This window comes from Streptomyces sp. NPDC006997 (assembly GCF_040635175.1).
GTDB lineage: Bacteria > Actinomycetota > Actinomycetes > Streptomycetales > Streptomycetaceae > Streptomyces.
The window spans coordinates 1-55,291 of the sequence record NZ_JBEYHH010000040.1 but is presented as its reverse complement, the minus strand read 5'-3'; the positions used below and the strand labels follow the sequence as shown (position 1 = coordinate 55,291).

The 55,291-nt window shown below is 74.6% G+C and carries 55 protein-coding genes and 2 pseudogenes (1 of these 57 cut by a window edge); 43 read left to right on the top strand and 14 right to left on the bottom strand.

Translation table 11 applies throughout. The annotated features are described in order from the left end of the window. Both ABZ659_RS30290 and ABZ659_RS30285 read left to right on the top strand, forming a co-directional pair. A protein-coding gene (locus ABZ659_RS30290; protein ID WP_360226137.1) for an ABC transporter ATP-binding protein crosses the window boundary here: on the top strand, positions 1-361 show its end. The gene continues 1,484 nt to the left of window position 1, outside the view; 361 of the gene's 1,845 nt are visible here — the last part of the coding sequence; the start codon falls outside the window, past its left edge; the stop codon is at positions 359-361. A 191-nt stretch (positions 362-552) separates the two neighbouring features. Beyond that, complete coding sequence (locus ABZ659_RS30285; RefSeq protein ID WP_360226134.1) at positions 553-3,612, top strand: family 16 glycoside hydrolase; 3,060 nt, start codon at positions 553-555, stop codon at positions 3,610-3,612. 73 nt (positions 3,613-3,685) lie between these two features. Here the strand turns inward: ABZ659_RS30285 and ABZ659_RS30280 are convergent, their stop codons facing one another. After that, positions 3,686-4,504 carry a M23 family metallopeptidase gene (locus ABZ659_RS30280; RefSeq protein WP_360226131.1) on the bottom strand — a complete coding sequence of 273 codons (819 nt, stop codon included), beginning with the start codon at positions 4,502-4,504 and terminating at the stop codon, positions 3,686-3,688. Positions 4,505-4,675: 171 nt separating this feature from the next. On the opposite strand from ABZ659_RS30280, the gene ABZ659_RS30275 reads away from it, so the two are divergent. Next, on the top strand, positions 4,676-5,677 hold the full coding sequence (locus ABZ659_RS30275) for a helix-turn-helix domain-containing protein (RefSeq protein ID WP_360226128.1): 1,002 nt from the start codon (positions 4,676-4,678) through the stop codon (positions 5,675-5,677). 436 nt (positions 5,678-6,113) lie between these two features. Here the strand turns inward: ABZ659_RS30275 and ABZ659_RS30270 are convergent, their stop codons facing one another. From ABZ659_RS30270 to ABZ659_RS30255, 4 genes are all read right to left on the bottom strand, one after another. Further along, positions 6,114-6,977, bottom strand: coding sequence for an alpha/beta hydrolase (locus ABZ659_RS30270; RefSeq protein ID WP_360226125.1), 864 nt, complete (start codon positions 6,975-6,977; stop codon positions 6,114-6,116). A gap of 112 nt (positions 6,978-7,089) precedes the next feature. After that, on the bottom strand, positions 7,090-7,524 hold the full coding sequence (locus ABZ659_RS30265) for a hypothetical protein (RefSeq protein ID WP_360226122.1): 435 nt from the start codon (positions 7,522-7,524) through the stop codon (positions 7,090-7,092). 454 nt (positions 7,525-7,978) lie between these two features. Then, complete coding sequence (locus ABZ659_RS30260; protein ID WP_360226119.1) at positions 7,979-8,458, bottom strand: spore germination protein GerW family protein; 480 nt, start codon at positions 8,456-8,458, stop codon at positions 7,979-7,981. A 98-nt stretch (positions 8,459-8,556) separates the two neighbouring features. Further along, positions 8,557-8,694 (bottom strand): hypothetical protein, encoded by a 138-nt coding sequence (locus tag ABZ659_RS30255; protein ID WP_360226116.1) that lies wholly within the window; start codon positions 8,692-8,694, stop codon positions 8,557-8,559. Positions 8,695-8,939: 245 nt separating this feature from the next. Between ABZ659_RS30255 and ABZ659_RS30250 the strand changes: the two genes are divergently transcribed. Beyond that, a complete protein-coding gene (locus ABZ659_RS30250) occupies positions 8,940-9,890 on the top strand; it encodes a LysR family transcriptional regulator (protein ID WP_360226113.1) in 951 nt (316 codons plus the stop codon). A 52-nt stretch (positions 9,891-9,942) separates the two neighbouring features. Here ABZ659_RS30250 and ABZ659_RS30245 read toward each other — a convergent pair whose 3' ends face one another. Beyond that, positions 9,943-11,517, bottom strand: a complete 1,575-nt coding sequence (locus ABZ659_RS30245; RefSeq protein WP_360226110.1) for an amino acid adenylation domain-containing protein — start codon at positions 11,515-11,517, stop codon at positions 9,943-9,945. Between the two features lie 217 nt (positions 11,518-11,734). On the opposite strand from ABZ659_RS30245, the gene ABZ659_RS30240 reads away from it, so the two are divergent. Next, a complete protein-coding gene (locus tag ABZ659_RS30240; protein ID WP_360226107.1) occupies positions 11,735-14,167 on the top strand; it encodes a condensation domain-containing protein in 2,433 nt (810 codons plus the stop codon). A gap of 22 nt (positions 14,168-14,189) precedes the next feature. On the opposite strand, the gene ABZ659_RS30235 is transcribed toward ABZ659_RS30240, so the two are convergent. Next, positions 14,190-14,747: a CGNR zinc finger domain-containing protein gene (locus ABZ659_RS30235; RefSeq protein WP_360226104.1), complete on the bottom strand. Its 558-nt coding sequence runs from the start codon at positions 14,745-14,747 to the stop codon at positions 14,190-14,192. A gap of 195 nt (positions 14,748-14,942) precedes the next feature. Here ABZ659_RS30235 and ABZ659_RS30230 point away from each other — a divergent pair, with 195 nt between their 5' ends. From ABZ659_RS30230 to ABZ659_RS30140, 19 genes and pseudogenes are all read left to right on the top strand, one after another. Beyond that, complete coding sequence (locus ABZ659_RS30230) at positions 14,943-16,235, top strand: MFS transporter (protein WP_360226158.1); 1,293 nt, start codon at positions 14,943-14,945, stop codon at positions 16,233-16,235. A gap of 307 nt (positions 16,236-16,542) precedes the next feature. Continuing rightward, positions 16,543-16,740 (top strand): acyl carrier protein, encoded by a 198-nt coding sequence (locus tag ABZ659_RS30225; RefSeq protein WP_360226101.1) that lies wholly within the window; start codon positions 16,543-16,545, stop codon positions 16,738-16,740. Continuing rightward, the gene (locus ABZ659_RS30220) at positions 16,737-19,898 is read left to right on the top strand and encodes an amino acid adenylation domain-containing protein (RefSeq protein ID WP_360226098.1); all 3,162 of its coding nucleotides are present in this window, start codon (positions 16,737-16,739) and stop codon (positions 19,896-19,898) included. Before ABZ659_RS30225 ends, ABZ659_RS30220 begins: the two co-directional genes overlap by 4 nt. Then, positions 19,895-20,668 (top strand): alpha/beta fold hydrolase, encoded by a 774-nt coding sequence (locus tag ABZ659_RS30215; protein WP_360226095.1) that lies wholly within the window; start codon positions 19,895-19,897, stop codon positions 20,666-20,668. Before ABZ659_RS30220 ends, ABZ659_RS30215 begins: the two co-directional genes overlap by 4 nt. Further along, complete coding sequence (locus ABZ659_RS30210; protein ID WP_360226092.1) at positions 20,665-21,408, top strand: SDR family oxidoreductase; 744 nt, start codon at positions 20,665-20,667, stop codon at positions 21,406-21,408. The genes ABZ659_RS30215 and ABZ659_RS30210 overlap by 4 nt, the downstream gene beginning before the upstream one ends. Before the next feature lie 235 nt (positions 21,409-21,643). After that, the gene (locus tag ABZ659_RS30205; protein ID WP_360226089.1) at positions 21,644-22,717 is read left to right on the top strand and encodes a glutamate-5-semialdehyde dehydrogenase; all 1,074 of its coding nucleotides are present in this window, start codon (positions 21,644-21,646) and stop codon (positions 22,715-22,717) included. 33 nt (positions 22,718-22,750) lie between these two features. Continuing rightward, entirely contained in the window at positions 22,751-23,029 is a 279-nt protein-coding gene (locus ABZ659_RS30200) for an acyl carrier protein (RefSeq protein WP_360226086.1), read from the top strand. After that, positions 23,026-24,393, top strand: a complete 1,368-nt coding sequence (locus ABZ659_RS30195; RefSeq protein ID WP_360226083.1) for a TrpB-like pyridoxal phosphate-dependent enzyme — start codon at positions 23,026-23,028, stop codon at positions 24,391-24,393. Before ABZ659_RS30200 ends, ABZ659_RS30195 begins: the two co-directional genes overlap by 4 nt. Continuing rightward, positions 24,390-25,595, top strand: a complete 1,206-nt coding sequence (locus ABZ659_RS30190; RefSeq protein ID WP_360226080.1) for an acyl carrier protein — start codon at positions 24,390-24,392, stop codon at positions 25,593-25,595. The genes ABZ659_RS30195 and ABZ659_RS30190 overlap by 4 nt, the downstream gene beginning before the upstream one ends. Then, the gene (locus ABZ659_RS30185; protein WP_360226077.1) at positions 25,595-27,124 is read left to right on the top strand and encodes a class I adenylate-forming enzyme family protein; all 1,530 of its coding nucleotides are present in this window, start codon (positions 25,595-25,597) and stop codon (positions 27,122-27,124) included. Before ABZ659_RS30190 ends, ABZ659_RS30185 begins: the two co-directional genes overlap by 1 nt. Further along, a complete protein-coding gene (locus tag ABZ659_RS30180; RefSeq protein ID WP_360226074.1) occupies positions 27,108-28,424 on the top strand; it encodes a type III PLP-dependent enzyme in 1,317 nt (438 codons plus the stop codon). The genes ABZ659_RS30185 and ABZ659_RS30180 overlap by 17 nt, the downstream gene beginning before the upstream one ends. Continuing rightward, positions 28,424-28,678: an acyl carrier protein gene (locus tag ABZ659_RS30175; protein WP_360226071.1), complete on the top strand. Its 255-nt coding sequence runs from the start codon at positions 28,424-28,426 to the stop codon at positions 28,676-28,678. The genes ABZ659_RS30180 and ABZ659_RS30175 overlap by 1 nt, the downstream gene beginning before the upstream one ends. Further along, complete coding sequence (locus tag ABZ659_RS30170) at positions 28,675-29,865, top strand: acyl-CoA dehydrogenase family protein (RefSeq protein WP_360226068.1); 1,191 nt, start codon at positions 28,675-28,677, stop codon at positions 29,863-29,865. Before ABZ659_RS30175 ends, ABZ659_RS30170 begins: the two co-directional genes overlap by 4 nt. Continuing rightward, positions 29,858-30,982: an acyl-CoA dehydrogenase gene (locus tag ABZ659_RS30165; RefSeq protein ID WP_360226065.1), complete on the top strand. Its 1,125-nt coding sequence runs from the start codon at positions 29,858-29,860 to the stop codon at positions 30,980-30,982. The genes ABZ659_RS30170 and ABZ659_RS30165 overlap by 8 nt, the downstream gene beginning before the upstream one ends. Beyond that, complete coding sequence (locus ABZ659_RS30160) at positions 30,970-31,650, top strand: 4'-phosphopantetheinyl transferase superfamily protein (RefSeq protein WP_360226062.1); 681 nt, start codon at positions 30,970-30,972, stop codon at positions 31,648-31,650. The genes ABZ659_RS30165 and ABZ659_RS30160 overlap by 13 nt, the downstream gene beginning before the upstream one ends. 17 nt (positions 31,651-31,667) lie before the next feature. Continuing rightward, positions 31,668-32,621, top strand: a complete 954-nt coding sequence (locus ABZ659_RS30155; RefSeq protein WP_360226059.1) for a hypothetical protein — start codon at positions 31,668-31,670, stop codon at positions 32,619-32,621. Further along, entirely contained in the window at positions 32,618-33,121 is a 504-nt protein-coding gene (locus ABZ659_RS30150; protein WP_360226056.1) for a flavin reductase family protein, read from the top strand. Before ABZ659_RS30155 ends, ABZ659_RS30150 begins: the two co-directional genes overlap by 4 nt. A gap of 27 nt (positions 33,122-33,148) precedes the next feature. After that, a pseudogene (locus ABZ659_RS30145) lies at positions 33,149-34,078 on the top strand (hydroxyacid dehydrogenase); the annotation flags it as partial. Between the two features lie 95 nt (positions 34,079-34,173). Continuing rightward, positions 34,174-34,716, top strand: coding sequence for a 2'-5' RNA ligase family protein (locus tag ABZ659_RS30140; RefSeq protein WP_360226053.1), 543 nt, complete (start codon positions 34,174-34,176; stop codon positions 34,714-34,716). A gap of 13 nt (positions 34,717-34,729) precedes the next feature. Here ABZ659_RS30140 and ABZ659_RS30135 read toward each other — a convergent pair whose 3' ends face one another. After that, a complete protein-coding gene (locus ABZ659_RS30135; protein ID WP_360226155.1) occupies positions 34,730-36,967 on the bottom strand; it encodes a PI-PLC domain-containing protein in 2,238 nt (745 codons plus the stop codon). A gap of 117 nt (positions 36,968-37,084) precedes the next feature. Here ABZ659_RS30135 and ABZ659_RS30130 point away from each other — a divergent pair, with 117 nt between their 5' ends. After that, positions 37,085-37,381 carry a hypothetical protein gene (locus tag ABZ659_RS30130; RefSeq protein WP_360226050.1) on the top strand — a complete coding sequence of 99 codons (297 nt, stop codon included), beginning with the start codon at positions 37,085-37,087 and terminating at the stop codon, positions 37,379-37,381. On the opposite strand, the gene ABZ659_RS30125 is transcribed toward ABZ659_RS30130, so the two are convergent. Both ABZ659_RS30125 and ABZ659_RS30120 read right to left on the bottom strand, forming a co-directional pair. Further along, positions 37,368-37,811: an OsmC family protein gene (locus ABZ659_RS30125; RefSeq protein WP_360226047.1), complete on the bottom strand. Its 444-nt coding sequence runs from the start codon at positions 37,809-37,811 to the stop codon at positions 37,368-37,370. The two genes, ABZ659_RS30130 and ABZ659_RS30125, sit on opposite strands and share 14 nt — an antisense overlap. Positions 37,812-37,850: 39 nt before the next feature. Continuing rightward, the gene (locus ABZ659_RS30120; RefSeq protein WP_360226044.1) at positions 37,851-38,318 is read right to left on the bottom strand and encodes a hypothetical protein; all 468 of its coding nucleotides are present in this window, start codon (positions 38,316-38,318) and stop codon (positions 37,851-37,853) included. Between the two features lie 166 nt (positions 38,319-38,484). Here ABZ659_RS30120 and ABZ659_RS30115 point away from each other — a divergent pair, with 166 nt between their 5' ends. The 7 genes from ABZ659_RS30115 to ABZ659_RS30085 all read left to right on the top strand — a co-directional run bounded on the left by ABZ659_RS30115 (position 38,485) and on the right by ABZ659_RS30085 (position 42,815). Further along, positions 38,485-38,862: a DUF1330 domain-containing protein gene (locus ABZ659_RS30115; protein WP_360226041.1), complete on the top strand. Its 378-nt coding sequence runs from the start codon at positions 38,485-38,487 to the stop codon at positions 38,860-38,862. A 48-nt stretch (positions 38,863-38,910) separates the two neighbouring features. Next, the gene (locus tag ABZ659_RS30110; protein ID WP_360226038.1) at positions 38,911-39,507 is read left to right on the top strand and encodes a DUF998 domain-containing protein; all 597 of its coding nucleotides are present in this window, start codon (positions 38,911-38,913) and stop codon (positions 39,505-39,507) included. A 2-nt stretch (positions 39,508-39,509) separates the two neighbouring features. Next, positions 39,510-40,250 (top strand): peptidase E, encoded by a 741-nt coding sequence (locus ABZ659_RS30105; RefSeq protein WP_360226035.1) that lies wholly within the window; start codon positions 39,510-39,512, stop codon positions 40,248-40,250. Positions 40,251-40,367: 117 nt separating this feature from the next. Then, positions 40,368-40,997, top strand: a complete 630-nt coding sequence (locus ABZ659_RS30100) for a hypothetical protein (protein ID WP_360226032.1) — start codon at positions 40,368-40,370, stop codon at positions 40,995-40,997. 36 nt (positions 40,998-41,033) lie between these two features. Continuing rightward, the gene (locus ABZ659_RS30095) at positions 41,034-41,843 is read left to right on the top strand and encodes a universal stress protein (protein WP_360226029.1); all 810 of its coding nucleotides are present in this window, start codon (positions 41,034-41,036) and stop codon (positions 41,841-41,843) included. 124 nt (positions 41,844-41,967) lie between these two features. After that, complete coding sequence (locus ABZ659_RS30090; protein WP_360226026.1) at positions 41,968-42,231, top strand: hypothetical protein; 264 nt, start codon at positions 41,968-41,970, stop codon at positions 42,229-42,231. Then, entirely contained in the window at positions 42,231-42,815 is a 585-nt protein-coding gene (locus ABZ659_RS30085; protein ID WP_360226023.1) for a gluconokinase, read from the top strand. The genes ABZ659_RS30090 and ABZ659_RS30085 overlap by 1 nt, the downstream gene beginning before the upstream one ends. On the opposite strand, the gene ABZ659_RS30080 is transcribed toward ABZ659_RS30085, so the two are convergent. The 3 genes and pseudogenes from ABZ659_RS30080 to ABZ659_RS30070 all read right to left on the bottom strand — a co-directional run. Beyond that, positions 42,782-43,525, bottom strand: coding sequence for a VOC family protein (locus tag ABZ659_RS30080; protein WP_360226020.1), 744 nt, complete (start codon positions 43,523-43,525; stop codon positions 42,782-42,784). The genes ABZ659_RS30085 and ABZ659_RS30080 overlap by 34 nt on opposite strands. A 286-nt stretch (positions 43,526-43,811) precedes the next feature. Continuing rightward, positions 43,812-44,183 carry a signal peptidase I gene (locus ABZ659_RS30075; RefSeq protein WP_360226017.1) on the bottom strand — a complete coding sequence of 124 codons (372 nt, stop codon included), beginning with the start codon at positions 44,181-44,183 and terminating at the stop codon, positions 43,812-43,814. Positions 44,184-44,194: 11 nt separating this feature from the next. After that, positions 44,195-44,446: pseudogene (locus ABZ659_RS30070) on the bottom strand (transcriptional regulator); the annotation flags it as partial. A 231-nt stretch (positions 44,447-44,677) separates the two neighbouring features. Here ABZ659_RS30070 and ABZ659_RS30065 point away from each other — a divergent pair. The 4 genes from ABZ659_RS30065 (at position 44,678) to ABZ659_RS30050 (ending at position 47,352) form a co-directional block, all read left to right on the top strand. Further along, complete coding sequence (locus ABZ659_RS30065) at positions 44,678-44,974, top strand: DUF1778 domain-containing protein (RefSeq protein ID WP_360226014.1); 297 nt, start codon at positions 44,678-44,680, stop codon at positions 44,972-44,974. Then, complete coding sequence (locus tag ABZ659_RS30060) at positions 44,971-45,360, top strand: fic family toxin-antitoxin system, toxin component (RefSeq protein ID WP_360226012.1); 390 nt, start codon at positions 44,971-44,973, stop codon at positions 45,358-45,360. Before ABZ659_RS30065 ends, ABZ659_RS30060 begins: the two co-directional genes overlap by 4 nt. A 148-nt stretch (positions 45,361-45,508) precedes the next feature. Then, positions 45,509-46,579 carry a methyltransferase domain-containing protein gene (locus tag ABZ659_RS30055; protein ID WP_360226009.1) on the top strand — a complete coding sequence of 357 codons (1,071 nt, stop codon included), beginning with the start codon at positions 45,509-45,511 and terminating at the stop codon, positions 46,577-46,579. Positions 46,580-46,659: 80 nt separating this feature from the next. Next, positions 46,660-47,352 carry a hypothetical protein gene (locus tag ABZ659_RS30050; protein ID WP_360226006.1) on the top strand — a complete coding sequence of 231 codons (693 nt, stop codon included), beginning with the start codon at positions 46,660-46,662 and terminating at the stop codon, positions 47,350-47,352. 23 nt (positions 47,353-47,375) lie between these two features. Here ABZ659_RS30050 and ABZ659_RS30045 read toward each other — a convergent pair whose 3' ends face one another. Continuing rightward, the gene (locus ABZ659_RS30045; RefSeq protein ID WP_360226003.1) at positions 47,376-48,275 is read right to left on the bottom strand and encodes an NAD(P)-binding domain-containing protein; all 900 of its coding nucleotides are present in this window, start codon (positions 48,273-48,275) and stop codon (positions 47,376-47,378) included. 96 nt (positions 48,276-48,371) lie between these two features. On the opposite strand from ABZ659_RS30045, the gene ABZ659_RS30040 reads away from it, so the two are divergent. From ABZ659_RS30040 to ABZ659_RS30010, 7 genes are all read left to right on the top strand, one after another. Next, a complete protein-coding gene (locus ABZ659_RS30040; protein WP_360226000.1) occupies positions 48,372-48,722 on the top strand; it encodes a helix-turn-helix domain-containing protein in 351 nt (116 codons plus the stop codon). A 130-nt stretch (positions 48,723-48,852) separates the two neighbouring features. Continuing rightward, the gene (locus ABZ659_RS30035) at positions 48,853-49,569 is read left to right on the top strand and encodes a cupin domain-containing protein (RefSeq protein ID WP_360225997.1); all 717 of its coding nucleotides are present in this window, start codon (positions 48,853-48,855) and stop codon (positions 49,567-49,569) included. Beyond that, positions 49,566-50,591, top strand: a complete 1,026-nt coding sequence (locus ABZ659_RS30030; RefSeq protein ID WP_360225994.1) for a hypothetical protein — start codon at positions 49,566-49,568, stop codon at positions 50,589-50,591. The genes ABZ659_RS30035 and ABZ659_RS30030 overlap by 4 nt, the downstream gene beginning before the upstream one ends. After that, positions 50,588-51,427 carry a hypothetical protein gene (locus ABZ659_RS30025; protein WP_360225991.1) on the top strand — a complete coding sequence of 280 codons (840 nt, stop codon included), beginning with the start codon at positions 50,588-50,590 and terminating at the stop codon, positions 51,425-51,427. The genes ABZ659_RS30030 and ABZ659_RS30025 overlap by 4 nt, the downstream gene beginning before the upstream one ends. Positions 51,428-51,485: 58 nt before the next feature. Then, positions 51,486-51,995 carry a hypothetical protein gene (locus tag ABZ659_RS30020; protein WP_360225988.1) on the top strand — a complete coding sequence of 170 codons (510 nt, stop codon included), beginning with the start codon at positions 51,486-51,488 and terminating at the stop codon, positions 51,993-51,995. 32 nt (positions 51,996-52,027) lie between these two features. Continuing rightward, positions 52,028-53,788, top strand: coding sequence for an asparagine synthase-related protein (locus ABZ659_RS30015; RefSeq protein ID WP_360225985.1), 1,761 nt, complete (start codon positions 52,028-52,030; stop codon positions 53,786-53,788). Positions 53,789-53,825: 37 nt separating this feature from the next. Continuing rightward, positions 53,826-55,181 (top strand): aldehyde dehydrogenase family protein, encoded by a 1,356-nt coding sequence (locus ABZ659_RS30010; protein WP_360225982.1) that lies wholly within the window; start codon positions 53,826-53,828, stop codon positions 55,179-55,181. Positions 55,182-55,291: the final 110 nt, after the last annotated feature.

Genomic DNA, 55,291 nt, shown 5'->3' with positions numbered 1-55,291 from the left:
GGGCGGCGAACGGCAGCGGGTCGCCCTGGCCCGCGCCCTGCTCACCTCTCCGGCGCTGCTCCTGCTCGACGAGCCGACCTCCCATCTGGACGCGGTCAACGAGGCCGCGCTCACCGGTGTGCTGAAGGACCTCGCCACCGAGTGCGCCGTCCTCGTGATCGCGCACCGGCTCTCGACCGTCCAGCACGCCGACCGCATCGTCGTCCTGGAGCACGGCCGTGTCACGGCCACCGGGCGGCACGAGGACCTCCTCGTCGACAGCGCCACCTACCGTCGGCTCGCCGCCGGACAGATGCTCCGGCCAGCTGCGCCGTCGGGAGGACGTCCGGGGGTGGACCCGCACGCCGCGTCTTTTGACTGATTGAGGACAAAGTATGGACGGCGCAAGCGAAAGTCCTTACCGTCATGGACCAACTGCTCCCCGAGGTACAGCGCGACCCCGCACCCGCTGGACCCGCGGATGCCCTTTCCCCCCGTTCGGCCATGGCCGCAGGCCGCGTTCGGCGCGGGGCGGGGTGTCCGCCGTCCGCGCCCCGAGCGCCAGGAGGAAGAGTGAGTCAACGGCCGTACCGTCGACGTCGCAGACACGTCGTGAGTCTGGTACTCGCTGGGATCGTTGCCGGAAGCTGGGCCCCCGCCGCCGCCCAGTCGGCCACCGCCCACCCCACCCGGGCCGCCCAGGCCCTCCAGAACCTCCGGGCCGCCGCCGCGGACCTCCCGCCCCAGGAGCCCGGCGTGACCCTGCGCGTCTTCGACGTGCAGGTGCCCCTGAAGGAGATCTGCGAGCTGAAGGGCGGTCAGACCCCCAACGTCGACAAGCTGATGCCGACCATCGACTGGACGACGGACGACGACTTCGGCATGGGGAGCAACTTCGTCACCCATGCCCTCGCGAACCTCACCGTGCCGCAGGACGGCACGTACGCCTTCCGCCTGATCAGCGACGACGGGTCCCGGCTCACCATCGCCGAGCAGGAGGTCATCGACCACGACGGGCTGCACGGCGCCGAGCCCAAGGAGGGCTCCGTGCGGCTGGCCGCCGGGGTGCACCCGCTGCGGGTCGAGCACTTCGAGGCGGGCGGCGGTCAGCAGCTCACGCTCCAGTGGAAGCCGCCGGGCGCCGCCGACTTCGCCCTCGTGCCCCACTCGGCGCTGAGCACGGACGCCGACGTGGTGCGGGTGACCGCGCCCGGCCGCAAGGAGTGCGTCGGCGGCCAGGACAGCCCCGGCGACGGGCTGCCGCTCGCCGACGTGCACCCGGACTACACGCTCACCGACCTGCGTCCGGCCGGCTTCGAGCCCAAGGTGTCGGCCATGGACTGGCTGCCGGACGGCCGACTGGCCGTCGCCACCTGGGGCGAGAGCCAGACGACGGACGGCGAGGTCTACCTCCTGGACAACGTTATCGGCGACACCGGCCCGGAGAAGGTCACCGTCAAGAAGATCGCCTCGGGGTTGAAGGAGCCCATGGGCATCAAGTACGTCGGCGGCAAGCTGTACGTCTCGGAGAAGCACCAGCTCACCGAGTTGAACGACCGCGACGGGGACGACGTCGTCGACGACAAGCGGCGTATCGCCGCCTGGCCGTACGGCGGGAACTTCCACGAGTTCGCCTTCGGACTGCTGTACGACAAGGGCAGCTTCTACCTGAACCTGTCGGTCGCCATCAACTACGGTGGCGCCACGACCGACCCGCAGCCCGCCGAGGGCGGGCGCGGTACGACCATCAAGGTCGACAAGGCGACGGGGAAGGTCTCGTACCTCGCCGGGGGCCTGCGCACTCCCAACGGCATCGGCTGGGGGCCGGGCAAGGGCCTCTTCGTCACCGACAACCAGGGCGGCTGGCTGCCCTCGTCGAAGCTGGTGCAGATCAAGCGGGATCGGTTCTTCAACCACTACACCCGGTACGGCGACGGCTCGGCCTCCGGTCCCTTCGACGACCAGCCGGTGACCAAGCCGGTGCTGTGGCTGCCGCAGAACGAGATCGCCAACTCGCCCAGCACCCCGCTGATGCTGAAGAAGGGTCCGTTCGCCGGGCAGATGCTCTTCGGTGACGTGACGTACGGCGGGCTCCAGCGGGCGAACCTGGAGAAGGTGGACGGCGAGTACCAGGGGGCCGTCTTCCGGCACACCCAGGGCCTGGAGGCCGGTGTCAACCGGATCAGCGTCGGCCCGGACGGCGCGATCTACGCCGGTGGCCTGGGCGCCGACGGCAACTGGGGGCAGGAGGGCAAGCTCCGCTTCGGCCTGCAGAAGCTGACGCCGAACGGCACCGACGCCTTCGACATCCACTCGATGCGCGCCACGGGCAAGGGCTTCGTCCTCAGATACACCCAGCCGCTCTCCCAGGAGACGGTCGACAAGCTCGCCAAGAGCTACCAGGTCCGGCAGTGGCGCTACTCCCCCACTCCCGAGTACGGCGGCCCGAAGATCGACGAGGAGCCGCTGACCGTGTCCCGCGCCGTCGTCTCCGACGACCGTCGGCAGGTCCGCCTGGAGATCCCCGGTCTGCTGGCCGACCGGGTGGTGCACATCCGCTCCCCGCGCCCCTTCGCCGCCGAGAACGGCGAGGAGCTGTGGAGCACCGAGGCCTGGTACACGCTGAACGCGATCCCCGGCAAGAAGACGCCCGTCACCGCGTACGAGGCCGAGGAGGCCAAGCTGGGCGGCGGCGCCGGGATCAACAAGGACCACCCGGGCTACTCCGGCGGCGGCTTCGTCGACCGCTTCGGCACCCCCGGCGCCAGCACCGCCTTCCGCGTCGACGTCGACAAGAAGGGCACGTACGACGTGGGCCTGCGGTACGCCAACGGCCCGAACCCCTTCCAGGGCGACAAGAAGATCAGCCTCTACGTCAACGGCGACAAGGTGCGCCAGACGGAGCTGCCGTCGACGGGCGACTGGGACACCTGGGCCACCCGCACCGAGCGGCTGACGCTGCGCAAGGGCGTCAACACCGTCACCTACCGGTACGACGACGGCGACGACGGCCATGTCAACCTCGACATGATCCACGTCAACCGGCCCGGCGAGCGGATCCAGTTGCTCGACGGCGGCAGTCTGTCGCAGTGGCAGCACACCGACGGCCGCGCGGTGGCCTGGCCCCGGACGGACGAGAAGTCGATCGAGGTGTGCTGCGGGGACATCCGCACCAAGCAGAGCTTCGCCGACCACCGGCTGCACGTCGAGTTCCGGATCCCGCGACTCCCCGACGACGTCACCGGGCAGAACCGCGGCAACAGCGGCGTCTACCTGCAGAACCGCTACGAGATCCAGGTCCTCGACTCCTACGGCGTGACCGACCTCGCCAACAACGAGGCCGCCGCCGTCTACCTCCAGAAGGCCGCCGACACCAACGCGTCGACGGCGCCGGAGACCTGGCAGTCGTACGACATCGTCTTCCGGGCCGCGCGGTACGACAGCGCGGGCCAGTTGACCGAGAAGGCGCGCGTCACGGTGGTGTGGAACGGTACGAAGGTCCACGACGACGTCGCCCTCGACGGGCCGACCGGCGGCGGTATCGCCGAGGGCGTGGCCACCGGGCCGATCAAGCTCCAGGACCACGGCAACAAGGTCCGCTACCGCAACGTGTGGGTGGAACCGCTGGGCTGACCGCCACGGCGGCGCCCCCCGGCAGCCGTCCCCCGCGCCGTGACCCGGCGCGGGGGACGGTGTCGCGGTCGGGTCAGCAGTTCGGGATGACCGTGCCGTTGTTGTCCCGCGCCTCGTCGTTGCCCCAGCGCGACAGGTAGTACGCCGAGACGTACTGGTTGGCCGGGCCCACGTCGAGGTCGGTGCGCAGCCACCAGTGGTTGTAGTTGCCCGCGGAGTCGCGGATCTCACGACCCCAGACCTTGCAGAAGACGTAGTTGGTGCCCGCGTAGAGCGTGCCGGTCTGCGTGGTGCTGGTCGGGGAGGCGTAGCCCGGGGCGTTGGCGAAGGTGTCGACCCAGTACTTGCCGCCCCCGCCGGAGCAGCCGTTGTCGCTGGTCAGGTACTTCTGGTAGTACGAGCCCGGGTAGGGCGCCAGGGACACGCCGTTGATGCGGATGGTCTGGCCGACGCCGTTGTAGAGCTGCTCGTAGTGGATGTGCGCTCCGGAGCTGTTGCCGGTGGAGCCCGTCGTACCGATCCGCTGGCCCTGGGCGACGCCCTGGCCGTGGCTGATGGAGAACGCCGAGAGGTGGAAGTAGTACGTCTTCCAGCCGCCGCCGTGGTCGATGACGACGTAGTTCCCGGCGCCGTTCGCCTGGTAGTAGCGGTACGCCGTGCCGGAGGCGGAGGCGAGGACCGGGGTGCCCGCGGTGGAGCCGCCGTCGGAGCGGACGAAGTCGAGGGCGAGGCGGACCTCGGCCGAGTGGTGGCTGTACGTCCACTGCTGGCCACAGGGGTAGGGGGCCTTGAAGACGGGCGCGGCCTGGGCGGGCGCGGCGGAGAGGCCGATGAGGCCGAAAACGCCGACGACGCCCGCGACGAGGGCGGACAGGGTGCGTCTCCACGACATGGGGCGGGCTCCTTGGGTGGGGGTCACAGGACAGGGCAGCGTAGGGATCGTATGGATGTGTCCATGACCAGTACCGGGAGGAATTCCGGCTGAGCCGAAAGGCGCAGGCAGTCCCCCGTGGAGCCGGGCGCGGACTTCCGTGGCACGGGAGGGAGTTGTTTCATCTGGGGTATGGCCGGGACGCTTCGTATCCACCTCAGTGACGCCGACTTCCGCCATGTGCAGTTCGCGCGCTCGCCGGACCCGCTCTGGGAGTCGGTCCTCGGTCTGCACGTGCTGACCGCGCCGTCCGACCAGTTGCCCGCCCGGCTCCGCCGCTGGCGGACCCGGGCGCGGGGCCGTATCCGGCAGGGCGAGGTGCGTGGGGCGTGCCGGCTGCTCACCGACCTCGCCCCGGCCGCCGCGTACTGGCCGGACTTCCTCACTCCGGTCGAGTCGGAGGAGGGCCTGTCCGCCGGGTTGCGGGCGCTGCGGGAGACCCCGCGGGCGCGGCTGGTCCGTGAGGTGCGTGAGGCGGCGCGCCACCGGACGCTGCCCGCGTGGACGCGCCGTCTGGCGGGCGGGGACCGCGCGCTCCTCGACGATGTCGCCGACGCCCTCCAGCATGTCCACGGACGTCTGCTCCTGCCGGAGTGGGGGGAGGCCGAGGCCACCGTCGCCGCCGACCACGCGCGGCGGATGGAGGCACTGGAGGGCGGGCTCGGGGCGGTGTTCGGCTCCTTCGCGCCGTTCGTCTGGCAGGATCCCGTCCTCAGCGCGCCGTACCCGGTGGACCGCGTCATCCGGCCCCGGGGCCGCGGGCTGCGTCTGATCCCCTCCTTCTTCTGCCACACCGCGCCCGTGGCGATCGCGGACCCGGAACTGCCCCCGGTCGTGGTGTACCCCCTCGCCCCCCACGCTCCGTCTCCGGGCGGCGCCCGGCACGACGCGGCCCTGGCGCGGCTGCTGGGCGGCAACCGTGCCCGGATACTCCGCGCGCTCGCCACCACCCCCACCACCGGCGCCGTCGCCGCCCGTCTCGCCCTCCCCGCCTCGTCGGTCAGCGGCCATCTGACCGTCCTGCGGGAGGCCGGGCTCGTGACCAGCGAACGGGAGGGCGCGTCCGTGCGGCACCGCCTGACGCCCCGGGGGCGGCATCTGCTGGAGGGCTCGGCTTCGGCGCTCTGGGGGTGACGCCCTCTGGCGTCGTCGCCAGGACGGCGTCAGCAGGGCGTCAAGGCCCGCACTGTCGCCGTAAGTGAGCCGTTGAAGGGAACACCTGATGGCCCACATCACCCATGGATCCGCCCAACAACGGTCCGGCCCCCGCGCCCCGCGCCCACGGCCGCCCGACGCCGCCGCCCCGTCCTCGTCGCCGTACCGCTGGCGTTGGTCGCCGCGGTGGGACTGGGCGTGGTGGCGGTCGTCGGGGCGCTGAACGGCAAGGGCGACACCGCCGCGGAGGTCACCGCGGACGACGCCCGCGTGGTGGACCACGTCAGGGACGCCGCGGGGCGTCCGGGTGTCGGCCTGGCTTTCGAGGGGGCGCCGGAGGGGTACGCGTGGGTCTTCGACTCGTCGAGCCTCGTCTACCTCGGAACGACCGAGACAGCGCTCCTGGATGTCGGTGTCACGGACCGGAAGGGCGAGGCGCCGCGAGCGTCAGCATCGCCTCGGTGACCTCGCCGACCGCCGCGTCGGGGATCGCGGTGGCGGCCTCTTCGAGGACGAGCAGCCGAGCCCCGGGGATCGCGCGGGCGATCGCCTCGCCGTTGCCGACGGGGAAGAAGCGGTTGCGGCGGCCGTGCACGACGAGCGTGGGAACCCGGATCTCCGGCAGGCGCTCGCGCCAGCGCGGTGCGCAGTCGAGCCCGGCGAACACCATGCCCAGTTGGTTGGCCAGCTGGACGGGAGGCTCGGTGCCGGGCGTGCGGTCCCAGACACGCGCGGCGACGGCGCGGGCGGCGCCGGGGTCGTCGCCGAGGACCTCCGCACCGGCGGCGGCGAACTCCGCGACCGCCTCGCGGTCCGTCCAGTCGGGCTTGGGACGCGCGAACAGCTTCCGCATCGTCGCCCCGTCGTGGTCGGGGAGGTCGTCGTCGGGCGGGCCGGGGGCGACCGCGCGGGTGTTGACCAGGGTGAGCGCCGAGAAGGCGCCCGGGTGGTCGAGTACGGCCACCTGGGCGACCATCCCGCCGACTCCGATCCCCGCGAGGTGGGCGGGCCCGCCGCCGAGCCGCTCCGCGAGGGCCGCCGCGTCGGCGGCGAGGTCGCGCAGGGTGTAGGCGGGTGCCTGCGGGTCCGTGGTCGTCGACTCGCCGCTGTCGCGCAGGTCGTAGCGCACCACTCGGCGTCCTCCGGCGGCGAGGCGCTCGCACAGCGCGTCGGGCCAGGAGAGCATCGTCGTCCCGCCCACGAGCAGGACGAGGGGCGCGTCGTCGTCACCGAACGACTCGACGCCCAGGGTGGTCTCGTTGACGTTGACGGTGGTCATCGGATCACCGGCCCAGGTCGTAGGTCGGGTGGGTCGTGGTCGAGCCGGGAGAGGCCGGGATGTCAGTGAGGATGTGCGTCATACCCAGGTAGACCCGTTCCGCCGCCCGGACTCATCGCTCCCCCGGGAAACGGGTGTCGTGCCACGGGTCGAGCGCGAGCTTGCCGTGGGTCTCGCCCGCTTCGAGCCGCCGTAGCACCGCCGGGGCCTCCTGGAGGTCGCCGTTCAGTTCCAGCGCCGTGACCAGGGCCATACGGATGGACCGCGTCTCGTCCTTCCGCCGCCAGCCGAAGGTCTGGGACTCGGCGTACAGGACGCGCAACAGGCGTACGCCCTCGGCCGCTTCACCGTTCTCGGCGAGGAACCGGGCCAGGCCCGCCCGTTGGCGGTGGGGGTCGGCGTGGTCGGGGCCGAGCACCCTGGCGGAGTCCTCCGCGGCGGCCCGTGCCCCGGCGACGGCGGCGTCCAGGTCACCGACCCCGCGGTAGTCCCAGTCCCGTGACGATCGCCACCCCGGTGTGTCGGGGTCGTCGGCCCCGAACTCCACGCTGCGGTCGGCGACTTCCGCCTCGGTCAGCCGCGGGGCCTCGCCGTGCCGCCCCTCGTGGCTGAGCCAGATGAGGACCCTTGAGCGGGGGCGACGGTGTCGGGGTGCCAGCGTCCCAACTCCCGGGTGAGGTAGGCGACGTCCTCGTGCACGTCCGGCCAGGGCCGGTCCTCCGGCCGCTTCCAGTGCCGGAAACGACGCCTGACCCGCCGGGTACGGAGAGTGCGCCGCGGCGTGCGCTGCTCCTTGGACATGTCCCCGTCGCCCCGGCTCCCCTGCCCCTCCGCCATCGGGACCCGGCCTCACCGTCCACCCGCGTCTCCCCACCCTCGGCCCGCTCGTACTTCCTTCCCTTCCCCGAAGGAGCCCGCGGGGCGCGCGTTTGCGGACACGAGCGACCAGCGCCCGCTGACCGTCCTCCGGAACTCCTGGAGGGGTGGTGTTCCCGACGCGCTCATGTACGACTACGACGCCGCAGGCGCCCGGCCCCGCGAGTGGACGCACGGCTCGAACGTCCCGTCCTGGAGCCGACGAGGGAGCGTACGAGCCGGGGGGCGGCTGCCGCTGTGAGCAGGGCGGCCAGCGGCAGGACAGCGTCCCGCCAGGGATCGCGGAGCGGCTTGTACGTCGCCGCGCCCTCCTTGATCTCGATGAAACCGACGGGCCTGGCCACCGCTCCCCCGCCGCCGCCCGCGCCCTCGCCGGTCTTGTCCTTGCCTGCTTCATGTCCCGTGCCTCCGCCGAGCCCGAAGGCGACCTGGGCCACGGGGATGACGGTGACGCCCTCGCCGACCACGGGCTCGCCGTACACGGCGGTCACCGAGGCCCGGCCGCCGAGCTTCTCGGCCAGGCGTTCCAGCAGGGTGACCGAGGCGTGGACGGCCGCCATGTCGGCCAGCGGAACGGGTTGTTCGGTGGTGTGCGGTGTGGTCATCGGGCCTCCCGGGTCGGGGCGTACTGCGGTGCCGAGGATGTGGGTCGCGGTCGGTGCGGGAACGCGGGTGGGAGCGTGCGGAGGTTCAGTCCGTTGCCTCACGATATGCCCAGGCCGAGCTGCGCGCCGGATGCGGCGAACTGTTCGCCGTACTGTTCGCTCTGGGCCTCGGCTGGCCGGTCGGTGAGGAGCCTGGTCCTGCCGCACCTCACCGACGGGACCGTCGCCGATGCCATGAGGCGGCCGGTGTTCGCCGAGGGCTTAAGAGCGGAGGGTTTGGCCTGGATGGCGGGGCGTTGTCGGGTGAGGGCCGGGATGGCGGGGCGTTGGCTGGGAATGAGCGGCGCGCGGGGGGCGTTCGTCGGCGTAACGGTCGGTTGCTAGGGATACGAAGAGGAGCGAGGTTCGGCGTGACTCGATTACGGAAATGGGGAGGCGGCGGTCTCGCCGGGTCGGAGCAGCCGCCCTCGCCGTCACGGACATGGACGTCACCGGCGGTGTCGACGCGGGGGGAACGGTGAACATCAAGCATCTCAGCGCCTTCCTGACGGTCGCCGAGTCCCGTAGCTTCACGCAGGCCGCCCGGGTGCTGGGGCTGGCGCAGCCCACGGTCACCGCGCGGATCAAGTCGCTGGAGCAGACGCTCGACACACCCCTGCTGCACCGCACCGCCTCCGGCGCCCGGCTGACCCCCGCCGGTCGTCGGCTGTACGGCTACGCGCGCCGGATCGTCCAGCTCAGTGAGCTGGCGCAGGAGTCCGTCGCCGGGCCGGTGGACGCCTCGCCGCCCCTGGTGGTCGGCGCGTCGGAGTGCATCACGACCTACCGGCTGCTGCCGCTGATCGAGTACCTGCACCTACGGCACCAGGACCTCGACCTGTCCCTGCGGACCCTGGACGACGACCCGGTGACGCTGGTGCGGGACGAGGGGGTCGACCTCGCGTTCTTCATCGGACCGCGCTCCGTCGCGTCGGACGTCAACCACCTGGTGCTGCGGCCGGAGAGCCTGAGCCTGGTGGCCCACCCCGACCACCCGCTGGCCGGGGCGCGCGTCGGCTCCACCGCGGAGCTCGCCGGGCACACGATCGTCTGCGCCCACCGGGAGAGCGGCTACCAGCGTGCCCTCGAGGCGGAGTTGGCGGAGGCGGGCGTGCCCACCGCCGGGGTGCTGGGCCTCGGCTCAGTCGACGCGGTCAAGCGCAGTGTGGGCGAGGGCATCGGCATGGCGCTGCTGCCCACCGTCACCGTCGCGCAGGAGCTGCGGAGCGGGCAGTTGCGGTGCGTGGGCTGGAAGCCCTCCTTCGAGGTGTTCTCCCAGTGTGTCTGGCGCCCCGGCCTGGAGGGCGACCCCGTGTTCCCGCTCGTCCTCAACACCGCCCAGCAGGTCATGGCCGAGCAGGACGTCTCCGGCGAACTGGCGCTGGCCTGCTGACCGGCCGGTTCCCCACCCGGAGGAACCGGCCAGCGTGCTCCGCGTACGGCGGTCAGGCCGCCGCCGGGGCCGACAGCAGGGCGGTCAGCGCGGCGCGGTCCACCTTGCCGTTGGCGTTGAGGGGCAGTTCGGCCAGTGCGGCGAGGCTCGCCGGGACCATGTAGCCGGGCAGCCGCTCGCGCAGCGCGTCGAGCAGGGCCTCCGGGTCAGCGGCCGGACCGGTGTAGACGGCGGCGAGCTGGGCCTCGCCGTCCTGGGCGCGCAGGGCGACCACGGCCGCCTCCGCCACCCCGGGCTGGTCGAGCAACGCGGCCTCGATCTCGCCCAGTTCGACGCGGTAGCCCCGGACCTTGAGCTGGCGGTCGAGCCGTCCGAGGTGGACCAGGGCCCCGTCGAGCCAGGTCACCCGGTCGCCCGTGCGGTACCAGTGGCTGGCTGTCAGCGGCTCCGTGCCGTCGTACGGCTTGGCCCGGCCGCCCTCCTCGTCGAAGGTCAGGAACCTGTTGACGTTGTCGGCCGGGTCGAGGTAGCCCGGGAAGCGCTGCGAGCCGCGCACGCACAGTTCGCCCTCAGCGGCGGGGCGGCCGTCCTCGTCCAGGATCAGGTGCTCGTGCCCGGGGTAGAGCGCGCCGATGGGGAGGGTGCCGTTGCTCGTGCGGGGCCACGCCTCCGGGTCCGCCGGGAGCCGGAACTCGGTGCAGGTGATGGTCGTCTCGGTGGGGCCGTAGGTGTTCTCCAGGGTGGAGTGGGGGGCCGCCGCCTGCCAGGCCCGGGCGTGGGTCGCGGTGAGCGCCTCGCCGCAGAACAGGCTCCACCGCAGCGTCGGCATCGCACCCGGCTTGAGGGCGCGCAGCCGCAGGGCGATGGAGGCCACCGAGGGCACGGAGTTCCAGTGGGTGATGCGCTGCTGGTTGACGAACCGCACCGGCGACAGCAGGTCCTTCCTGCCGGGGACGACGAGGGTGGCGCCGGAGCCCCACGCCGCGAACATGTCGTACACGGACGGGTCGAAGGTCAGGTCGAACGCCTGGGAGACCCGGGCCCCGGGGCCCAGTTCGTAGCGTGGGATGACGTGGCTGAGGTAGGCCGAGACGTTGCCGTGTGTCGTGGGGACGCCCTTGGGCCGTCCGGTCGAGCCGGAGGTGAACAGGATGTAGGCGAGGTCGTCGGGTCCGGCGGTGGGCTCCGGCAGCCGGGGCACCTCGCCCGTGCGCAGTCCGGCCATGCGCTCGGGGGTGAGGAGCACGACCGGTACCGGCAGCTCCGTGGGGTCGCCGTGGCCGTCCGGCGCGCTCTCCTCGGCGATGACGAGGTCCAGTTTCGCGTCGCGGGCGATCGTGGCGTTGCGGGACGGCGGGAAGGCCGGGTTGAGCGGCACGACGGTGGCGCCGAGCCGCTGTGCGGCGAGGTACCCGGCGTAGGCCGCCGTGCTCCGGGCGGCGAGCAGCCCGACCCGGGCGGGGACGCCACCGTGCTCGGCGACGAGGAGTCCGGCCAGCCGGGTCGCGGTGGCGTCGAGTCCGGCGTACGTCAGGTGGTCTCCGGCGACTTCCAGCGCGGTGTGCCGGTCGCCGTACGCGGCGACGGACGCGGCGAACCAGCCGTACAGGGTGTCGGTGGTGTTCATCGGTGTCCGATCCTCCGCCGGGACGCGGACGTGGCTCGCTCCCGGCTCCGGTGAAAAAGGGGGAGATTCCTTTACGTGATGGTTTTCCTCGGGAGTGGGGGAAGTCAAGGACGCTTTCTTCGGGTGGCGGCCGGTCATAGAGAAGTCGAATTGCTCGTTTGCCGGGGCCGTCAAACCGGGTGACCCTTTTCGGCGACCCCTTCCCGGTGAGGACCCCATGATGTCGATACCCGAAGAAATTCCCAGTTCGCCCGCGCAGGAGGCCCTGTGGTGGATCCAGCACCGGGCCGAGCGCAAGGACCTCTACAACCTGACCTGGCGGCTGCGCGTGCCCCGGCTCGACGCCGGGGTGCTCGACACGGCCTGGCGGCTGGTGGTGGAGCGGCACGAGGTGCTGCGCACCGCCTTCGCGCGCCGGGGCGACGGTGTCGTCCAGCTGGTGCACCCGGCGGGTGACGGGACGGCGGTGGCGCCGGTGCAGGTGGTGGCGTGGCGTGAGGCGCCCACGGGGCGGACGCCCGAGGCGTGGCTCGACGCGGTGGCGGCGCGGCTGCACGCCGTGCCCTTCGACCTGGAGTCCGCGCCGCTGGCCCGGCTCGCCCTGGTCAGCGTGGGCGAGGTGCACGACCTGCTGGTCACCGTGCACCACTCCGTGCTCGACGGCTGGGCCATGCACCTGGTGGTGGACGACCTGCGGACCGCGTACGAGGCCGTGCGCGCGGGCGGGCCGTCACCGGTGACCGCCGCCCGGGTCTTCCCGGACCCGGCCGTGCCGTACCGGGCGTTCGGGCGCGTGGCCGGTGGGTCCGCGCGGGCTCGCGAGGAGCGCGCGTACTGGACGGGGCGGTTGCGGGGGGTGCGCGCCGCGGCGCTGACGCCTGTCGGTGGTGGTTCCGGCGGTTCCGGGGCCGCGGTCCGGCGTCGGCTCTCCGGGACTGCCCGGGCGGCCGTCGCGGACATCGCCGCGCGGGTGGGGTGCACGGCCTTCGCGGTGCAGCTCGCCGCCGTCCGTACGGTGCTGGCGCGGGGCGGGGCCACCGGGCGGACCGCCCTGGGTGTCGTCGTCGCCAACCGGCTCGGTCAGGAGGACCAGCGGCGGGTCGGGTACTGCGCCAACACCGTCCTCCTGGCGGACGAGGTCACCGACGCCGACCGCTTCGACGACGTCGTGGGCCGGGTGCGCGACAGCCTGTGGGAGAGCCTGCCGTACCAGCACGTCGGGTTCTCCGAGGTCTTCGCCGAACTGTCGGCCGAGGACCGCGCGGCGCTCGGCTCGACGCCTCCGGTGCTGGTCACCCACCACGGCGGCATCGGCTCCGGGCTCACCCTCGGCGGCGGCCCGGCCCGGCTGCTGCCCAGCCCGTCGACCAGTGCGCGTTGCCAGCTCCTCGTCGGCGTCTTCGAGGAGGACGGGGGGACGGTCCTGGAGATCGAGTACGACACGGACCAGGTGCGGGAGGACGCCGTACACGCCTTCCTGGACGACGTCGAGAGGGTGCTGACGGCCCCGGTCGGTCCCGTCGGCGATGTCCGGGTGTCCTCCCGGGCCGTCGCCGGGGTGCCCGGTCCGCGTCCGGCCGCCGCCGAGGCGCCCGCCGCCGTGGAGGCGTCCGCGGCGGGGCGGGCGGTCGACCGGGTGCTGGCCAACTGGGAGAGCGTCCTCGGTACGGCCGTGCGGGCGGACGACGACTTCTTCGCCGTCGGCGGACACTCGTTGCAGGTGCTGGAACTCGTCGCGCGGGTGGAGGCCACCGCGGGGCGGGAGCTGGACGTACCGGAGTGGCTGGAGGAGCCCACACCGCGACGGATGGCGCACCTGCTGGCCCCGGCCCGGGGTTCCGAGGGGTACGGGGCGTCCGGGGCCCGCGCTCGCGAGGTCACGCTGGTCACCCTGCGGAACGGGGTGCCTGGTGGCCCGCATCTGCATCTGGTGCCCGGCGCGGGGGTGGGCAGTGTGCCGTACCGGGAGCTGGCCGGGGCGCTGCCCGCCGACTGGCGGGTCACCGTCGGTGAGGACGGCGGGGCCGGTCCGACGACGGTCGAGGAGCTGGTCGCGCGCCATCTGGAGCCGCTGCTCGACGGCGGACCGCTGCCCGACCTGCTCGGCGGCTGGTCCATGGGCGGACTCCTCGTCCACGCGATGGCGGCCGGGCTGCGGCGGCGCGGGCCGGGCTGCCCGCCGCTGCTGCTGCTCGACCCGCCCGTCCCCGGTGACTTCACGCGGGAGCGGTCCGCCGCCTCGGCCGACGCCTTCGCGGACGGTGTGCTGCGCGCGGCGGGTACGGCGGTGCCGCCACCGGACCGGCTGCGCCTCGGCGACCGCCCCGACCGGGGCGTCCCCACGCTCGCCGCGCTGCTGCGCGCCGCCGGGGGCGAGGCGCCGCCGGACGCGCTGCACGCCCGGTACCTGCTGCACGAACGGCACCTCGCGGCGCTGCGCGGGTACCGCGAGGCTGCCGTGGCCGACGTGCCCGCCCTCCTCGTGGCCGCCGATCTGACCGACGCCGACGTGGCGCGCTGGCGGGCGCTGTTCGCCGGTCCGGTCCGGACGGTACGCGTGCCCGTCGACCACTACGCGCTGCTGCGCGGGGACTCCGTACGCCGGGTCGCGGAACTCGCGGCGGAGCTGCTGCCGGTGGCGGTGCCCTGAACGCGCGGGCGGGCGGCGGGGGTCAGGGCCGCCGGTCGGCCGCCTGCTTGGCGGCGTGGCGGCGGGCCTTGGCCCGGTTGCCGCAGACCCGCATCGAGCACCAGCGGCGGCTGCGGTTCTTGGAGGCGTCCCAGAACACCCAGGCGCAGGCGTGCTCGGCGCAGCGCTTGAGCCGGGCGGCCTCGCCGGTGACGACCAGTTCGCTCCAGGCGATGGCGAGGGTCGCCAGCGCCGTGCGCACCGGGGGCAGGTCCGGGGCGGGGGTGAGGACGCCGTCGTGGGCGGCGCCGACGGTGATGAGCACGGGGAGTTCACGCAGGGCCTGGTCGGCTCCGGCGAGCAGGGCGGCGTCGGCGGGGTCGCCCACGTGTACCCCCAGCTCCTCCCGGATGCCGGTGCGCAGGCGCAGGCACAGGGCGTGGTCCTCCGGGTCGACGCGGTGGCCCTCGGCGAGCAGCCCCTGGCCCGTCAGCCAGGCGGTGACGCCGTCCGCCGTGTCGAAGTCGTCGGTGCCCAGCTCCACGTCGACGGTGTTGGCGAAGGACTCGACGAGCAGCGCGGGTGCCGGGGCGTCGGGCATGGGCGCCTCCTCGGGGCGGGGTCACCAGCCTACACCGGCTAACCGGCTATCGGTTTGACCGGGTAGCAGGAGAGTGCCGTTCCGTGCCAGACTCACCCCATGGGAGTAACCAGTGAACGCGATAGACGGTTAGTGGAGGGCGATGCGATGTCGATCTCGATGAGCGACGACCAGGCACTCGGTACGGGTACGGCCATGGCGGATCCCCCTGGCGTCGAACCGGCCGTGGAACCGCCGCGGCCCACGGCGCGGTACGCCTCCCGGAACATCGCCGTCCTGCTCGGCTTCACCGCCGTCACCAACCTCGCGGACGGCGTCACCAAGATCGCCCTGCCGCTGCTCGCGACCCAGGCGTCGGGCTCCCCGGCGCAGGTCGCGGCCGTGTCGCTCTCCCTCACGCTGCCCTGGCTCCTGGTGGCCCTGCACGTCGGCGTCCTGGTCGACCGGGTCGACCGGCGCCGTCTGCTGTGGGGGGCGAACGCCCTGCGGCTGGCCGCCCTCGGCGCGCTGCTCCTGACCTCGCTGGCCGACGGCGTCACCATCGCCGTGCTCTGTGCCGTGGGCGCGGTGCTCGGCATCGCCGAGGTCATCGCGCTGACGTCGGCCTCGGCGCTGATACCCGCCCTGACCCCGCCCAGGGACCGGGAGCGCGCCAACACCTGGATCGCCGGGGCCGAGACGGTCTGCAACGAGTTCTGCGGCCCCTTCGTCGGCGGCCTCCTCGTCGCCGCCGGTACGGGCGTCGCCCTGGGCGCGACCTGGGTCTCGTACCTGGCCGCGTCGTTCGTGCTCGTCCTGCTGGTCGGGCGCTTCCGTCCGGCGCGGGAGAGCGCGCCGCAGGGTGCCGGGGCCGCTGCGGACGCCAGCGTCCACCAGCAGATCGTCGGCGGGCTGCGCTACCTGTGGCGGCACGTGCTGCTGCGCACCATGGCGCTGATCCTGACCGTGCTGTGCGCCTGCTGGGGTGCCTGGCTCGCGCTGATGCCGCTGTTCGCCACCTCCGTGATGGACCTCGGCCCCGGCGAGTACGGCACGCTGCTGAGCGCCCTCGGCGTCGGCGGGCTGGTCGGCGCGCTCACCGTGACCTGGGTGAACCGGTTCTTCGGGCGACGCTGGGTGATGTTCGCCGACCTGGTCGGCACCTTCGCCATGATGGCCGTGCCGGTGCTGACCACCAGCCTCTGGGCGGTCGCCGCCGCCGCCTTCACGGGCGGGATGGGCGGCACCCTGTGGACCGTGAACGCCCGCACCATCGGGCAGCGCCTGGTTCCCGACGCCATGCTCGGCCGGTACAACGCCGTGAGCCGCCTGTTCAGCTGGGGTGCCATGCCGCTGGGCGCCGGGGCGATGGGGCTGCTCGCGGAGTGGTGCGGGCTGCGGACCGCGTTCCTGGTGTTCGCGGTCTCGGTGGCCGTCACCGTGCCGCCGTTCCTGCGCGTCGTCACCCGCGCCACGCTGGCGGAGGTATTCGACGAGCAGCGGGTGTGACGCCGTAGCAGCCCTCGCCCCGCGGCGCGGGGCACGGAGGAGGCCGGGGAACCGGCCTCCTCCTTTTCACGCCCATAGAGAAACTCTATTCCTCCTCTTCGTTCTTCGATCGGTGATCGAAGATTCCCGCCCCCGGTGCACCCATCAAGTCTGTCAATAGGCGCCCGGACGCCGTTTGACTGCGTCTCGGCGGTTATTCGATGCTTTTCGTACGCCGTCAGGAGCGACCGCTTTCCGAGGAGACTGAGTAATGATCCGTAAGGACGACACGACCGGCGGAGAAATAGATTCGGTTATCCGCAGGCATGTGCGTACGCGCTTCGAGGATTCCTCCCCGCTGGCCGAGGTCGGGCTGGACTCCCTGTCCGTCCTGCGCATCGCCGGTGAACTCGTACCCGACCCGGACCAGGAGATCGACCCCACCGGACTGGCCACGGCCCGGACCGTCGCCGATCTGCGGCAGTGGCTGCGCGGGCTGCTCACCCCGACGGAGAGCGTCCGATGAGCGCCGCGCCCACACTGCCGCTCACCGCCGCCCAGCAGGGGCTGCTGATGGTGCACCGCACCGTCGACGTGCCGCACCTCTACAACGTCGTCGCCGAGCTGGAGCTGGACCCGGGGCTCGCTGACGCGGACCTCGCCGGGGCGCTCGCCGACGTGCTGGCCGTCCAGCCCGCGCTGCGGCTCGCCGTACGGGAGCGGCCCACCCCGCACGCCGTCCTCACCGACCCCGTCGACCGGGCGCCGCTGCGCGTGGTCACCACGGACGCCTCGGAGTTCGGGTCGCGGCGTGCCAGCCTCCTCGCCGAACTCGGCTCCACCGCCTTCGACTTGACGCGGGCCCCGCTCCTGCGGGCCGTGTTCCTGCGTACCGCCGACCACAGCCGGGCGACGCTGCTGTTCGTCGTCCACCACCTCGTCTTCGACGGTTTCTCCCTGCGGCAGTTCGTCCGCGACCTGACCTCGGCCGTGCGCGGCACCCTCGACGTGGACACCGTGCGCGCCGCCCGGGAGCGGGCGCTGCGCCGCGAGCTGGACGCGCAGACGGCCGCCACCGACGACGCGTCCGCCGAGCGGGCGGCCGTCGAACTGGCCGAGCGGCTGCGCGCGGTGCCCGCCACCGTCCTCGCGCCGCGCCCCGGCCGCCCGACCGGCACCGCCTTCACCGGCGACCGTCGTACGATCCCGCTCTCCCCCGGCCTTTCGGCGGCCGTCGACCGGCTCTGCGCGGACCTCGGGGTCAGCCCGTTCGTCTTCTTCTCCGCCGCCTACGCGGCCGTCCTGGCCCGGCACTCGGGCAGCACGCCGGTGGTCTTCGGCAGTCCGGTGATGGCGCGCCGCACGTTGGGCTCGTTCGACCTGTGCGGCTTCTTCGTCAACACGCTCCCGCTGATCGTGGACGTCCGCTGGGGGCAGGGCTTCGGCGCGTTCGTCCAGGAGACCGTACGGGCCGAGGCGGAGCGGGTGCGGAGCCAGGCGGCGGTCTCCTTCGACCGCGTGGTGCGCCACGTCCGGCCGGACCGCACGACCGACCGCAACCCCGTCTTCTCCGCCATGCTCGCCATGCAGGACGGCACCGAGGTGGAGGACGGTCCCGACGCCGTCGTGCGCGCGGTCCGCGAACACGGCAACGGCACCGCCAAGTTCGACCTCTGGCTGGGTGTCACCCCCGGGCCCGACGGCTGGCTCCTGGAGCTGGAGCACGACCGCGAACTGCTGCCGAAGCCCTTCGTGTCCGCGCTGGCCGACTCGCTGACCGGCCTGCTCTCCCGGGTCACGGAGCGGCCCGACACCCCCCTCGCCGACCTCTTCGAGGACGCCTCCCGCACCGAGTCCCGCGCCCACGACGGCCACGGCCGCCCCGCGCCCCACAACGGGCTGCGCCCCTGGGTGCGCGCCGCGCTGGCCCGGCGGCCCGACGCGACCGCCGTCGAGGAGGACGGGCGCCGGGTCACCTACGGCGAGCTGGACGCGCAGGTCCGCGCGGCGGCGGCCGGACTGGCCCGGCGCGGCACGGGACCGGGAACGGTCGTCGGTCTCACCACGACGACGCTGCTGGACACGGTGGTCGCGGTCCTCGCCACGCTCACCCGACGCGCGGTGTTCCTGCCGCTGGACCTCAGCCTGCCCGCCGAACGGCTCGCGTACATGGTGGAGCGGGCCGGGTGCCGTCTCGTCGTCGGTGAGGACGGCCACGGTCTGGACGGCGTCGACACGGTGACCCCCGCGGAGCTGCTGGCCACCGAAGAGGCCACGGACATCGATGAGGCCCGGGGCACCGACGACCCCGTCTACATCATGTTCACCTCCGGCTCCACCGGCCGCCCCAAGGGCGTGCTGATGGGCGACGGCCCGCTGGTGAACCTCACCGCCTGGCAGCTCGACGCCCTCGACATGGACGAGGGCACCCGCTTCCTCCAGTACGCGCCCCTCGGCTTCGACGTCTCCTTCCAGGAGATCGTGCCCACCCTGGTCGCGGGCGGCACCCTCGTCTCCCGGGACCCGGCCGACCGCCGGGACCTGCCCGCGGTGCTCGACCGGGTGCGCGACGAGCACGTCTCCCACGTGTACCTGCCGGTCGCCGCCCTGCGCCCCTTCACCCGGGCCGCCCAGGACACCGGCGACGACCTGCCCGACCTGCGCTACGTGTGCGTCTCCGGCGAGCAGCTCCTGCTCGACGACGGGGTGCGGCGGTTCTTCGCGGACCGGCCGCACCTGCGCCTGGTCAACCTCTACGGCCCCACCGAGACCCACGCCGTCACCACCCACCGGCTGGAGTCCGACCCCAAGGCATGGCCGACCCACGTGCCGATCGGCCGCCCGATCACCCACGTGAGCGCCTACGTGCTGGACGGCACGGGCCACCTCGCCCCGCCCGGCGTGCCCGGCGAGCTGTACCTGGGCGGCGACTGCCCGGCGCACGGCTACGTCAACGACCCCGAGCGCACCCGGGAGCGGTTCCTGCCCGACCCGCGCGCCGACCGGCCCGGCACCGCCCGGATGTACCGCACCGGCGACCAGGTCGTCCGGGACGAGCACGGCGTCCTGGTCTTCCTCGGCCGCGACGACGACCAGGTCAAGATCCGCGGCCACCGGGTCGAGCTGGGCGAGCTGGAGACCGCCGCCGCCTCACACCCGGGCGTACGGCACGCGGTGGCCGCGGTCCAGGGCGGCGCCGGGGACGGCGGGGACCGGCACCTGCTGCTGTTCGTCGTACCGGAGGACGGCTCCCCCGCGGCGCCCGACGACATACGCCGGCACGTGGCCGGTGCCGTACCGGGGTACATGGTGCCCGCGCGGGTCTTCCCCGTCGCCGCCGTGCCCACCACCCGCAACGGCAAGGTGGACCGCGCGGCGCTGCTGGCGCGGGCGGAGCGGGCCGTCCGCGAGGAGGACGCCTCCGGTGCCGCCACGGCCACCGCGGCCGACGACCCGCTGCTGGCCTGGCTCCAGGAGCTGTGGTCGGGACTGCTCGGCCGTACCGGCATCCCCGTCGACCGCTCGCTGTTCGAGTACGGCGCGCACTCGCTGAACGTGCTCGCCGCGCGGGCCGCCATCGAGGAACGCCACGGCGTGCAGATCCCGATCCTCGACTTCTTCCGCGACCCCACCCTGCGCGCCCAGGCGGCGTGGATCGACGGCCGGACGGAGGAGGAAGCATGATGACCACCGCCCGCACGGGAGGCGTGGTGGACGCGTCCGCCCGCGACGCGCGGCTGCTGGTGCCGCTCGCGCGGCGGTCCGGTCCGCTGGACAGCCTGCTCATCCATCCGGCCGGTGGCGGGGTCGCCCAGTACCTGGGGGTCGCCAGTCGGCTCGCCCGGCACGGGTCCGTGCACGCCGTCCGCGCCGACGGACTGCTCGCCGGTGAGCGGCCGGACGACAGCATCCCGGAGATGGTCCGCCGTTACCTCGGTCTGGCCCGGGGCCTCACGCACCGGCCGAAGCTGCTCGTCGGCTGGTCGATGGGCGGGGTGCTCGCCTGGGAGCTGGCGGCACGGCTCGCCGCGGACGGTCCGGCGCCCGCGGTCGTCCTCATCGACAGCTTCGCCGAGCGGCAGACCGCCGAAGACGCGGTCGGCGACGACCTGTTGGCGGCGGTGGAACGCTCCCTCGGGGGTCCCGGTGAGCCCAACGCCGAGACCGACCGGGCCCGCGCCACGGCCCTCGCGCACCTCACCGCGTGCGCCGACTACCGCGTCACCGCGCGGAACACCGGACCGGCGCTGCTGATGACCTGCGCCAGCCCGCGCCGCGCGGAGCAGACCGGGGACTGGCGGCGGCTGGCGGCCTGGCTGACCGTGCGCGAGCTGCCCTGCGGCCACTTCGACGTCTTCCAGCCCGCGCACCAGCCCCACCTGCTCGGCCACCTCGACGAGTTCCTCGCCCGCCTCGCCCCTCCCGCCCAGGCTCCCCAGGAGGACGCGCGATGACGACCGACCCCCGCCCGCTCGCCGTCGTCACCGGCGGCACCCGCGGCATCGGGCTCGCCCTGTCCCGGCGGCTGGTCCGCCTCGGGCACCGCACCGTCGCCCTCTACCACTCCGACAAGGACGCGGCACACGCCGCCGCCGACGCCCACGGGCTGCACGTGCTGCGCGCCGACGTCGCCGACAGCGACTCCGTGCGCGAGGCGGCCCGGCACGTCCTCGCCGAGTACGGCACCCCGCGCGTCCTCGTCAACAACGCCGGGATCAACATCGACCGGCCGTTCCTCGAACTGACCCCCGCGGACTGGCAGCGCGTGCTCGACACCAACCTGTCCGGCCCGTTCCACCTCACCCAGGCCCTCGCCCCGGCCATGCTCGCCGCCGACGGCGGCACCGTCGTCAACGTCGGCGCCACCACCGGCATCCGCCCCCGCACCAACGGCGCCAACTACGCCGCCGCGAAGGCCGGACTGCTCCAGCTCACCAAGTGCCTGGCGCTGGAGCTGGCCCCCCGCATCCGGGTCAACTGCCTGATCCCCGGCATGACCGAGACCGAGGAACTGGTCACCCGGTTCCGGCTCGACGACCCCCAGCACCGCGCCGCCGTGCTGTCCGAGATCCCGCAACGACGCATCGCCTCGCCCGACGACATCGCCGACGCCCTGGAGTACCTGGTGGGCCCGCTCGGCGGCTACGTCACCGGCCAGAAGCTGATCGTCGACGGCGGCCAGTTCATGTGGTAGGAGACCATGACCGACGACACACAGCTCACCGCCGCCCGCGCCGCCGCCGAGGCCGCGCCGCCACCCGGTGACCCCGCCTACGCCCGCTACTGCGCCGCCCTCGCCGGGACGCTCACCGAGCACTGGCCCGCCGTCCTCGCGGCCAACGCCGAGGACGTCGCCCGCGCCGAGGAGCGCGGACTGCCCCCCCGTACTGCTGGACCGGCTGCGGCTGACCGACGACCACCTCGACGGGTTGCGGCGGCTCACCGAGGCGGTCCGCGCCGAACTCCCCGAGGTCACCGCGCCCGGGGCCGAGGTCCCGGTCGGCGACTGGGGGGTGCGACTGCGGGTGCCCAAGCCGCTCGGCGTGGTGTTCATGGTGTACGAGGCCCGCCCCACGGTCACCGTGGAGGGCGCCCTGCTGCCCGTCGCGGTCGGCAACGCCGTCCTGCTGCGCGGCGGCAAGGAGATAGCCCGTACCAACGAGGTGCTGGCCGCCGTCGCCCACAAGGCGCTACAGGCCGCCCGGTTGCCCACCGGCCTGGTCACCGTCCTAGACGACCCCGACCGGGCGCGGCTGCGGGCGCTGCTCAAGCGGCCCGACGCGATCGACGTGCTGATCCCGCGCGGCAGCCCCTCGCTCATCGACTACTGCCGGTCCGCGTCCTCGATCCCGGTGATCGCCAGCGGCGGCGGCGTGAACCACCTGTACGTGCACCGCAGCGCCGACCTGGAGCTGGCCGCCGAGGCCGCCCTGGACAGCAAGCTGCCGGAGCCGACCGCCTGCAACACGGCCGAGATGGCGCTGGTGGACCGCGAGGTCGCCGCGGACTTCGTGGCGGCGCTGCTGCGGGCCGCGGAGCGCGGCGGCCGTCGGGTGGCCCTGCGCCTCGACCCGCGGATCCCCGCGCCGCACACCGACGCCGCCGCTCCGCAGCAGCCCTGGCGGGTCTCCGGCCTCCAGGAGCACGACCTGGGGCGGGAGTTCCTGGACGCCACGATCGGCGTGTACCCGGTGGCGGGGCCCGACGAGGCCCTGGCGCACATCCGGCGGTACGGCTCCGGCCACACCGAGGGCGTCATCGCCACCGACGCCGCCCTCGCCGAGGAGTTCACCCGCCGCGCCGACGCCGCCGCGATCGTCGTCAACGGCTCCCTGCGGCTGCACGACGGCCCCACCCTCCAGCTTGGTTCCGAACTGTCCATCAGCACCGGCCGGATGCACGTGCGCGGCCCGGTCACGCTCGGCTCGCTGCTGACCCACAGCTGGGTCGTCCGGGCCGACGGCACCCTGCGCGGCGGCGCGGACGCGACCTCCCGCTCCTGACCCCCTGCCACCACACCCCCCTTGGAGAAACCCATGATCACCGGACTGGACCGCGCCGCGGTCGCCGAGTCCGTCAAGCGCGTGGTCATCGCCGAGTCCCGGCTGCCCCTGCGCCCCGCCGACATCCCCGACGACGAACCGCTCAACGGAGACGTCCTGCACGTCAACTCCCTCGGTTTCGTGGGCATGTTGGTGCGTCTGGAGGACGAACTCGACGTGGTCCTCCCCGACGACCTGTTCGTCGGCCGCGGCTTCACCACCGTGCGCGACCTGATCGAGGTCGTCCTGCTCGGGGCGGAGCCGGTCCGATGAGCGGCGTCGCCCTGCCCACCCGGTGGCGCGGCGTCCTGCCGCACCTGGACGGACACCTGCCCCCGGACCGCACCCCGCCCGTCGCCCCGGGCGGCGGTCACGACGTCCAGGTCAACCTGCCGATGGAACTGGTCCGGCAGAGCGTGCGCCGCCAGGAGTTCTGGGACATCCCCGCCGAGGTCGCCGACGCCTACCGGGCGTTCCGGCCCACGCCGCTGTGGCGGGCCACCGCCTTCGAGCGCGCGGTCGGCGCCCGGGTGCCGGTCTACGTGAAGTACGAGGGCGGCAACATCTCCGGCAGCCACAAGCTGAACACCGCCCTCGCCCAGGCGTACTACTACGCGCGGGCCGGGGTCCGCGAACTCGTCACCGGCACCGGCGCCGGGCAGTGGGGCACCGCCCTGGCCGCCGCGTGCGCCCTGTTCGGCATCAGGTGCACCGTCTTCATGGTCGGCACCAGTCTGCGCCGCAAGCCCTACCGGGGCACCCTGATGCGCACCCTCGGCGCCACCGTGCACGCCAGCCCCAGCGGTCTGACCGAGGTGGCCCGGCAGAGCGAGGCCGGGGTCAACAGCCTGTCGCTGGCGATCGGGGAGGCGGTGGAGTACGCCTCCCGGACCGAGGGCGCGGCGTTCTGCATCGGCAGCGGGGAGACGTACAGCATCCTGCACCAGTCCGTGATCGGCCTGGAGGCGGGCGACCAGCTCGCCGCCCTGGACGCCGGGGTGGACGCGGTCGTCGGCTGCGTCGGCGCGGGCTCCAACTTCGGCGGGATCGCGCTGCCGTTCTTCGCCGCCGCCTCCGCCGCGGGCACCCGGCCGCCGCTGCTGGTGGCCGCCGAGTCCAGCACCACGCCCAAGCTCACCCGGGGAACGTACGCCTACGACCGTACGGACGCCACCGGCACCGGGCCGCTGGAGGCGATGTACACCATCGGCAGTTCCTACCCGATCCCCGACTCGCACTCCGCCGGGCTGCGCTTCCACGGCGCCGCCAAGGTGCTCTCCGCGATGCGCCACGAGGACCAGATCGCGGCCACCGCGGTCGGCCAGGTGGAGGCGCTGGAGGCGGGCCGCCGGTTCACCCGCGCCGAGATGGTGCTGCCCGCCCCGGAGTCGGGGCACGCGCTGGCCGCCGCGGCACGGCTCGCCGGTGCGGGCACCGAGAGCAGCAGCGGCCGGGTGCGCGCCGAGCGCGGGGTGCTGGTGTGCGTCAGCGGCCACGGCTACCTCGACCTCGGCGCCTACCAGCAGCTGCTGGACGGTGAGCTGACCGAGGAGGGTCCGGACGAGGGCGCGCTGCGCCGCGCCGTCGCCGACCTGCCGCGCGTCGGGCAGCCCGTGGGAGCGGGGGGCCGGTCATGAGCGCGGACACCGCCCTCGACACCGTGGACGCCCGGCTGTTCGACTGCGTCCAGGTCAACCTGGCCGTCCTGGCCGACCGCTGGTACGGCGCGGGCACCCATCTGCGGCTGGGCGCCGAGCTGCGCTTCCGTCCCGGGGACGGCCCCGGTGGGCTGCCGACGGTGGAGCGGTCCGCGCGGGACGAACTCACCCACTCGGCGCGGGCGTTGGGGCTGACGGTCCTGGAATGCCGTACGACCCGGCCGGGCGAGTCCGTGGACCCGGGCCCGGGACGGTACGTCGTGGCCGACGCCTTCGACCTGCCGTGGGTGCCGTACCACGGGCGGCGGCACATGGAGCACGGCTTCCTCGCCGAGACAGCCGACGACGAAGGCGTTGTGGTGGTCGACGCCTACCACAACGAGACGCCCTGGGGCAGCGCCCGTCCCGTCCGCCGCCGGGTGAGCCGCGCCGAGCTGGCGGCGGCCGTGCCCGGTCCCGCGCTGGTCGCCACGCTCGCCCCGGCCGCGGAGCCGCCCCGGCCCGTCCCCGCCCGGCTCGACCTGGCCGACGGGGAGACGGCGCGGCGGTACGTGACCGCCTACGCCGACCACCCCGACCGGGTCGCCGCCCTCGACCGGCTCACCCTGGAGACCTGGCTGCTGGCCCGCTCCCGCGCGCTGCACCTGCGGTACCGGCAGGCCGCGGGGTCGCTCGTGGACGCACCGGGCGCCGACGCGCACGTCCAGGCCTGGAGGTCGCTGGCCGAGGCGGTCTACCTCGGGTCCCGCCGGGTGCGGCGCGGGCGGGCCGAGGCGGCGGAGCCGTACGCCCGGCTGGCGGAGCTGCTGCGCCGGGACCACGAGGTCTTCGGCACCAGCCCGGCACCGGCGGACACACCGTCGCCCGCGCCCCGGCCCGTCGCACCCTCGGCCGTACTGCGCGACCAGGTCGTGGCGACCGCCGCCGAGGTGCTCCAGTTCGAGCCCTCGGTACTGGCGGACGGGCGGCCCCTGGCCGACGTACCCGGGTTCTCGTCGTTCCGCGTGGTGGAGATCGTCGAGCGTCTCGAACGCGCGCTGGCGTTGGAGTTCGCGGCGGACGACCTGGTCCCGGAGAACCTGCACCACGTCGACGGCATCTGCCGCATCGCCCAGCGGGCCGCCCGGTCCGCCGCACCCGCCCTTCCCCTGCTGCCCCGCCCCCGTTCCGGAGAGAACTGATGTCCGCCCACACCGGTCTGTTGCACCACCTGCTCGACCGGGCCGCCGCCCACTGGCCCGACCGGCCCGCCGTGAGCAGCGCCGGTCACACGCTCGGCTACCGCGAACTCGACGCCGCGTCCCGGCGGCTGACCGCCTGGCTCGGGGGCCTGGGCCTGCGGCGCGGCGACCGGCTCGTGATCTGCGCGCCGGGCTCCACCGCCCAGCCCGCCCTGCTGTACGCCGCCTCCCGGGCCGGGGTCGCCTTCTCCCTGCTGCACGAGCAGGTCCACGGCATCCAGCTCGACCACGTGCTGGACGACTGCGAACCCGCGCTGCTGGTCAGCGACGAGCCCGCCGCGCGGGAGGCGGCGGACCGGCGCGGGATACGGACCGCCGCCAGCGCGGAGGTGGCCGCGGTGGCGTTCGCCGACACTCCCCCGCCCACCGCCGTGCCGTCCGGCCCGCTGCCGGTGGACCCGGTGTGCCTGATCTACACCTCCGGCACCACCGCCCTGCCGAAGGCCGTCGTCAGCACGCACCAGCAGCTCATGTTCGCCGCCGGGGCCATCCAGTCGATGCTCGGCTACCGCCCCGACGACGTCGTCTACAGCCCGCTGCCGCTCTCCTTCGACTACGGCCTCTACCAGTTGTTCCTCTCCGCGCTGGCCGGGGCCCACGCGGTGGTCGGCCGTCCCGCCGAGGTCGGCCCGGCACTGCTGGGCAACCTGGTGCGGGCCCGCGCCACCGTCCTGGCCGCCGTGCCCTCGGTCGCCGGTGCGCTGGCCCGGCTGCTGCGCCGGGCGGGCGGGGAGAGGCCGCCGCTGCGGCTGCTGACCAACACCGGCGCGGCGATGCCCGCGGAGACGCTGCGGGAGCTGCGCGCGGCGCTGCCCGGGCTGCGGGTGCAGCTGATGTTCGGGCTGACCGAGTGCAAGCGCGCCACGATCATGCCGCCGGACGGGGACCTGGAGCGGCCCGGTTCCAGCGGGCGGGCGCTGCCCGGCACCGAGGTGTTCGTGGTGGACGGCGACGGGCGCCGGCTGCCGCCGGGTGAGATCGGGGAGATCGTCGTCCGCGGTCCGAACGTGATGGCGGGCTACTGGCGGCGCCCCGAACTGACCGCCCAGCGCTTCCCTCGGGCGGAGGGCCTGCTGCCGCAGTTGCGCACCGGTGACTACGGCTGGGTCGACGAGGGGGGCTACCTCTACTTCGACGGCCGACGCGACGACATCTACAAGGAGAACGGCTTCCGGGTCAGCGCCACCGAGGTCGAGGCCGCCGCCCGGCGGGTGACCGGCGTCACCGCCGCCGCCGTCCTGCCGCCTCGGGACTCCGCGCCCGCCCGGCTGTTCGTCGTCGGTACGGCGTCCCCGGCCGACGTGCTGCGCGGGATGCGCGAGCAGATCGAGGAGTTCAAGATCCCCCGCCGCTGCCTGGCCGTCGACGCGCTGCCGCTGACCGGCAACGGCAAGGTCGACAGGGCCGCGCTGGCCGCCCTCGGTGAGCGGTCCGTCAGTGAGGGGGAGAGCCGTGTCCGTACCCGGTGACGTCCGCCCGGCCCCGCTGGTGCCGCCCGCCGTGCTCCCGCACCTGCCGACCCCGGCGTACGTGTACGACCTGGCCGAGGTCCGGCGCGGCTACGACGCGCTGCGCGGCGCCCTGCCCACGGGCGCGGGCCTGTACTACTCCCTCAAGGCCAACGCGCACCCGATGCTGCTGGCCGAACTGCGGCGGCGCGGCGCCCGTCCGGAGGTGTGCTCCACCGGTGAGCTGGACGCGGCGCTCGCCGCGGGCTGGCCCGCCGGGGACGTGCTCTACACGGGCCCCGGCAAGCGGGACGCGGAGGTGCGGTACGCGCTGCGGCTCGGGGTGCGGCTGTTCTCCGTGGACTCCCCGCACGCCATCGGCCAACTGGGCTCCCTCGCCGCCGGGTCGGGGGTCGTCGCGCGGTGCCTGCTGCGGATCAACGACGACCAGCCGGTGCCGGGCCAGGGGCTGGCGATGACCGGGGTGCCCTCGCAGTTCGGCGCCGACACCGGCTGGGTGCTGGGCGAGCCGGAGCGGTTCGCGGGCGGCCCGCACGCGGAGGTCGTCGGCCTGCACCTGTACATGGGCACCAACCTGACCGACGTCGAGGCGCTCACCGGGCAGTTCGCCCGCTCCCTTGAGACGGCCGGGAAGGTGGCCGCGGCCCTCGCCGAGCACGGTGTCCGGGTGCGGGTGCTGGACCTCGGCGGCGGCTTCGGCGCCCCCTTCGCCGCCGAGGGCGGGCGGGTCGACCTCGGCGGGCTGCGGCCCCGGCTCACCGCGCTGCTCGACCGGGCGCTGCCGCACCGCCACACCGACGGCACCGAGGTCGTCTTCGAGTCCGGGCGCTACCTGGTGGGCGCCGCGGGCGTGCTGCTGACCGCCGTGCTCGACGTGAAGCGGTCGCACGGCAGGGACGTCGTCGTGCTGGAGTCCGGGATCAACCACCTCGGCGGCATGTCCGGGCTGCGGCGGCTGCCGACCCTGACGCCCCGTCTCGTACCGACGCCTGACCGTCAGCGCGATAGGGAGCCGGAGTTGACCGCACTGGTCGCGGGCCCCCTGTGCACGCCGCTCGACACCTGGGCGCGGGCGGCCGAACTGCCCGCGCTGCGCCCCGGCGACCTGGTGGCCGTGCCCAACGTGGGCGCCTACGGGCTCACCGCCAGCCTCGTCGCCTTCCTCGGTCATCCGCTGCCCGCGGAGGCCGTCATCGACGGGGAGCGCCCCGGCGCGGTCCTCGACGTCACCCGGCTCGACCTGTCCCGCACCCCCGTCCCGGCCGCGACCCCGGCCGGCCCCCACCCTGGAGTGAAGTGATGGACCCCCGTTTCCTCGAACTGCTCGCCCCGTTCCTGAAGTTCCTCGGCGACCGAGAGATCACCCCCGAGGCGTCCCTGCGGGCGCTCGGCCTGGACTCCATGCAGGCCATCGAGCTGCTCTTCGAGATCGAGGACACCTACGGCGTGACCCTGCCCGACGACGACATGAACGACGCCACCTTCGCCACCGCCGCCAGCCTGTGGGCCGTGGTCGGCCGGGCGCTCGACGCGCAGGGGGTGACGGCGGCATGACCGCGCCCGTCCTCACCGCCGCACCGACGACCAGTGTGGAACTGGCCCGGCGCACCGAGCGGGTCGCCACCGTCGCCGCCGAGCACCTGGCCCGCACCGACCGTGACGCGGCGTTCCCGGAGGAGGCGCTGACGGAGCTGCGCCGCACCGGGCTGCTCGGCCTCCTGGTGCCCGTGGAGTACGGCGGCCTCGGCGGCACCACCGCGGCCATGGTGGAGGTGAGCACCGCCCTCGGCCGGGTCGACATGTCGGTGGCGATGATCTTCGCCATGCACTGCCAGCAGGTCGCGGCACTCGTACGGCACGCCGGTCCGCGCCTGCGGGACGAGGTGCTGCCCGAGATCGCCGCGGGCCGCCTGTACCTCGCCTCGGTCACCACCGAGGCGGGCAAGGGCGGCCACCTGCTGACCGCCGGGTCCGCGCTGGCCACCGCCGACGACGGGGAGTTGGTCATCGACCGGTTCGCGCCGATCGTCACGGGCGGCGCGTACGCGGACGGCTTCCTGGTCACCATGCGCAGCCCGGACGCCGAGTCCCCGCACGCGGTCTCCCTGGTCTACGCCCACCGCGACCAGCTCACCGTGGAGCGGTCGGGCGACTGGCAGCCGCTGGGGATGCGGGCCAGCCACAGCGTGGCGCTGCGGCTGACCGGGTCCGTCCCGGCCCACCAGGTGGTGGGCGCGCACGGCGACTTCCGGTCCCTCGTGACGTCGGTGTTCGCGCCGATGGCGCACCTGGGCTGGTCGGCGAGCTGGCTCGGCACCGCGGCGGGCGCGCTCTCCCGCGTCCTGCGGCTGCTGCGCGGTCCGGAGGGCCGGGGCCGGGCCGACCTCGGCTCGGAGCTGCTGCTCACCCGGCTGTCCCGGGCCCGGCAGCGGATCGACACGGTGCACGCGCTGCTGCGGCACACCCTGCGGGCCGTGGAGACCGCCCCGGACCTGAGCGTGCCCCGGGTGCAGCTCCTGCTCAACGCGCTGAAGATCACCGCGGCGGAGGAGTGCCTGCGGGCCGTCGAGGACCTGGTGGACGCCCTCGGGATGCGGCACGGCTACCTCAAGGACTCCCCCACCCGGCTCGAACACGCCCTGCGCGACCTGCGTTCGGCGGCCCTGAACTACAGCAACGACCGGCTCCACCTGGCCGACGGCAAGCTGGCCCTGCTCGATCCGGAGGTGCGCCTTGTCTGACCTCCGCCTGGCCCCCACCGCGGCCGACGTGCTGGCCGACGTGCCCGTGGCCGCCCCGGCGGCACGGGTGTGGGCGGCACTCGGCGCCTCCGGTGTGCTGGACCGCCTCTACGAGCGGCGTGCCGGCGGGCTCGTCCCGGTGCCGGACCGGCTCGGCGCGCTGCTCGGCGCCGTGGACGCCCGGGGCGACAACGGCGTCACGCTCAGCGTGCTGGTGCAGGCCGCCAGCGCCCTGCCGGTGCTGGCGGACGGGGCCGCGCCCTCCGGGGTCGTGCGCCGGGCCCTGGACCAGGTCCGCTCCGGCGCGGCCACCGTGGCGCTGGCCGCCACCGACGGCGCCACCGCGGGCTCCGACCTCGCCGGGCTCGGCACCGAGGTGACCCTCGGCCCGGACGAGGTGCGGGTCAGCGGCGGCAAGCGGTGGATCACCAGCGCGCTCACCGCCGACTGGCTGCTGGTCCTCGCCCGGCACCGGCCCGGCCGCCACTTCACCAGCTTCACCTGGGTGCTGGTGCCCGCCACGGCTCCCGGCGTACGGGTCCACCCGGCCGACACCGACCTGCTCACCGGCGCCGCCACCGGGCACGTCGAACTGACCGACGTACGGCTGACCCCCGAGCACGTCGTGGGGCGTCCAGGGCGCGGCATGGCGGCCTTCGCCCGGCACATGGGCACCGAGCGCCTCGCGGGCGCCCTGTGGGCGGTGGCGCTGACGACCAGGGTCCTCGCCGACACCAGGGAGCGGCTGGAGCAGCGGTCCGTCGACGGGCGCCCCCTGTGGCAGCACCCCGCCGTGCGCCAGCGGTACGCCACCAGCCTGGTGCGGGTGCGGGAACTGCGCGCCCTGTGCGACAGCCTCGGCGAACGGGTCACCGCCCGGCAGGACCTGGGCGCGGCGGCCCTGCTGAAGTCCGCCGCCGGGCTGGTCACCGACCCGGTGCTGGCGACCTGCGCCCAGTTGCAGGGCGCGGACGGGTTCGCCCGGGGTGGCGCGCAGCGCGCCCGCGCGGAGGCGGCGGTCTTCGGCATCGGCGGCGGCGTCACCGAGCTGGTGCTGGAGGCGGTCGCGGGCGACGCGGACGCCGTGCTGACGGAGCTGGGCTCGTGGACGCCGTGACCGCGGGGACGGCGGACGACGCCCTGATCCTTGAGGTGGCGCCAGGCGTCTGGGTGGCCCAGGGGTCACGCGACCACTGGCGGCACGCCGCCCCGCACCCGCGGGACCTCGCCCGCGCCGCCGCGCTGCCGGAGTGGCGGGCGGCGGAGTTCCTCGCCGGCCGCGCCCTGCTACGGCACCTGCTGCGGGCCACCGTGCCCGAGCTGGCCGGGGTGCCGGTGGTCGCCGGGGAGCGGGGCGGGCCCCTGCTCGCGGGCGCCCCGGACACCGGCGTCAGCGTCTCCCACGACGGGGACGCCGTGGCCGCCGCCGTGGCCCCGGGCCGCCGGGTCGGCGTCGACGTGCAACTGCCGCCCGACCGGCCCTCCGAGGCCCTGCTGCGCCGCTGCCTCGGTGCCCGCGCCGACGCCGTGCGGGAGCTGCCCGAGGCGCGGCGGGCGGTCGAACTCGCCTGGGTCTGGACGGTGCAGGAGTCCTGCGTCAAGGCCGCCGGGACCGGGCTGTCCGGCCGTCCGTGGACGATCGACGTCCGGCCCGGAGCCCTGCGCGGACGGTGGCGGGAGTACGAGTGGACCAGCCTGCGCCCCCTGTCGCGCACCCCCCTGAGCTGCGCTTTCTCCGCCCGTGAGGGCACTTCCGACGGCACCTGGGAGACACCGTGTCGCTGACCGGCGAACTGACCGCTATGCCAGAGCTGAGCTGCTACACCACCAACCTGCTGGCGTATCTGATGCCGGAGGTCCCCGACGTCCGGGGCCGCCTCGCCCGGGGCGTGCGGCTCGCCGTACGCCTTGACCTGCCCCCCGGCGAACTCGCCTTCTCGCACCACCCCCGGGTGGACACCACCGGCGACGGGCGGGAGCTGGCGTACCGTTCGGCGGCCGACTGGCCGACCGCCCGCGCGGCGCTCCTCGACCAACTGGGCCGCGACGGGCGGGTGCTGGTCGTCGGCAACACCCGGCACCTGCCGTGGACGCCGGGCCACGGGCGGTCCGACGCCCCGCACTGGCTGCTGGTCGGCGACCACCGCGACGGCCGCTGGCTGCTCGCCGACCACTTCACGGCGCTCACTCCGCTGGGCGACCAGGAGCCGTGGACCGGCTGGGTCGACGACGACCGGCTGAGGACCGCGCTGACGCCGCCGCCCCGTCCGCCGCGCGAGGTGGCCCGCCGCGACGAACTGGCGCTCGGCCGGTCGGTCGCGGTGCCGCCCGCGGACCACCACAGGTGGCTGGCCTGGCAGACGGAGGCCACTACCGATACCTCCGCGCCGGGCCCCGGGGTCTGGAGCCTGGACCTGGAACCCTCCCTGGCCCGCGTCTCCGCGACCTTCCGCGCCGAGCCCGCCGCGCTCGCCCGGCACGCCGACGACCTGTGGGCCGCGGCCCGCCACCACACCTACCGGCTGGCCTACGCGGTCACGGAGGGCGCGCTCAGCCCGGAGCGGGCCGCGGCGGCGTCCGTGGCCTGGGGCGAGCTGCCCAAGACGCTGCGGTTCGCGGAGCGGTCCGCGGCGCGGGGCCGTCCGCGCCCCGGCGTGGTGGACCGCTCCATCGACCAGCTCCTGACGGCGCAGGCAGCCCTGGCCGCGGACCTGTCGCCGAAGGACTGGACGGCACAACCGGGAGAGATCCGATGACGACCGAAAGCCTCCTGCCCGCCCCGACCGCGGTCCCGGGCGACGTGTTCCGCCACACGATGGCCCGGCTGCCCACGGGCGTCGCCGTCGTCACCACCGAGGGCCCGGACGGACCCGTCGGCTGCACCGTCAACGCCGTCATGTCGCTGTCCCTAGACCCCCCGTCCCTGCTGGTCTCCCTCGCCGGGCGCAGCCGCACCCTGGACCAGGTCCTGGAGCGCGGCGCCTTCGCGGTCAACGTCCTGCCGTGGTCCGCCCGGCACCTGGTCAGGCAGTTCGCCACCGGCACGGCGGCGCAGCGGTTCGCCGGGGTGCCCTGGCGGTCGGAGCACGGGGTGCCGGTGCTGACGGCGGCGTCGGTCAGCGCGGTGTGCGAGGTCAGCGACCGCGTCCCGATGTACGACCACGTCCTGGTCGCGGGCACGGTCACCTGGACCCGCTCCGACGACCAGCCTCCCACCGTCCTGTACGCGGGCGCCCAGCACCCGGTCGGCGACTGACCTCCACAGAACAGGAGCGAACCCCTCATGACCACCGAACCGTTGGTCCTCATCACCGAAGAACTCTCCCCCGCCACCGTGGAGGTGCTCGGCCCGGCCTTCCGCGTCCGGCACTGCGACGGCACGGACCGGGCCGAGCTGCTGTCCGCCGTCGCCGAGGCGGACGCGCTGCTGATCCGTTCCGCGACCCGGGTGGACGCGGAGGTCCTGGCTGCCGCCCGGAAGCTGCGGGTCGTCGCCCGCGCCGGGGTGGGCCTCGACAACGTCGACGTGCCCGCCGCCACCGAGGCGGGCGTCCTGGTCGTCAACGCCCCCACCGCCAACATCGTGAGCGCCGCCGAACTGACCTGCGGCCTGATCCTCGCCACCGCCCGCACCATCCCGCAGGCCAACGCCGCGCTGCGGGGCGGCGCGTGGCAGCGGAGCAGGTACACGGGCGTCGAACTGGCCGGGAAGACCCTCGGCGTCGTCGGTCTCGGCCGCATCGGCGCACTGGTCGCCCAGCGGATGTCCGCCTTCGGCATGGAGATCGTCGCCTACGACCCTTACGTCCACGCGCGCGCGGGAGTGCAACCCGTCTCCCTGGACAAACTCCTGGAGGTCTCCGACTTCATCACGGTCCACCTGCCCAGGACCACCGAGACAGTCGACCTGATCGACGACGCGGCCCTGCGCAAGGTCAAGCCCGGCGTGCGCGTCGTCAACGCGGCGCGCGGCGGCATCGTGAACGAGCGCGCCCTGTACACGGCCCTGACGGAGGGCCGGGTCGCGGGGGCGGCCCTGGACGTCTTCACCACCGAGCCCTGCACCGACTCCCCCCTCTTCACCCTGGACCAGGTGGTAGCCACCCCCCACCTGGGCGCCGCCACCACCGAGGCCCAGGAGAAGGCAGGCATCACCGCCGCCGAGTCGGTCCGCCTCGCGCTGACGGGCCAGCCTGTACCGGACGCGGTGAACGACGTCGCACGGGACACGACGCGAGCCGCGTGACGCCTGCTGTGGGTCCGGCGTAGCGGACTGGAGCGGGACCCCGTGGCCAGTAGGCTGCCGTGGTGCGTACGGTTGAGGTTCTGTTGGATGAGGCGGCGGAGCTGGTGGTTCGGGAGGCCTGGCGGCGGCTGGTGGAGGCGGGGCTGCCGAGTCAGGCGCGGCACCGTTCGCCGACCAACCGGCCGCATCTCACCCTGGCCGCCTGTCCGGAGCTGACCGGTCCGATCCGGTGGGAGCTCGCCGAGGTGGCCGCCGCCCTGCCGCTGCCGGTGCGCTGCACGGGCCTGATCCGCTTCGAGCGGCCCACTTCGGTGCTGGCCTGGGCGCTGGACCCCGACCCCGCGCTGACCGGCCTGCACCGCCGGGTGTGGGACGCGGTGGCCGGCGACAGCCCGCCCGGCACCCTCAACCCCCTGCACGAGCCCGGCCGCTGGAACCCGCACATCACCCTCGGCCGTACCCGGCGGACCGGCGCCTTCACCGACCGGCGGCTCCCCGGACTGCTGCCGACGCCGCCCCTGTCGCTCCGGCTCACCACCCTGCGCAGCTACGACACCGAGACCGGCGCCCTGGAGGTGCTGGAGCCCCGTCCGACGCACCCGTAGGTGTCCGGCGCCGTCACCTGCCGTCGGCGCGCTCCGCGTTGAGGGCGTGCACCGCGGCGCGGGCCTCGCCGACGGTCACGTAGTCCACGGCGATGAAGGTGACGGGTCTGCCGCGCTGGCGCTCGCATGCGTGGGCGCGGTCCAGGACGCGTTGGCGGGAGTTGACGACACCGGCGTCCAGGCGTCGGCCGCCGCCGGACGTGACGAAGTGGTTGAGCAGGAACAGGCGCTTGTCCGTACCGCCCCGGTTCGGCTCGCAGGTCATGGCGTCGGGGCTGCGGACGGCGAACGGTGTCTCCATGCCGTAGCGGTAGAAGTTGCGGTACCAGGGCGCTGGGCCGTCCGCCTTCTCGGCGAAGACGACCAGCCGGTGACCGCCGCTGATCATCTCCCCCAGCTCGGGCCAGGGCTGGTCGGGGTCCTCGTCCGGCTCGTACAGGAGGTCCGTCAGGCCCGCCTCGGTGAAGGCGCGGGCGGTCTCCCCGGCGCCGATGCCGTCCTGCACGATCAGGGTGACGACTTCCGTGGGGTGGTCGCGCAGCCAGTCCCCGATCCGGCGCAGCGTGGGCACCAGTTCGACGGCGCCCGCGCCGCAGGCCGAGTGGCACAGCCACAGTCCCGGCCGGGGCGGGTTGGCGCGGGCCAGCGCCTGGGCGAGCTGTTCGCGCAGCGCCGGGGAGAACTCGGAGTCGCTGAGCCGGTCGGCCAGTTCCCCGGGGCGCTCCCAGTGGTGGGTGTCGAGGAGCAGGGCGCGGACTCCGGCGTTGAGCTGGCCGACGACGTCCGGGTCCTGGAGCGGCCCGATGAACCGGTCCGCCGTGCTGGCCATCGCGTTGTGCGAGGCGAGGTGGGCGATCTCGTCGTAGCGCAGGTCGCACAGCCGGGAGCTTCCCTGGCAGACGTCGGGGGCCGACCCGGCGAACGTCACCGGGGCCAGGTTCATGCCGGCCAGGGCCAGCGTCGAGGCGACGACCGTGAGCGTGAGGCCGCGGCGGTGCTCCATGCGGGGGGACAAGGCGGAGAGGGCGGACAGGGTGGGTCGGGTCTGCCAGGCCCAGGCCACGGCGACGAGCAGGGCGCCCGCGCCCAGCAGGCTCACCGCGACCACGGTGGCGGTGGTGAGCAGCCGGTCGACGGCCGTGACCTCGATGTCCTCGACGAGGCGGGCCACCGACGGGGCCCACGACGACGGCGCGGCGACGAGCGGCCCGCCCCCGGTGACCAGCCGGAGGAGCAGCGCGCCCAGCGCCAGCAGGGAGCCCGCCGCCGCCAGCGCCCAGCCCAGCGGGGTCAGCCGCCGCGCGAAGGGCCGGGGCGGGGTGAGCCGGGTGGGACGTGGGGCGGAGGGCGGCGCGACCCAGAGGGCGGCGAACGCGGCGGCGGCCAGCACGGCGGCCGCCGGTTCCACCACGTTCTGGACCAGCCGGGTCACGGAGCGTGCCCGCCGCACGGGGGCGCGGACCTCGCTGGGCGGGGCGAGCGTGGTGGTGATGACCCACGTCCGCCCGCCCGCCTCCCGGAACAGGTCCGCCGCCGCGGCGCGGTTGCGGTCGGAGAGGGCGACGGGGGCGATCGCCGCCAGGGCGGAGTCCACGTCCCCGCCGCGCAGGGCGGTCGCCACCTCGGGCCGCAGCCGGGCGCGTTCGTCCCGCGGTACGAGTCTCAGCAGGAGCGTGGTGGCCGACTCCGCCTGCGCGTCGGACAGCGCGAGCGACGGCAGCCCGGTGGCCGGGGCCCGGCCCGCGAGCAGTTCGGTCGCGGTCCGCGACAGGCGGTCGACGAACGCCGCGAAGTCGGGTTCGGGCCGCTGCTGCGCCGCGGCGACGGCGTCGGCGAAGTAGATCCGGCTGAGCGTCTCGACGTTCTCGACGAGCGGCGCCAGGTCGACCGTGAGGCGCAGCCGGTCCCGGTCGCCCTCCAGATAGCGGACCACCTCGGTGATCTGCCGCTCGGTCATCGCCCGCAGGGTCTCGGGCGGGATGACGACCTTGACGTTCGCGGTCAGCGGGGACCGCGCCACGGGCAGTCGGCCCAGCAGGTCGTTGGTGAGGCGGGCGTGGCGCGGGTCGACCAGTACCTCGTCGTAGAACCGCTGGTAGGCGTGCTCGTCGGCGAGGACGCCACCGTAGAAGCCGGGGCTGAGCACGGTGCCGCGGGCGACGCCCGACGCGGCGAGGGTGGTCAGGCTCAGCACCGCCACGATCCACGCCAGCGGCCGCAGCCACCGCGCGCTGAGGAGGGGTGCGGCCATGCGGCCGTCCGCGGTCACGGCGCGGGCTCCCCGGCGCACGAAACCCGCCTGACCTGCTTGGGCGCGCCCGGGGCGGGCACCCGGGGCGGTACCGACCGTCCCACTCGCATGCAAGGGATGAGCGCCATGCTGATCCTCGGAGTACTTCTTCTCGCAGCCGTGGGGGCCTTCACGGGTCTGCTGATCGCGGACAACCTGTCTGGAGGGCCCGAGTACACGGTCTCGGTCCTCGGCCAGGACATCGCCACCCTGAACACGCTCGCCGTCTTCTGCTCCGGCCTCGCGCTGGCCCTGCTGTTCTGCCTCGGGCTCGCGGCGGTGTCCTCGGCACGGCACCACCGCGGGCGTCCGCGCCACCGGCGGGTGGACGCGGCGCACGCCGAGGGGCCGGCGGGGCCCGTCAGGCGTCCTTGACGGTCGCGGTGACGGGTGTACCGGTCTCCACGGTGCGGCTGACCGTGCACAGCCGCTCGTGGGAGGTCCTCACCGCGCGCGGCAGGATGGCACGGGCCCGGTCGGCGCCCTCGTCGTCGTCCGGGAAGCCGACGGTGAAGGTCACCTGGAGGTTGGTCATGCGGTTGCCGAGGTCGTCGCTGATCTTGTTCCCGGTCACCGCCACGGAGAACTCCGTGGGCTCCGCGTGCCGGGTGGTGGCGACGTCCACGTCCGCGGCGGTGCAGCCGCCGATCGCGGCGAGCAGCAGTTCGACGGGGGTGAACTCGGCCTCCGGCCCGGCGCCGGAGGCCGTGCCGAAGCGGAGGGTGCCGCCGCGGACGTTGGTCGCCACGTAGTGGCCGGTGCTGGTGCGCTCGATGACGACGGAACGCTCGGAGTTCTCGCTCATGGGGTCGACAGTAACGCGGTCGGCAAGGCCGCCACGGTGTCAGGTCGCGGGGTCCTGGTGGGGTGCTCCGTCGGCGGGGGGTGTCCCGATGGTCACCGAGCCCAGGTTGCCGGTCTGGATCACCGGCCCGTGCTGCACGCCGCCGGTGATGGAGTTGCGGACGTTCACGGGTGGCTGAACGCCGTCCGGGAGCGCCAGTTCGTCCAGCAGCGCGCGCAGTTCGGCGGCGGCCCGCGGATCCGCCAGCAGCGCGCGCCGCAGCCGGGTGCGCCACTCGGCCTCCACGTCGGTGAGGGTCTGCTCCTCGCCGGACGCCAGCGCCGCCGTCAGTTCACCGCGCGAGGTCTCCAGTTCCCCCGCGACCGCGTCCTCCGTGCCACCGCCACCCCGGCGGGAGAAGAACGCGGCGACGCGGTCCCGTGCCCGCGTCCAGGAGTCCGTCGCCATCTGCTGGACCACCGCGGTGGCGCCCGCGGCGGCCAGTGCCATCAGTTCCGCTTCCACCATCCCGGCCCCCTTCGTCCCGCTTTCGGACAGCCACCGTACCGCCTGCCGGCGGGTGCGGTCCCGGCGGAGTCCCGAACGCAGACCGACCGGATGGTATGCAAACGGGGCGGCTTCCCTCTAGCCTGCTGCCGCACCCCGCCCACGCCACGACGACGAGGAGACCACCATGGCCGTCGACCCCACCGGAGCCGCGCTCGCGCAACTCGCCGCGGCGGACCCGGGAGAGCCCGTCGTCATGCTCAACCTGCTGCGGTTCGCCCCCGGGGGCCGCGCCCTGTACGCGGAGTACTCACGCCAGGCCGCCGAGTTCCTGAAGCGGTACGGCGGTGAGCTGCTCTACGCCGGAGACGGCCACCCGCCCCTGGTCGCCGAGGCGGGGCAGGACTGGGACGCGGTCCTGCTCGTCCGCTATCCGAGCCGGGAGGCGTTCAGCCGCATGGTGGCCGACCCCGGGTACCGGGAGATCACCGAGCTGCGCACACGCGCCCTCACCGAGGCCGTGCTCCAGCCGACCGCACCCTGGACCGGCCGCGGCACCGCCTGACGGTCGGCCTGAGCCCGACCCGGCAGACGCGTCCTTTATGGTGACTCGATGCCGTTCGTCCCCAGATGGACTCTGCTCAGCTCAGGTTGCGCGCCGCTCCTGCTGACCGCGGGCTGGGCGGTCGCGGGGCGGCTGGAGGGGCCCGGCTACGATCCCGTCTCCCAGACCATCAGCGTCCTGGCCGCCTACGGGTCCGCCGGGTTCTGGGTGATGACCGGGGCGCTGCTCGCGCTGGGCGTCTGCCACCTGCTCACCGCGTGGGGACTGCGCGCCGCCGCGCCCGCGGGGCGGGTGGCACTGGGTGGCGGCGGGGTGACGGCGCTGCTGGTGGCCCTGGTGCCGACGCCGAGCAGCGGGGGCTCCCTGCGGCACGGCACGGTCGCCGCGGCCGGCTTCCTGCTGCTCGCCGTCTGGCCGGTGCTGGCGGCCCACCGCCACCCGACCGCCCCCTGGGCCCTGCGCCCGGCCCCCGCCCTCGCGGCGACGGCGCTGATGTGCGCCGGTGCGCTCTGGTACGTGGTCGAGGCGAACCACCAGGGCGCGGCGGGCGTGGCCGAACGGTTCGTCACCTCCGCCCAGGCCCTGTGGCCCTTCGTGGTCGTGACTTCCTGCCTACGCCACCGCCCCCGCTCGATACGATCATGACCATGACGGCATCAGAACCCACCATCGTCGCCACCTCCGGCGGACACCGCGTCGGAACGCGTGCCAGGGTGATGTTCGACGCGCTGGTGTACCACGCGGTCGACCTGTCCGGCGTCCACGGCCGCCGCCCCCGCGTCATGTACGTCGGCACGGCGATCGGGGACGCCGAGCACTTCACGACCCGGATGACCGAGGCCGCGCGGACCGCGGGGTTCGACCTCACCCCGCTGCACCTGTTCCCCATGCCCAACCTGGAGGACGTCGAGGGCGCGGTCCTCGACCACGACGTCGTCTGGGTCATGGGCGGGTCGGTCGCCAACCTGCTGGCGGTGTGGCGGGTGCACGGCCTGGACGCGATCATGCGCCGCGCCTGGCAGGCCGGGGTGGTGCTGAGCGGCGTCAGCGCGGGCTCCATCTGCTGGTTCCAGGGCGGCACCACGGACTCCTTCGGCCCCGAGCTGCGGCCGGTCACCAACGCCCTGGGCTTCCTGCCCTACGGCAACGGCGTCCACTACGACGTCGACGCGGGCCGCCGCCCCCTGATCCACCGGCTCGTCGCGGACGGCACGCTGCCCACGGCCCACTGCACGGACGACGGCGTCGGCCTGGTGTACCGGGGCACGGAACTGGTGGAGGCGGTGACGGAGGTGCCGGGCAAGGGCGCCTACGTCGTCCGGCGCGAGGGCGACCGGGCGGTGGAGGAACGCGTCGAGCCGCGCAGGCTGCCCGCGCCTCCCGGGTAGCGCCCGGCCCCGTCCCGGCCCCGGCGCGCGGCGAACGGCCCACGCCGAATCGCGCTCCGCCCGCGCCGCGCCGACGATGAACGGGATCGATCCGGCCAGGCGCAAAGGACGAACAGGATGGTGCGACACCACCCCGACCACAGGAGCGGGACCGGCCGCCGAGCGGTGATGGCGTTGCTCGGCTGCGCCCTGTCCGCCGCCGCCCTCACCGGGTGCGGCGACGACGACCAGGACACCGGCTCCTCTCCCCCGACGACGACCAGCGGCCCGGACACGGCCTCGTTCTCCGGGACACCGCCGTCGGCGCTGGCCTCGAAGGCGGCGTCCGCGATCGCCTCCGCGCGGGCCTCGGCCTCGGCGGCGGCCTCCTCGGCGTCCGCGCGGGCCTCCGAGTTCGAGGCGTCCGTCGAGGCGGAGGCCGCCCGTTCCAGTGCCGCCGCCGAGGACGCGCTCAAGGACGTCGAGGGGCGCGGCAACGCGCTGTCCGAGGTCGGTATGAAGGGCCTACCCAGGGAGGAGACGAGCGGGCTGCTGGCCGCGCTGGTCACCATCACCAACAAGACCGACGCCACCGCCTCGTACGCCGTGCGGATCGACTTCGAGGACGCGTCCGGTGACGTCGTCGAGACGAGGTTCGTCGGCGCGGAGGACCTTGAGCCGGGCGAGAAGGAGCAGCCCATCGCCTTCAGCCGGCAGCCCGCGGACGCGCGGCTGACGCCCGTTCTCGCCCAGGCGCAGCGGTACTGACGTCGCGGGCGGGCCGAACCGAGCCCTGGAGGAGTCATGGGCAACCTGGTCGTGGTGGGAACGGACGGCTCGTCGTCGAGCCTCGCCGCGGTGGAGACGGCCGCCGGGGAGGCCCGGCGGCGGCGCGCGGAGCTGCGGGTGGTGTACGCCCTCAACTGGCCGGTCCGGCCCCGGTACGCGCCGCTGGACACCACACCGCTCCAGCGCCTGGTCAGCGAGGCCGCGGACCGGGCGCGGGGCGTGGCCCCGGAGGTGACGGTCACCGAGGCCATGGTGCCCGGCGACACGGTGTCGGTGCTGGAGGCCGAGTCCCGGTCGGCGGAGCTGCTGGTCGTGGGGGCGCGTGGGATGGGCGGCGTCATGGGCGTGCTGCTGGGCTCCACGGCGGCGGCGCTGGCCGCCCACTGCCGGTGTCCGCTGATGGTGGCCCGCGAGGACTCCGCCGACGCCGGTCCCGTCGTGCTGTGCGTCGACGGCTCCCCCGCCGGTGCGAAGGCGGTCGGGTTCGCGTTCGCGGAGGCCGCCCTGCGCGGCGCGGAGATCGTCGCCGTCCACGCGTGGCTGCCGGACTACGCGCCGGCCGGTGTCGGGGTCGAGGGACCGGAGCGGCTGCTGGCGCAGGCGCTCGCCGGGCACGCGGAGCGGTATCCGGACATCCCGGTCCGGCGGGAGGTGGCGAGCGGGGAGACCCGTGAGGTGCTCATCGAGGCGAGCCGGAACGCCCAGCTGGTGGTCGTCGGGGCCAGGGGGCGCGGCGGGTTCACCGGTCTCCTCCTGGGGTCGGTGAGCCAGGCCCTGCTGCACCACGCGCACAGTTCCGTGGTCGTCGTACGCGGGGAGACCTGACCGGGCGCGGCGGGCGCGCCTTGCGTTCGCGCGTCCGTGCCGTCATCGCGAGCGTGGCCGAGGCGGTGGGCCGTACCCCGGCCGTGGCGCTCCAGGGAGAAGGGCGGGCGGCGTGGAGGCGTTCGTGAGGGAGGAGACCGGGCGGGTGGGCTTGGCGGAGAAGCCCGGCCGTCTCCCCGACGGGGACCCGCCGCTGTCCCTCCGCGGCGACGAGGCCGGGGAGCCCTGGCGGGTGGTGACGCCGGTGCTGGGCGCGTGGGAGCGGGACCCCGTGCCGCTGGAGGAGTACCCGGCCGGTTCCGACGGCCCTCCTGCCCGGCCGGGCGGCGAGCGGCGGTCGCACGACGCGACGGGCCCCGGCGGTCCGACGCCGGGCACCGGCGTCTGATGCCCCACGACGCCGGAACCCCGCCGCCCGGGCCGCCCTGTGTCGTGGTCGCGGGCGTGACCGGCAGCGGCAAGTCCACGGTGGCCCGCCTGCTCGCGGACCGGCTCGGGCTGCCCTTCGCGGAGGGCGACGACTTCCACTCCCCCGCAAGCATCGCCAAGATGGCCACCGCCACGCCGCTGACCGACGCGGACCGCCAGCCCTGGCTGGAGTCCATCGGACGCTGGCTGCGGGAGCGCGCCGCGGCGGGCACCGGTGCCGTGGTCACCTGCTCCGCCCTGCGGCGGCGCTACCGGGACACGCTGCGGGCGGCCTGCCCGCCCGCCTTCTTCCTCCGTCTGACCGCCGACCGCGCCACCCTCGCCGACCGGCTCGGCGACCGCACCGGCCACTTCATGCCCGCCGCCCTCCTCGACTCCCAGCTCGCCACCCTCGACCCCCTCGAACCGGACGAGCGGGGAGCCGAGCTGGACGCCACACCGAGCCCGGACCGGATCGTGGAGACGGCGGCGGAGCTGCTGCCGCCGTGGACGGCCCTCGGAGACGGTCCTCAGGACGGCACGGCGAGGACGCAGAACTCGTGACCCTCCGGGTCGGCGAGGACCCTCCAGCTCACCTCGCCCTGGCCGAGGTCGACCTCGGTGGCGCCGAGGGCCAGCAGCCGGGCCACCTCGGCCGCCTGGTCGTCACCGGGGTACGGCAGCAGGTCGAGGTGGACGCGGTCCGGCACGGTCCTCACGTCGCCGGTGCGCAGGAACTCCAGGTAGGGGCCGCCGCCGTGCGGTGAGCGCAGCACCGCGTGGTCGTCGGTCACCTCGCTCAGGTCCCAGTCCGTCGCCTCGTCCCAGAACCGGGCCATGGCCCGCGGGTCCACGCAGTCGACGACCACGACGGCGATCGGCCCGGTGTCCCGGTGGACCTCGCGGGGCTCCAGCACACAGAACTCGTTGCCCTCCGGGTCGGCGAGGACCGTCCACGGCACCTCGCCCTGCCCCACGTCGACGCGCGTCGCGCCGAGCGCCTCCAACCGTGCGACCAGCTCAGCCTGGTGGGCGGCGGAGGTGGTGGCGAGGTCGAGGTGCGTACGGTTCTTCGTCGCCGTCCTGGGGTCCGGGACGGGGACGACGTCGATGCCGAGGGCGACCGGGTCCGGCCAGACGAGGCCGCCGACGGGTCCCACGTAGGTGGTCACGCCGGGGCTGTGGGCGTTCCAGCCGAGCGCCTCCGCCCAGAATTGGCCGACCGCGGCGGCGTCGAGGGCCTTGATGTTCACCTGAACGGGTCGCAGTGCCATGCGGAAGATCATAAGCAAGTCGGCGGGGCGGCTCACCGGTTGGACCGCCACCCGGCCGCGCGCCCGCCGGTGATCCTCTTGCCGGGGGCGCACCCGCCCGGCGTGAGGGCGAAGGCCGCCTCGGCGAGCGGACGGACGTCCGGGGGCCTCATGGCGCAGGACAGGTCCAACGAACCGTGGCGGTACTCCGGCCCGGCAAGGGCGCGTTCGGCGCCCGGACACAGATCGCGAGCGGGTGGCAGCTGTACAAGAGACTGTTCTGAGACCCTCGGGCGTGGAACACCCGCTACCCCGCCGGAGGCAGCGCGTAGCCGGGGACCGACGGCCAACGCACCGTCAGGACCACCGAGTCCTCCTCGGCGCACCAGGAGTGGTCCACGCCCTCGCCCCAGACGACGTAGTCGCCCTGGTCGGCCAGGAGGACGCTGCGGTGGGGCAGTTCGACGCGGAAGCGGCCGCTGACGAGGAGCAGGAGGGCGGTGCGGCGTTCGCCGCGTACCCACTGGGCGCGCGCGTCGCCCTTGGGGTGCGTGCCCCACTTGATCTCCACGGCGGCACTGTGGCGCGGGTCGCCCGCCTCCTTGAAGTGGCCGAGCAGCCAGCCCCGGTCCAGTGCCGCGTCCGTGTCGGCGTTGCCCACGTACACACGTGTGTCCATGGGCGGGGACACTAACGTGCCGCCCCCGGCGGCCCCGTGATGGGGAACTCCTGGGCACCCAGCACGCGCAGGAGATCCAGGCGCTCGCGGGTGTCGGTGTCGGCGGGGGTGAGCACCAGGAGGTGCTGGCGCTGGTCGGGGGTGACGAGGGTTTCGCAGTCCATCAGGAGGGGGCCGACCCCGGGGTGCAGCAGGGTCTTGCGGTCGGCGCGGCGGACCGCCACCTCGTGTGCGGCCCACAGGCGACGGAAGTCGGCGCTCGCGGTGTGCAGTCGTCATCCGCACACCGGACGACAGCCGTCCGGGTCCTCCGTGACGTCTGGGGGGCAGTACCACGGCGGCCCGGAGCGATGGGTCCCGCGCCGCCCCGCGCGCCGACCGCGGTCCGGACGGGAGCGGGGCCCGGGGGGAGACCGGTCCGCGGTCGGCCGTGTCCCGGGCGCGGGAGCCGCGCAGGGTGACCACCCGGTGGTACCACTGGTACCGTGGGTGCCATGTCAGATCCGAAGGCGATGAACCTGCGCTTCCCCGACCCCGCGCAGCGGGCGGCCATCGCGGCGGCCGCGAAACAGGCGGGCGTCAGTATGCAGGAGTACATCCTGTCGGCCGCCTACGACCGCGCGACGGCGGTGGAGCGGCGGTTCCTGGCGGGCTTCCGGGCCTCCATGGACCACAGCGGCGCGGCCTTCGCGGCGGAGCCCAGCGCCGTCGACCCGGGCGCCGAGCGGCGGGCGGCCGAGCAGGACGCGCGCCGGGAGCTGGAGCGGCGGGAGCGAGGGCACGCCGCGTGACCCAGCCGGAACCGCCGCACCCGCTCGACGTCACGTTCCTGCTGCACGCCGCCGAACTGCTCGACGGCGACCCCCAGGTCGACGACTACGGGCCGCTGTACGCCGCCGTCGCCCGGGTCAACGCCCGCGCGATGGAGCGCGACATCTACGGCTCCCCGTACCTCAGGGCCGCCGCGCTGCTCCAGACCCTCGTGCGGCTGCCGTGCCTGGAGCACTCCAACGAGGCCTTCGCGTGGCACGCCGCCGAGGGCTACCTCGTCCTCGACGGGCACCGGCTGGACTACCCGCCCAAGGCGGCCGTCGCGCTGGTCCGCGACGCGGCCTCCGGAGCGCTCGGCGTCGCCAGGGTCGCCCGCCAGCTGCGCGACTGGGCCGCTCCCGACTGAGCCGGGGCGCGGGTACGCGGATCGGGTGAGGCGGTCGGGCCCCCGCCGCCCCCGCGCGTCGTGGCGGCGCCGCACGGGCGCGGCCCGGTGTTCTGCTGTCCGGTGCGGTCGCACTCCGCGACCGTGCCGGACGGCCGGAAGGGACACCATGGCGACGCAGCACCAGCTGGACGAGGCGAGGGTCGAGGCCTTCATGGAGAAGGCGCTCGGGGACCTCAGCGGCACGATGGCCGTCGGCCTGTGCCACCTGGGCGACCGGCTCGGCCTGTTCCGGCGCCTCGCCGGCCGGGGCCCCGCCAGCAGTGGGGAACTGGCGGACGCTCTGGGCCTCCACGAGCGCTACGTACGCGAGTGGCTGCGCGGCCTCACCGCGGCGGGCTACCTGGAGGAACCGGAACCCGGTCGGTTCGCCCTGCCCCCGGAGCACGCGCCCGCGCTGGCCGAGGAGTCGGGGCCGATGTTCCTCGGCGGCGTGTACCAGATGATGCCCGCCGCCCTGGCACCGTACGAGCGGCTGGCCGAGGCGTTCCGCGCCGGTGGCGGGGTGCGGCAGGGCGACTACCCGGACCCGCTGTGGGACGGCATGAGCCGGTTCACCGGCGCCTGGTTCGAGAGCGTGATGATCGACGACTGGCTGAGCACCTTCCCCCATGTCGTCGAGAAGCTGGAGCGGGGTGTCGACGTCGCGGACGTCGGGTGCGGCGCGGGCCGGGCCCTGACCGTGCTCGCCAAGGCGTTCCCCCGCTCGCGCTTCACCGGCTTCGACAACTTCCCCGCCCAGGTGGAGCGGGCCCGCGCGCACGCGGAGCGGTCCGGTGTCGCCGACCGCGTCACCTTCGCGACGGTGGACGCCGTCCAGGGGCTGCCCGGCCGCTTCGACCTGGTCACCACGTTCGACGTCGTGCATGACGCGGCCGACCCGCAGGGCCTGTTGGCCGCCATCAGGGCCGCGGTCAAGGACGACGGCGACTACCTGATGCTGGAGGTCAACTGCGCGGACCGGCCCCAGGACAACGTGGGCCCCGTCGCGTCGATGCTCTACGGGTTCAGCGTCTTCTACTGCATGACCACGTCCCTCGCCAGTGACGGCGCCGCCCTCGGCACCTGCGGGATGCCCGAGACGGTCGTACGGGACCTGACGACCCGGGCCGGATTCCGCGAGGTGGTCCGCTCCACGGCGGACGACCCCTTCAACGTCCTCTACGACATCAGGCCGTAGGGTCACCACTGTCGCTACACTTCGGCACCCCCCTCGCAGCACGCGTGCGCCAACGGCAGTCGCCGGGAAGGACAGCAACCATGTCCGACAGCACCACAGCAAGCAGTGACCTGGCATCGCAGTACGCCGCCCAGGTGACCGGTGACCTCGAACGCAACCTCAAGGAGCAGGAACGCGTCAGCACCGAGATCGCCGCCCTCCAGGAGCAGTTGCTCGGCCTCCAGCAGGACCACGCGGTCCTGGTGAACATGCAGCAGGCGCTCGGCGTCACCCGGACGGCCGCCGAACCCACGTCCACGGACTCCACGTCCACGGACTCCGCGTCCGCCGACCCCGCGCCCACCGTGCCCGCGCCCCGCCGCAGGAAGTCCGCCGCGTCCGGCAAGGACACGAGCAAGGACAGGAGCAAGGGCAAGGAGCGGTCGACGAAGGCCAGCGGTCCGTCCAAGCGCCGTACCAAGGCCGCCGCCACCCCGGCCGAGCCGACCGGACAGGCCAGGCAGCCCACCCTGATCGACCTCGTCCGCGACCACCTCGCCCGGCAGACCGAACCGCGCTCTGCGGCGGAGGTCACCGCCGCGCTCGGCGAGGCCCACCCGGACCGGAAGCTCAAGACCACCGTCGTACGCGGCACCCTGGAGACCCTCGTCGCCAAGAGCCAGGCCCAGCGCGGCACGCAGGGCCGGTCCGTCTTCTACACCGCCACCGACGGCGACCCGGCCCCGGGCGACGCCTCCGCCGCGGCGCGGGAGGAGACGGACACCGACCGCTGACACCGGCCGACCGGCGCACGCCCTCAGCGCGCCAGGAGGTCGACGACGCCGGTCAGGTCCTCCGCGCCGCCGCCCTCCTCCAGTCGGCGGCGCAGCAACGCGAAGTACGGCGTGAGCAGTTCGGGGCTGACGCCCTGCTGCTCCGCGGTGCTCAGGAAGGTCGGGGTGCCCGCCACCTGCATGGCGAGCGGTGAGACCACGCCCTGGGTGTAGTCGCCGCTCCGCAGTTGCGCCGCCGTCTGGTGGACCGCCGGTGCCATCGCCGCCAGCCAGTCCGCGAGCAGCGGCGCGAACGAGACCGGGTCGATGTCCTCCCGGCGGATCAGGGCGAAGGCGTGCGCGGCCCCGGCGAACATGCCGTACATGGCGCTCAGCAGGGCCACGTCGTGCAGGGCGGCGAAGCCCGGGTCCGCGCCGACGTAGGTGGTCGCGGCGGGCACGGCCAGGGTCTCCCGGTAGCGCTGGAACACGGCGTCCGAGCCGCTGTAGAAGACGTACGCGCCGGAGCCGGGGTCCCCGACCATCGGCGGTACGGCCATGATGCCGCCGTCCAGGTAGCGGGCGCCGCGCGCACGGGCCCACTCGGCGCGGGCGCGGGCCTGCGCGGGGGTGGTGGTCGTCAGGTTGACGAGGTCCCGGCCCGTCAGGTCGGCGTCGGCCAGGGCCTCGTCCACGGAGGCGTCGTCCAGCAGGCAGAGGACGACCAGAGGGGTCGCCGCGACCGCCGCGGCGGCGCTGTCCACGGCCCGCGCGCCCTCGGCGGCGAGGAGTGCGGCGCGGGCCGGGGTGCGGTTCCACACGGTGAGCGGGTGCCCGGCGGCCAGCCAGGCGCGGGCCAGCGCGGTGCCCATGGAGCCGAGGCCGAGGAGGGTGACGGGGGTCCTGGTGCCTGCGCGAGGAGTCTCAACTGCGTTGTCTGTCATGCCGATTAGGCTGGTCACCGGCCCGGGCGTGATCAAGTACGCACTTCGGAGTGGGTGCTTACCCGGGGGTGAGCGAGCAGGTCAGGGAGGCGGGGCATGACGACACTGAACCGGCCGGGGGCACCGGACGGGCACCTGTGCGGGATCGACGTCGCGATGGAGGTGATCGGCGGCAAGTGGAAGGTGCTGATCCTCTGGGCGCTGCGCGAGCACCCCGGCCGCCGCTTCGGGGAGCTGCGCCGACTGCTCCCGGGGATCACCGAGAAGGTGCTCGCCTCCCACCTGCGGGAGATGGAGGCGGACGGCGTCGTCCGCCGTGACGCGTACGACGAGGTGCCGCCGCGGGTCGAGTACGCGCTGACCGAACAGGGCACCCGCCTCAACGCGGCGCTCCAGCCGCTGGCGGACTGGGGGCGGGAGCGGGCCAACGCCCGGCGGACCGGGTAGGGGCGGTCCGGAGGACTTCCCGGCAGGTCGGCTCGTGTCTCCTCGTGTTCGGGAACGGCGGCTACTATGCGCTTGCGTGCGCGAGTGGCACTCGGGGGAGGAACGTTTGTTCAGCAGGGCCCGTAGGGGTGTGTCCGGGACGTCGGCCACCGGGAACGGTCCGTGGGGGCTGGCAGGGCTGCCGGACGGTGTGCGGCTGTACCGGCTGCGCCCGGACGGCTCCGTCGTCCTCGCCGACCGGGACGGCGCCCGCGACCTCGGGCCCGAGCGGGACCTCCTGCGGTTCATCGACGACGGGCAGTTCGCCCACTACCTCGTCGGCGACGCGACCACGTCCCCGCAGCGGCCCTCCAACGCCACCGTCAAACTCGGCATCGTCGGCCCGCGCAGCGCCTTCACCCCGCACGCGCACGGCGGCGAGCACTTCGTCCTGAGCCTCGGGTACGCGTCCTGCGGGCTGTACGACAGCGAGCGCGGCCGGGTGACCGAAGTGCCGCTCACCCCCGGTGAGCTGATCCGCATCCCGGAGATGATGCCGCACTCCTTCGCCAACCGGGACACCTCCCCGCTGACGATCCTCGCCGCCAACACCGGCTACGGCATCGACCACGAGGACTACGCCATCACCGCCCCGGAGGCCGACCGCAGGGCCGCCACCGCGCCGCACGACAGCGGCGCCAGCGCGCCCACCGGCACCCTCGCCCGCACCGACTACCTCGCCCTCGCCGCCGCCCTGCGCGAGATCGAGGACGTCCAGCGGGTGCGCGGGCCCGGTGCCACCACGGCACGGGAGCGGCTGGCGGCCCGGCTGCGGCGGCTCGCGCACGGATGGGAGAGCCGCCGGTGATCTGTCCGCACTGCGAGCGCTCGCTGCTGCGCCGGGAGCGCCCCGACAACGTCTGCGGCACGTGCGGGCGCCGCTACGCCCTGGACCCCAAGACCAACCCGATGCGGCTCCACGACCTCCGCGTCCGCCGGATCGCCGCCAAGATCACCCAGGACGGCCGACTGCCCTGCACCCCGGGTCAGTTGTGGTACGCCCTGTCCCGCACGTCGCTCCGGGAGACCCGCGTCGACCTGGGCTGCGCCGGTGGGCTGACGGTGGTCGGGCTCATCGTCGGGTTCGTGGGGCTGGCGACGGCGCCGGTCGTCGTGGTCGTCGGTGGAGTGCTCCTGGCCGCGGCCCTGGGCTTCGTCGTCGCCGAGGTCAGGGGGGTGGGCCGGGGGCGGCCCCGGCTCGACCGGGAGGCCTTCCGCGCCGGGCCGCTGGCGGACTGGCGGACCGTGTACGGCTCGCTGCCGCCCGGGGTCGTCGACGACGGCCGGTACCCGTCCCCGCCCGGTGGCCGGGCGGCGTCGCCGGACGGTCCGCTGCTGGTCTGCCCGGACCAGTCCGTCGCCGTCTTCCTCGACGCCGTGGGGCTGCCCGCCCGGTACGGCCTCACCCTGGTCGCCGCCCTCGACGACCTCGTCTCGCGCACCCCGGCGCCCGTACTGGTCCTGCACGACGCCGACGCCCGTGGCCTGAGCCTCGTCCACCGGGTCCGCGGCGCGCGACCGGGGCGGCCGGTCTTCGACCTCGGGCTGCCGCTCGACGCCGGGTACGGCAGCGCCAACGCGGTGCCCGTGCGCGGCGAGCCGCCGACCGCGAGCGTGATGGAGCCGCTCAAGCGCAGCGGGGAGTTCAGCCCGGAGCAGCTCGCGTGGCTCCGCAAGGGGTGGGGGTTCCCGCTGGTCGCGGTGGCGCCCGCCAAGCTGCTGGACGCCGTCACCCGGGCCGTCGAACGGGTCACCGCCCTGTCCGACCCCGAGCGGCGGCGCGCCGCCTCCGTGGGCTTCCTGACCTGGCCCGACGGAGGCGCCGCGTGAACCGCCCGCACTGCCAGACGGTGCTGCTCGCCCGGGCGATCGCCGTCGCCGCGCGCCGCGCCGCCGAGCCGGGCGGCATCCGCTTCACCGAGCGGCAGCTGTACTACGAGACCTGCCGCGTCCTGCGCCCCACGCCCGCGCCGCTGCGCCGTGTCGCGCACAGCCCGGCCCCGCCGCTGCGGCTGTCCCGGTTCACGGAGGTGCTGCGCGGGCTGGAGCCGGACGGGCTGCTGCCCGCGCCGACCGGCCCTGCCCCCACGCTCGGCGGGCCGGAACGGGAGCCGGACCTGCACGCCTACGGGCTGCCCTGGCTGCTGGTCTGCCAGGACCGCGCCATCGCCCACATGCTGCTGGCCAACCACGTCCACCTGGAGGCGGCGTGCCCCGTGCTGAGCGCCGCGGACGACCTGCCGCTCACCTCCGCCCTGGTGGCCGCCCTGGAGCGGGCCGGGAACGCCACCGTGCACGTGCTGCACGACGCCAGCCCGGCCGGAATCGCGCTGCCCGGCCGGGTCCGCGAGGGACTCGGGCCGGTGCCCGGCGTACGGGTGGCATCCCTCGGTCTGGTGCCCCGGCACGCCCGGGCCCTGCGGCTGGTGTCCGGGCGCGCACCCGGCCCGCTGCCGCCGCCGGGGCCCTGGCCAGCGGGGCTGCGCCCCGCGGAGGTCGAGTGGCTCGCCGCGGGCCGGTTCACCGAGGTCGCCGCGCTGCCGCCGGCCCGGCTGCTGCGCGCCGTACTGCGGCTCACCCGTGGCCCCCGGCCGCCCCGCCACTCGGTCTGGGGCGAACTGCGCGGCCTGCGCGCCGCGGGCTTCATGACCTGGCCCGACGCATGACCCGGCCGCAGCCCGTGGTCCCCGTATCCGAGTGCTGCCGACCCGAGGACCGAAGAGGATGACCCGCCCCCGCGACATCGGCTACACGGACGAACTGCTCGCCGACGGCAGCGTCCACCGCGCCTACGAGGACGGTCGGCAGGAGTGGCGCCGCCGCGGCCCGGACGGTGTCGTGCGCTGGCACGACGACGCGGACGGCTCCGGAACCGACGAGCTGCTGGGCTCCGGCGTCGTCAAGCGCGTCCTCGCCGACGGCACCGTGACCTACGGGCGGGACATCGGCTACGGCCGGACGCTGTGGGGCGACGGCCGCACCCTGATGGTCAACCGGACGTCCTTCGGCGGCCGGATGGGCGCGATCCTCACCGGCCTCGGGGTGACGGGACTCGCTGTCACGGCCGCCCAGCTCCCGCCGCTCGCCCTCACCCCCGAGGAGGAAGAGGAACTGCGGCAGCAGGCGCAGTCCACGTCGTCCTCCGGGGGCGGGGACCCCGGCTCCGCCGACGCCGACTGGGACGGCGGGGACTGGGGGAACGACGGCGGCTGGAGCGACGACGACTTCGGCTGAACACCCCCCGCACCACAGGAAAGGACTCCGCCATGGCGCGCTTCTGCGTCTGCGCCGCCTCGGAACCCGCACACCCCGGCGTGGCCGACGCGCACCTGGCCCGGATGGGCGCCCGGGTCGTCGCACCGGGACTGGGCCTCGTACCGAACGAACCCGGGACCGCCGAGGGCCCGTTCGAGGCGGCCGGGATGCGCGCGGTCGGCGAGGTCACGCTGCACAACCGTGCCGCGCTGCGCGCCGCGCTCGCCACCGACGGTGCGCCCGCCCCGTCCGGCTGCCGGGACGGTGAACTGCTGCTGCGCTGTTGGGCGCGGCTCGGCGCGGCGGGTGTCGCGCTGGCGGAGGGCATGTTCGCGCTGGCCGTCCTGGACGGCGCCGATCTGGTGCTGATCCGCGACCACGTCGGCGCGCGCACCCTGTTCCACGCCCGGGCGGACGGCGTCTGGGCCGCCGCCACGTCGCTGCGCGCCCTGCGCCGCTGGCCCGCGCTCGGCACGCGCGTGAACCTGTCGGCGGTGCGCTCCTTCCTCACGTTCGCCTACCTCCCGGGCGACGAGACGCTGCTGGAGGGCGTCCACGAGGTGCTGCCCGGCCGGGTGCTGCGGCTCGCGGCCGACGGCGGGGTGACCGAGACGGTGTACTGGGAGCCGCGGGAGCGGCTCGACGGGGCGTCCGACGCGGAGCCCGGCGGGCACGTCCTCGGGCTGCGCGCCCTGCTGGAGGAGGCCACGGCGCGGCGGCTGCCGGCGGCCGAGGCGGTCGGGGTGCTGCTGTCCGGCGGGATCGACAGCTCCCTGGTCACCGCGCTCGCCGCGAAGCTGCACGGCCACCCCGTGCACACCTACTCCATCAGCTTCGGCGGCGAACTCCCCAACGAGCTGGGCTACTCGGGCCTCGTCGCCGCCCACTGCCACACCCGGCACCGGGTGCTCACGGTCTCCGGTACGGCCGTCGCGGCGCGGCTCGCGGACACGGCGGCCCTGCTCGACAGCCCCGTGGGCGACCCGCTGACGGTGCCCAACCTGCTGCTGGCGGAGGCGGTCGCCGGGGACGGGCTGACGACGGTCCTGAACGGGGAGGGCGGGGACCCGGTGTTCGGCGGGCCGAAGAACCTCCCCATGCTGGTGCAGGAGATGCACGCCGGGTCGCCGGGCGCGGCCGGTACGCCCTGGTACGAGGACCGGGCCACCGCCTACCTGCGGTCGTACCGGAAGTGCTGGACCGACCTGCCGAGGCTGCTGACGCCGGACGCGCTCGACGCGCTGGGGTCCGCCCCGGCACCGCAGCGCTTCGTGGCGCCGTATCTGACGGGCCCGGACCGGATGCCGCACCTCCTCAACCAACTGCTCCACTGCAACCTGCGCACCAAGGGCGCCCACCACATCCTCACGAAGGTGGAGCGGCTGACCGCGTCGCAGGGCCTGGAGGGCCGGGCCCCGCTGTTCGACCGGCGGGTCGTCGACCACGCCTTCGCCGTGCCGCCGACGCTGAAACTGCGGGGCACGGTGGAGAAGTGGGTGCTGAAGGAGGCCGTACGGGACCTGCTGCCCGCGACGGTGGTGGACCGGCCCAAGAGCGGTATGCGGGTGCCGGTGCAGCAGTGGCTGGGCGGGCCGCTGCGCGAGCTGGCCGGTGACCTGCTGCTCGGCCGGGCCGCCAGGCGGCGCGGGTTGTTCCGGCCCGATACCGTCCGCACCTGGATGCGCGGCGAGGGCACGCTGCTGCCCCGGCAGGGCGGCAAGCTGTGGCTGCTGCTCACTCTGGAGCTGTGGCTCCGGGCGTACGACCTGTGAACCGGACCCGTCGTGGAAGCGTGGAGGCACCCGCACCGTGAAGACCACCCTCGTCGACCCCCGTACCGGCGCCGTGCGTGGCGCCGCGCCCGTCGCCCGGGAGGAGGAGGTGCGCTCGGCGGTCGCCGCGGCCCGCGCGGCGGCGCCCGGCTGGGGCGGCCTCACCCCCGGGGAGCGGGCGCGGCGGCTGGAGCGGCTGGCCGCGCTGGTGACGGAGCACGCCGCCGCCTACCGGGCGCGGGAGGCGGCCGGGACCGGCAAGCCGGACACGGAGACGGCGGGCGAGGTGGAGCAGGTCGCGGACCTCTTCCGGTTCTACGCCGGTGCCGTCCGCGCGCAGTCGGCCCCGGCCGCCGGACGGTTGGTGGAGGGGCACGAGAGCTGGGTGCGGTGGGAGCCGTTGGGTGTGGTCGGGGTCGTGGTGCCGTGGAACTACCCGCTGATGATGGCCGCCTGGCGGTGCGCGCCCGCGCTGGCCGCCGGGAACGCCGTGGTGGCCAAGCCCGCCGAGACCACCCCCGACACCCTGGAACTCCTCGCCGGACACGCCGCCGAGGCACTCGGCCCCGACGTCCTCACCGCCCTGCCCGGCGACCGGGAGACCGGTCGGCTGCTGGTCGGGGCCGACGTCGACATGGTCGCGTTCACCGGTAGCGCGGCGGCCGGGGCGGACGTGGCGGCACGGGCCGCCGGGCGCCGGATCAGCCTGGAACTCGGCGGCAACTCCCCCGCGCTGGTGCTGCCCGACGCACCCGACGACACCTGGACGCAGCTCGCCCGCGCCTGCGTCTACAACGCCGGTCAGAGCTGCGCCGCCCCGGCCCGGGTCATCACCCTGGACGCGAACTACGAGACGACCGTGGCGCACCTGGCCGCCGCGGCCCGGGAGTGCCTGGCGGGACGGGACTTCGGCCCCCTCAACAGCGCCGACCAGCTGGCCCGCTACGACGACATCGTCCGGCGGTCGACGGCGGGGCGGCACCTCGTGGCGGACCTCGCCCCCGGGGCCGGTGAGGAGGACGGCTTCTGGCGTCCCGCGCGAATCCTGGCCGACCTGCCGGACGACGATCCCGCAGTGCTGGAGGAGGTCTTCGGCCCGCTGCTCACCGTACAGCGGGCGGCGGACCTGGACGCGGCCGTGGCCCTGGCCAACGGGGTGCCGCAGGCGCTGGCGTCGAGCGTGTGGACGCGGGACCTGACCACCGGCCTGGACCTCGCCGGGCGGCTGGACGCGGGAGAGGCGTGGCTCAACTGCCACCTCGTGCAGACGGCGGAACTCCCCCACGGCGGCCGTGGCGCCTCCGGCCACGGCACCGACCTGAGCACGCTGGCCCTGCACGAGTACCAGCGCCCCAAGACGGTCACCGCGCGCCTGGTCCGACGGCTGGTCTGAGGCGCGCGTACGGGCCCTAGTAGGGCTTGGTCAGGTTCGTATCAGTGTGGGTATGTCGCGGTGGCAGGTGGGGCAGGCGCCGGTCCAGGTGGCCAGGAGTGTCTGCAGTT

Bases quoted from the DNA above. Each gene is read 5' to 3' on its own strand.
- ABZ659_RS30020 (WP_360225988.1), top strand. From the start codon at position 51,486: ATGACCCGCCCCCGCGACATCGGCTACACGGACGAACTGCTCGCCGAC.
- ABZ659_RS30105 (WP_360226035.1), top strand. From the start codon at position 39,510: ATGACGGCATCAGAACCCACCATCGTCGCCACCTCCGGCGGACACCGC.
- ABZ659_RS30115 (WP_360226041.1), top strand. From the start codon at position 38,485: ATGGCCGTCGACCCCACCGGAGCCGCGCTCGCGCAACTCGCCGCGGCG.
- ABZ659_RS30100 (WP_360226032.1), top strand. From the start codon at position 40,368: ATGGTGCGACACCACCCCGACCACAGGAGCGGGACCGGCCGCCGAGCG.
- ABZ659_RS30040 (WP_360226000.1), top strand. From the start codon at position 48,372: ATGACGACACTGAACCGGCCGGGGGCACCGGACGGGCACCTGTGCGGG.
- ABZ659_RS30155 (WP_360226059.1), top strand. From the start codon at position 31,668: ATGCCAGAGCTGAGCTGCTACACCACCAACCTGCTGGCGTATCTGATG.
- ABZ659_RS30190 (WP_360226080.1), top strand. From the start codon at position 24,390: ATGAGCGCGGACACCGCCCTCGACACCGTGGACGCCCGGCTGTTCGAC.
- ABZ659_RS30050 (WP_360226006.1), top strand. From the start codon at position 46,660: ATGTCCGACAGCACCACAGCAAGCAGTGACCTGGCATCGCAGTACGCC.
- ABZ659_RS30075 (WP_360226017.1), bottom strand. From the start codon at position 44,183: ATGGACACACGTGTGTACGTGGGCAACGCCGACACGGACGCGGCACTG.
- ABZ659_RS30215 (WP_360226095.1), top strand. From the start codon at position 19,895: ATGATGACCACCGCCCGCACGGGAGGCGTGGTGGACGCGTCCGCCCGC.
- ABZ659_RS30245 (WP_360226110.1), bottom strand. From the start codon at position 11,517: ATGAACACCACCGACACCCTGTACGGCTGGTTCGCCGCGTCCGTCGCC.
- ABZ659_RS30175 (WP_360226071.1), top strand. From the start codon at position 28,424: ATGGACCCCCGTTTCCTCGAACTGCTCGCCCCGTTCCTGAAGTTCCTC.
- ABZ659_RS30230 (WP_360226158.1), top strand. From the start codon at position 14,943: ATGGCGGATCCCCCTGGCGTCGAACCGGCCGTGGAACCGCCGCGGCCC.
- ABZ659_RS30085 (WP_360226023.1), top strand. From the start codon at position 42,231: ATGCCCCACGACGCCGGAACCCCGCCGCCCGGGCCGCCCTGTGTCGTG.
- ABZ659_RS30235 (WP_360226104.1), bottom strand. From the start codon at position 14,747: ATGCCCGACGCCCCGGCACCCGCGCTGCTCGTCGAGTCCTTCGCCAAC.
- ABZ659_RS30185 (WP_360226077.1), top strand. From the start codon at position 25,595: ATGTCCGCCCACACCGGTCTGTTGCACCACCTGCTCGACCGGGCCGCC.
- ABZ659_RS30195 (WP_360226083.1), top strand. From the start codon at position 23,026: ATGAGCGGCGTCGCCCTGCCCACCCGGTGGCGCGGCGTCCTGCCGCAC.
- ABZ659_RS30270 (WP_360226125.1), bottom strand. From the start codon at position 6,977: ATGACCACCGTCAACGTCAACGAGACCACCCTGGGCGTCGAGTCGTTC.
- ABZ659_RS30120 (WP_360226044.1), bottom strand. From the start codon at position 38,318: ATGGTGGAAGCGGAACTGATGGCACTGGCCGCCGCGGGCGCCACCGCG.
- ABZ659_RS30095 (WP_360226029.1), top strand. From the start codon at position 41,034: ATGGGCAACCTGGTCGTGGTGGGAACGGACGGCTCGTCGTCGAGCCTC.
- ABZ659_RS30280 (WP_360226131.1), bottom strand. From the start codon at position 4,504: ATGTCGTGGAGACGCACCCTGTCCGCCCTCGTCGCGGGCGTCGTCGGC.
- ABZ659_RS30055 (WP_360226009.1), top strand. From the start codon at position 45,509: ATGGCGACGCAGCACCAGCTGGACGAGGCGAGGGTCGAGGCCTTCATG.
- ABZ659_RS30220 (WP_360226098.1), top strand. From the start codon at position 16,737: ATGAGCGCCGCGCCCACACTGCCGCTCACCGCCGCCCAGCAGGGGCTG.
- ABZ659_RS30210 (WP_360226092.1), top strand. From the start codon at position 20,665: ATGACGACCGACCCCCGCCCGCTCGCCGTCGTCACCGGCGGCACCCGC.
- ABZ659_RS30080 (WP_360226020.1), bottom strand. From the start codon at position 43,525: ATGGCACTGCGACCCGTTCAGGTGAACATCAAGGCCCTCGACGCCGCC.
- ABZ659_RS30260 (WP_360226119.1), bottom strand. From the start codon at position 8,458: ATGACCACACCGCACACCACCGAACAACCCGTTCCGCTGGCCGACATG.
- ABZ659_RS30130 (WP_360226050.1), top strand. From the start codon at position 37,085: ATGAGCGCCATGCTGATCCTCGGAGTACTTCTTCTCGCAGCCGTGGGG.
- ABZ659_RS30200 (WP_360226086.1), top strand. From the start codon at position 22,751: ATGATCACCGGACTGGACCGCGCCGCGGTCGCCGAGTCCGTCAAGCGC.
- ABZ659_RS30150 (WP_360226056.1), top strand. From the start codon at position 32,618: ATGACGACCGAAAGCCTCCTGCCCGCCCCGACCGCGGTCCCGGGCGAC.
- ABZ659_RS30125 (WP_360226047.1), bottom strand. From the start codon at position 37,811: ATGAGCGAGAACTCCGAGCGTTCCGTCGTCATCGAGCGCACCAGCACC.
- ABZ659_RS30015 (WP_360225985.1), top strand. From the start codon at position 52,028: ATGGCGCGCTTCTGCGTCTGCGCCGCCTCGGAACCCGCACACCCCGGC.
- ABZ659_RS30135 (WP_360226155.1), bottom strand. From the start codon at position 36,967: ATGGCCGCACCCCTCCTCAGCGCGCGGTGGCTGCGGCCGCTGGCGTGG.
- ABZ659_RS30275 (WP_360226128.1), top strand. From the start codon at position 4,676: ATGGCCGGGACGCTTCGTATCCACCTCAGTGACGCCGACTTCCGCCAT.
- ABZ659_RS30045 (WP_360226003.1), bottom strand. From the start codon at position 48,275: ATGACAGACAACGCAGTTGAGACTCCTCGCGCAGGCACCAGGACCCCC.
- ABZ659_RS30255 (WP_360226116.1), bottom strand. From the start codon at position 8,694: ATGGCATCGGCGACGGTCCCGTCGGTGAGGTGCGGCAGGACCAGGCTC.
- ABZ659_RS30240 (WP_360226107.1), top strand. From the start codon at position 11,735: ATGATGTCGATACCCGAAGAAATTCCCAGTTCGCCCGCGCAGGAGGCC.
- ABZ659_RS30170 (WP_360226068.1), top strand. From the start codon at position 28,675: ATGACCGCGCCCGTCCTCACCGCCGCACCGACGACCAGTGTGGAACTG.
- ABZ659_RS30065 (WP_360226014.1), top strand. From the start codon at position 44,678: ATGTCAGATCCGAAGGCGATGAACCTGCGCTTCCCCGACCCCGCGCAG.
- ABZ659_RS30110 (WP_360226038.1), top strand. From the start codon at position 38,911: ATGCCGTTCGTCCCCAGATGGACTCTGCTCAGCTCAGGTTGCGCGCCG.
- ABZ659_RS30250 (WP_360226113.1), top strand. From the start codon at position 8,940: ATGGACGTCACCGGCGGTGTCGACGCGGGGGGAACGGTGAACATCAAG.